This is a genomic window from Ruegeria sp. N4, assembly GCF_056531425.1.
Genome location: NZ_JBQFLT010000010.1, coordinates 57,672 through 111,376 on the forward strand (window position 1 = coordinate 57,672; position 53,705 = coordinate 111,376).

Genomic DNA, 53,705 nt, shown 5'->3' on the forward strand with positions numbered 1-53,705 from the left:
CGCTGGTTCTGTATTTTAACCATAAGGGCCGGGCCAAGCTGAAGATCGGCATCGCCAAGGGTAAAAAGCTGCACGACAAGCGAGAAACGCAGGCCAAGCGCGACTGGTCACGGCAAAAGCAGCGTTTGATGAAAGATCACAGCTAGGGTGGGGGACACCCCGACCACTGCGAAGCCCTGGGCTGAAAGCCTAAATCAGTTGGACGTCGGGTCTCTCATACCGATCCTAAGGTTCAGCGACGACCGCGCCCAGGGGGACTGGACGCCATCCGTTTCGCTGATAACGTCCGAGCGCACCTGATCAAACAGCTGATCGAGGGACAGGCCAGAGGTCCCGATCCCGCGCGCAATCGCTGCTGTATAAGGGCTGTTGGTTCCGGTCCCATCAAGTGCAACGTCACCGGGTCCTGTGGCATAGGCGATCAGGTTGTTCGTGCGTGCGGTCATACGCGCCAGCCCGTCGCCCACATCCAGGACCACGTCCGATTGGCTGCTGAACGGATTGTCGCGGCAGGCGTCAAGGATCATAACGCTTACAGCCTGTGGCGAGTGAAAGCGATCCAAAACCCATTCTGCCGGGACGGCTTCGCCCGCTATGTCAGCCTCGGACTGAATGTTCACACCCAGCGGAAGAAGATAGTTAAAACCATCACTGCGCACCCCGTGCCCCGCGAAATAGAATACGGCCAGCGCCTCGGACCCCGCCGCGCGTACTTTGCTGGCAAAGGTTTCGACTTCGCGCATCATCTCTGCACGGTTCGCATCTGTCAGCGTCGTGACCGAGAAACCGGCGTTGCGCAGTTCATAGCTCATCAATTGCGCGTCGTTCACGGGGTTGTCGAGCGCCGGGACATTTGTGTATCCGGCATTCCCAATCACCAATGCAAACCGTTCATGCGCCGCTGACGGCCCTGCTAACAGGGCGGTCACGATATAAAATGCTGCAAAAATACGCGTCAATTCGGCCTCCAGGTTTTATGGGTAAACGTCATTCAGGTTTTGCTTCACCGGTAACGCCCGAAGCACAAGGATAGAGCCGCAGAAACCAACCGCCACCCTTGCTCATCCCATTAAAACGCCATCGCCGCCTGCACCGCGCGTTGCCAGCGGGCATAGGCGGTGTCGCGGGCATCCTGCGCCATCTCCGGTTCAAAGCGTTTGTCCAATTGCCATGTCTCGGCAAATCCGGCTTGATCGGGATAAACGCCGGCTCTCATCCCGGCCAGCCAGGCCGCGCCCAGAGCAGTTGTTTCCTGCATCACCGGACGGTCCACCGGCGCGCCCAGGCAGTTTGACAGCCCTTGCATGGTCCAGTCCGATGCGCTCATGCCGCCATCGACGCGCAGGATCACATCGGCCTCGGCGCCCCAGTCACCTTGCATGGCGTGCCACAGATCGCGGGTTTGAAAGGCGATGCTGTCCAGTGTGGCGCGGGCAATCTCGGCCCGGCCCGAGTTGCGGGTCAGTCCGAACATCGCGCCCCGGCAGTCGGGTTTCCAATAGGGCGCGCCCAGCCCGGTGAAGGCGGGAACCAGCACCACATGTTGGGTCGGATCGGCCTGCGCTGCCAGATCGCCGCTTTGCGGAGCGGCATCTATGATTTTCAGCGCGTCCCGCAACCACTGCACCGCAGCCCCCGCGATGAAGATTGACCCTTCCAGCGCATAGGTCCTCTGCCCGTCCAATTGATAGCCAATGGTGGTCAGCAGGCGGTTCTTCGAGGCGACGGGCTGCGTGCCGGTATTCAGCAGCGCGAAACATCCCGTTCCATAGGTCGATTTCATCATGCCGGGCTGGAAACAGGCCTGCCCGATGGTGGCGGCCTGCTGATCCCCCGCGACGCCCAGGATGGGGATATTGCCGCCCAGCAGCGACGTGCTGCCGAAATCCGCCGCGCAATCCAGCACTTGCGGCAGCATCGCCAACGGCACATCCAGAAGCTCACAAATCTCTGCACTCCATGCGCCCTTGTGAATGTCGAACAAAAGGGTGCGGGCGGCGTTTGTGGCGTCGGTCACGTGGCTGCGCCCTTCGGTCAGACGCCAGATCAGAAAGCTGTCGATGGTGCCGAACAGCAGCTCTCCGGCCTCGGCCCGCGCGCGCGCGCCATCGACGGTGTCCAGCAGCCATTTGACCTTGGTGCCCGAGAAATAGGGATCCAGCAGCAGGCCGGTTTGGGCGGTCACGTCATCTTCGCACCCGGCCTGTTTGTAGCGGGCGCAGATCTCGGCGGTGCGACGGTCTTGCCAGACGATGGCGTTGTGGATCGCCTTACCGGTGGTCTTGTCCCAGACCACGGTGGTTTCGCGCTGGTTGGTGATGCCGATCCCGGCGATCTGGTCGGCTGAGACCTTGCTGGTCTCCATCACCTCGCGGCAGACGGTCAGGACGCTGTCCCAGATATCCTCGACATCATGCTCGACCCAGCCTTCCTGCGGGAAATGCTGTGGAAATTCGCGCTGCGCCGTTCCGACACGGTTCATCTGCTCATCGAACAATATCGCGCGTGAGGACGTGGTGCCCTGATCGATTGCCAGAATATAGGTCATGCCTGCGCGCCTCTCCCAAACTGTTTTGCGGGACTTTAGCGCAAACAATGACGCTCGGGCCAGAGCGTTCAGACGGGAATATTGTCGATCAGGCGGATTCCATTCAACCAGGCGGCGGCCAGCAGCCGGGCGGGGCGATCCGGATGGGGCAGGGGTTCAAGCGTTTCGGCGCAATGCAGCTTGAGGTACTCGACCTGCGAAAACCCCGCGGCCAGCAGATCGGCCTGCGCCTGTTGCACCAGCGGATCAAACTCTGCGCCGGTTTTGACCGCCGCCGCCACGTCCCTCATAGCCCTGTTCAGATGCGCGGCCACCTCAAGCGCCTCGGGCGACAGGCGTAAGTTGCGCGAGGACATAGCCAGCCCCGAAGGCTCGCGCACCGTAGGGCAGCCGATCACTTCGATTGGGATGTCCAGATCGCGCGCCATGCGGCGTACGACCAGCAATTGCTGATAATCTTTTTCCCCGAAATACGCCCGGTCTGCCTGCGTTTGCAGGAACAGCTTGGCGACCACGGTGGCCACCCCGTCAAAATGGCCGGGGCGGAATTCACCCTCAAGCACGTCGGTCAGGCCGGTGACCGAGACATTGGTGGCAAAGCCTTGCGGATAGATCTCGTCGGGCTCGGGCACATAGATTGCATCGACGCCGTAGGGGGCCAGCTTTTCCGCGTCCTCAAGTTCGGTACGCGGGTAATTGGCCAGATCCTCGGGGTTGTTGAACTGTTTGGGGTTCACAAAGATGGTGACGATCACCCGGTCGGTGCCCGCCCGCGCGGCCTCGGCCAGTGACAGGTGGCCCTGATGCAGCGCGCCCATGGTGGGCACAACGCCGATGGTTTCGCCCTTGCGGTGCCATTCGGTGGTCAGCGCGCGCAGGTCGGCCAGACGGCGCAGGATCGGTGCGGTCATGATTTGGGGCCTTTGGCGGGGGCCTGATCGGCAAAGACATGCTCGGCTGCCGGAAAGCTGCGCGCGCGGACCTCGGCAGCGTATTGGGCGATGGCGGCTTCGGCCAGTGGACCAAGCTCGGCATAGCGCTTGACGAATTTCGGTTTGAAGGCGGTGAAAAAGCCTACCATGTCATCCACTACCAGAATCTGCCCGTCGCACCCGGCGGATGCACCGATGCCGATGGTCGGGATTGCGACCTCGGCCGTGATCTGATCAGCCAGACCTTGCGGCACCTTCTCTAACACGACGGAAAATGCGCCCGCGTTCGTCACCGCATGGGCATCGGCCAAAACCGCCTGTGCCTGCTCATCCCGGCCCTGCACCTTGTAGCCGCCCAGCGTGTTGATCGATTGCGGCGTCAGGCCGATATGCGCCATCACCGGAATGCCGCGCTTGACCAGAAAGCGGATGGTCTCGGCCATTTCAACGCCGCCTTCCAGCTTGACCGCACCCGCGCCGGTTTCGGCCATCAGGCGGGCGGCGTTGCGGAACGCTTGCGCCGGGCTTTCCTCGTAGCTGCCAAAGGGCATGTCGATGACCATCATCGCGCTGTTCAAGCCGCGCGCGACGGCCTGACCGTGCAGGATCATCATCTCCATCGTCACGCCAAGGGTCGATTCCAGCCCGTGCAGCACCATGCCGACGCTGTCCCCGACCAGAACAAAGTCGCAATGGGCGTCCATCAGCCGGGCCATTGGCGTGGTATAGGCGGTCAGGCTGACAAGGGGCTCGCCGCCTTTTCGGGCGCGAATATCCTGGGCGTTCGGGGCTTTCTTGCGGGCGGTGGCGCTCATGCTCGCTCCTCGCGGGGTTCATGTTGCAGCGCGGCATAACAGATCAGGCAGGGCCATAGAAACCCCGGTTGCGCGAACATTTCCTTGAATGACCCAAGGTTTAAAGGAACACTGGCCCAGGAATAACCCGCACAAACGCGGTTACGTTGACTTCAACGGGGAGAGATTTTCATGACAAAGCAGGTGTTTCGAACCTTTGGCTCGGTGCTTGCGCTGAGCGCCGGATTGCTGGCAACGGGCGCGATGGCCAAGTCCGACATTACGATTGCGATGCAGTTGGAACCGCCGCATCTGGATCCAACCAGTGCTGCCGCGCAGGCAATCGATTCGGTGGTTTACACCAATATCTTCGAAGGGCTGACCCGGTTCATGGGCGACGGCTCGGTCGTGCCGGGGCTGGCGGAAAGCTGGGAAATCTCGGATGACGGCACCGTCTATACGTTCAAGCTGCGTGAGGGTGTGACCTTCCACGATGGCAGCACGATGGATGCCGAGGACGTCAAGTTCAGTCTGGACCGCGCCAATGCCGAAGACAGCGCCAACGCGCAGAAAGCCTTATTTGCCGGGATTGAAAGCGTCGAAGCCGTGGACCCGCTGACCGTCAAGGTCACCCTGTCCGAGCCAAACGGCAATTTCCTGTTCAACATGGCCTGGGGCGACGCGGTGATCGTCGCATCCGAAAGCATCGAGGACATCAAAACCAACCCCGTCGGCACCGGAGCCTTTACCTTTGGCGAATGGGTGCAGGGCGACAGTATCACACTGAACCGCAATCCCGATTATTGGGGCGATCAGCCCGCGTTAGAGACTGCTACATTCAAGTTCATCTCTGACCCCACTGCCGCCTTCGCCGCCATGATGGCCGAGGATGTGGATGTGTTCGACAATTTCCCCGCGCCCGAGAATCTGCCTCAGTTCGAAGCTGATCCGCGCTTTCAGGTCCTTGTCGGCTCGACCGAGGGGGAAACGATTCTGTCCACCAACAACAAGCAGGCCCCGTTTGACGATATCCTCGTCCGGCAGGCGCTGGCCCATGCAATTGACCGTCAGGCGATCATCGACGGGGCGATGTTTGGCTATGGCACGCCCATCGGCACTCATTTCGCGCCACATCACCCGGCCTATGTCGATCTGACGGGTCAGTCGGCCTATGACCCGGAAAAGGCGAAAGCGATGCTGGCCGAGGCCGGATACGCGGAGGGGTTCGAGACCACTATGCATCTCCCGCCTCCGTCATACGCCCGTCGGGGTGGAGAGATCATCGCAGCACAACTGGCCGAGGTTGGGATCACCGCCGAGATCATCAATGTCGAATGGGCGCAATGGCTGGAATCGGTATTCAAAGGCAAGGATTTCGGCCTGACTATCGTCAGCCATACCGAGCCGATGGATATCGGTATCTATGCGCGGCCTGACTATTATTTCCAGTATGACAGCACCGATTTTCAGGCGCTGATGGATCTACTGAACACCACAACCGACCCGGACGAACGCACCCGGTTGATGGGCGAAGCACAACGCCTGATCGCCAGCGACTATGTCAACGGATACCTGTTCCAACTGGCCAAGCTGGGCGTGGCCAAGGCTGGCGTGCAGGGGCTGTGGCAGAACGCGCCCACGGCGGCGATTGATCTGACGGCGATCAGTTGGGCCGAATAAACTGGTGTTTCTGACTGGCAGGCTCATCGTATCGGCCTGCCAGACATATGACCTTAATACAGGCCGGAAATGCTCCGATACGCTCTCAAACGACTGATCTCTTTGATGATCAGCCTTGCTGTCGCCTCGGTGGTGATCTTTGCGGTGATCGAGATCGCGCCGGGCGATCCGGCCTCGTTCATGCTGGGTGTGAACGCGCAAGAGGATACGCTGGCTGCCCTGCGGGCCGAATTGGGGTTGGACGGGTCCAAAGTACAGCGGTATTTCAGCTGGGTCGGTGGAATGCTGGTGGGGGATTTCGGCACCTCCTACACCTATCGCACGCCGGTCTCGCAGATGATTGCGGATCGGCTTTGGGTATCCCTGCCGCTGGCGTTGTATGCGCTGACCCTGTCGACCCTGATCGCCTTTCCGGCAGGTATCTACGCCGCCGCGCGCCGGGGCAAGCCGGGCGATCTGACAGTGATGGGGGCCACGCAACTGGGCATCGCCGTGCCGAACTTCTGGTTCGCGATGATGCTGGTGCTGATCTTCGCCATCAACCTGCGCTGGTTCAATGCGGGCGGGTTTGCTGGCTGGGACAAAGGGTTCTGGACCGGTATGCATTCCCTGACCCTGCCCGCGATTGCCCTGGCCCTGCCGCAAGCGGCCATTCTGGCGCGTGTGATGCGGTCGTCCTTGCTGGACATTCTGGGCGAGGATTTCATGCGCACCGCCCGCGCCAAGGGTCTGTCCCGCCGTCAGGCGCTGTGGCGGCACGGGGTTCGAAATGCCCTGATCCCGGTGCTGACCATTATAGGGCTGCAATTCTCGTTCCTGCTGGCCGGGTCGATCATCATCGAACAGGTCTTCTACCTGCCCGGCCTCGGGCGGCTGGTGTTTCAGGCAATCTCGGCCCGTGACCTGATCGTGGTGGAATCGGTGGTCATGCTGCTGGTCTTCGCTGTCATCACGGTGAACTTTCTGGTCGATCTGGCCTATGCCGCCGTTGACCCAAGGCTAAGGAGCCGGACATGAGCCGCAACCTGATCCTTGGCGCGGCGCTGTCCTCGTTGGTCCTGCTGGCGGCGTTGGTGTCTTTTGTCTGGACGCCGTATGATTTTGCGGCTCTGAACATTCCGCAGAAATTGCAGCCGCCCAGCGCGCAGCACTGGTTCGGCACCGATCATTTCGGGCGCGACATGTTCTCGATGATCATGGTCGGCGCGCGGACGTCGATTGCGGTGGCACTGGTCGCAGTTGGGATTGGCATCGGCTTGGGCGTGCCGCTGGGTCTGATAGCGGCGGCACGCAAAGGGTCGTGGCTGGATGAGGTCATTATGCGCGGCAATGATCTGGTCTTTGCCTTCCCCTCGCTCGTCATAGCAATCCTGATCACGGCCGTTTTCGGGGCCGGAGCCATCAACGCGATCATCGCCATCGGCATCTTCAACATCCCCGTTTTCGCGCGCATCACCCGAGGGGCCGCGCTGTCGCTGTGGGAGCGCGAGTTCATTCTCGCCGCCCGTGTCTCGGGCAAGGGCGCGGCGCGGATATCGGTGGAGCATATCCTGCCCAACGTCGCCAATCTGCTGATCGTGCAGGGCACTATTCAGTTCAGCCTGGGCATTCTGGCAGAGGCGGGCTTGAGCTACGTTGGTCTTGGCGCGCAACCACCGACGCCAAGCTGGGGTCGGATGCTGGCCGACGCGCAGACAATGGTCAGTTTCGCCCCGCATTTGGCCCTGATTCCGGGTCTGGCGATCATCGTCACCGTGCTGGGGCTGAACCTGCTGGGGGACGGGCTGCGCGACTGGCTGGACCCCAGAATCCGGGTGGCGCGGGCATGAGTTTGCTACGGATCGAAAACCTGTCCCTTGGCATCCACGGGGTCGAGATTCTGAAACAGGTCGGCCTGATGATTGCGCCCGGTCAGATCGTGGCAGTGACCGGGGAAAGCGGCTCGGGCAAATCGATGACCGCACTGGCTGTGATGCGGCTGTTGCCAAACGGGGCCGACAGCGGCGGCTCGATTTTGCTGGATGGGCAAGAAATTCTGAACCGGCCCGAGGCTGAGATGTGTGCCTTGCGCGGCGCCTCGATCGGGATGGTGTTTCAGGAACCGATGACCGCGCTGAACCCGGTCAAGACCATCGGCGACCAGGTGATGGAGACCATTCTGATCCACAAAGCAATGCCCCCCGCGCAAGCGCGGGAGCGGGCACAGGAAGTGCTGACGCGCGTCGGCCTGCCACCGGATCGCTTCCCCTTGTCCCGCTACCCGCACGAGCTGTCGGGCGGGCAACGTCAGCGCGTGGTCATCGCCATGGCCATAGCCCTGCGCCCCAAATTGCTGATCGCGGATGAGCCGACAACGGCGCTGGATGTGACCACTCAGGCCCAGATTCTGGACCTGCTCAAGGGGTTGGTGACCGAATACGGCATGGGTCTGCTGATGATTACCCATGATCTGGCCGTTGTCGCCGATATGGCGGATCAGATTGTGGTCATGCGCCATGGCGTAGTGGTCGAAAGCGGTGCGACAGATCACCTGCTGCGCAATATGCAGCACCCCTATACGCGGATGCTGTTCGAGGCGTCGAACCATCAGGTGACACTGCCCGACGCCCAGCAGCCGCACCCGTTGCTGGAGGTCACGCAGGTGATCCGTGACTATCGCCTGCCCCGCAAAGGCCTGTTCGACGCGCCGGGCCATACCCGTGCCGTGGATGGCGTCAGCTTCACCCTCAACCGGGGCGAGCGGTTGGGGCTGGTCGGAGAGTCCGGATGCGGGAAATCGACCCTAACACGGGCTATTCTGGGGTTGGAAGAGGTTCAATCGGGTGACATCCGGCTGGACGGTCAGCCGGTTTTTTCGGGCCACAAACCCAACCCGGCGGTGCGCCGCAAGATGCAAGTGGTGTTTCAGGACCCCTATGGCAGTTTCAACCCGCGCCACCGCGTTGCGCGGCTGATTACGGAACCTTTTCACCTGCTCGAAAACCCTCCCAAAGGGGCAGAGCGGCAGGATCGGATTGCCGAAATGCTCACCGCCGTGGGGCTGCGTCCTGAGGATGCGGACAAGTACATCCACGAATTCTCGGGCGGGCAGCGGCAGCGGATTGCCATCGCCCGTGCACTGATCATCCGCCCAGAACTGATCCTGTTTGACGAAGCTGTCTCGGCCCTCGACGTTTCGGTCCGGGCGCAGATTCTGGATCTGCTGGCCGAACTTTGCTCGGCCTATGATCTGACCTACTTGTTCATCAGTCACGACCTGAGCGTCGTGCGCACAATTACGGACAGGGTGATGGTCATGCAGGCCGGGAAGATCGTTGAGCAGGGCGAGACCGAGCAAGTTTTCACCAACCCGCGCCATCCCTACACGCAAAAACTGATCTCGGCCGCGCCGCGACTGCCTGAGATCGGGAAGGGTGCCGCATGAGATTTCCAGTATTAGAGCCGAAATAGGAGCTTCCGATGACCGACCCGATTTGGTTTGATCCCAGCCTCTGTCTGATCGGAGGCATATGGCAGTTGCCGGACGGGGGACAATCGCTGCCCTTGGTCAACCCGTCCGATGGATCGGAGATTTGCCGCATCGCGCGGGGTGGTGCCGCAGATATGGATGCGGCAGTCACGGCGGCCCGATCTGCGTTGGACGGCGACTGGGGCCAAATGCCCGCGTTCGAGCGGGGGCGCATCCTGAGCCGCCTGAGGCGGTTGGTTCAGGAACGGGTGGAGGATCTGGCCGTGTTGGAGGCGATGGATGTTGGTAAACCGCTGACTCAGGCGCGGGCGGATGCCGTCGCCCTGGCGCGCTATTGCGAGTTCTACGGTGGCGCGGCGGATAAGGTGATGGGCGAGACGATCCCGTATCTGGACGGCTACACGGTTTACACGCTGCGCGAACCGCATGGCGTGACGGGTCATATCGTGCCCTGGAACTATCCGATGCAAATCATTGGCCGTTCGGTCGGGGCGGCGCTGGCCATGGGCAATGCCTGTGTCCTGAAACCGGCGGAAGAGGCCTGCCTGACCGCGCTGGCCTTTGCCCATCTGGCGACCGAGGCCGGACTGCCTGCCGGGGCGCTGAATGTCGTGCCCGGATTGGGGGCCGAGGCCGGGGCCGCGCTGTCTGGGCATCCGGGCGTTGACCATATCTCGTTCACGGGCTCGGTTGCGACGGGCGCTTTGGTGCAGCAGGCGGCGGGGCGAAATGTGATCCCCGTGACGCTGGAACTGGGCGGGAAATCACCGCAACTGGTCTTTGATGATGCCGATCTGGACGCGGCCCTGCCGTTTCTGGTCAATGCAGGAATTCAGAATGCAGGGCAGACCTGTTCGGCGTCGTCCCGCATTCTGGTGCAGCGTGGCGTCTATGATCAGGTCAGGGCGCGTATGGCCGAGGCCTATGGCCAACTGCGCGTGGGTCCGGCGATGGATGATCTGCGGGTGGGTCCGCTGATTTCAGACCGGCAAAAAACCATCGTCTCGGGGTTTCTGGAGAAAGGCGGGGATCTGACCATCGCCGCGCAGGGGCAGATCACCGCCAACGCGCCAGCGGCTGGAGCTTATGTCCGACCAACCCTGTTCGCTGATGTACCCGCCGACCACGTTCTGGCGCAGGATGAGATATTCGGCCCGGTTCAGGTTCTGATCCCGTTCGACACGGAAGAAGAGGCTCTAACCATAGCCAACAGCACCGACTATGGCCTTGTCGCCAGCATCTGGACCCGCGATGGCGCGCGGCAGATGCGGTTGGCGAAACGTCTGCGCTCGGGTCAGGTGTTTATCAACAACTATGGGGCCGGGGGCGGCGTCGAATTGCCATTTGGTGGGGTCGGTAAATCCGGTCACGGTCGTGAAAAAGGGTTCGAGGCGCTCTATGGTTTTTCGCAACTCAAGACCGTTGCGGCCTATCACGGCTAGACGATTACCTCGATCGCCTTCTGCGCGCCAACCCCAAACACCCGCTTGTAGCGGTCGATCTGATCCGCCGGTCCCATCGCCTTTTCCGGGTTGTCCGACAATTTGACCGTCGGTCGCCCGTTGGCCGAGATCGCCTTGCACACCAGTGAAAACGGCGCAAGCGCGTCGCCCGGTACCAGACCGCGAAAGTCATTTGTCAGCAGAGTGCCCCAACCGAAAGAGATATTGGCGCGGTCCGCAAACTGGCCGTGCAATTCCTTGATCTTGTCCACGTCCAATCCGTCCGAAAAGATGATCCGCTTTTGCGTCGGATCCTCACCGCGGGATTTCCACCAGTCGATGGCCACTTCGGCCCCGGCAGCGGGATCGCCGCTGTCGACCCGGATCCCGGTCCAGCCGGCCAGCCAATCGGGTGCGCGATCCAGAAACCCTTTGGTGCCGTAGGTGTCGGGCAGGATAATTCTAAGGTTGCCGTCATGCTCATCATGCCAGTCGCTGAGGACATCGTAGGGGGCCTGCGCCAATTCCTCATCCGTGTCGGCCAGCGCGGAATAAACCATGGGCAGTTCGTGGGCGTTGGTGCCGATGGCCTCAACCTCGCGCCGCATGGCGATCAGGCAATTCGAAGTGCCGGTGAAGGACGACCCCAAACCTTCGATCATCGCCTGAACGCACCAATCTTGCCACAGGAAGGAATGCCGCCGCCTTGTCCCGAAATCCGCGATCCCCAGCCCTTCGATGGGGCCAAGCTGCGCGATCTTCTCCCACAACCGCGTCATGGCCTGAGCGTAGAGCACCTGCAATTCAAACCGGCGCATCTGGTTCAGCACGGCGCGCGAGCGCAGTTCCATCAACACGGCCAAAGCGGGGATTTCCCACAACATGACCTCGTGCCATTTGCCCTCAAACGTCAACTCGTACTGATCACCCTTCCGCTCAAGATGATAGGGCGGCAGGCGCGTGTTCTCGAACCACTCCATAAAATCCGACCGGAACATCTGCCGTTTGCCGTAGAACATATTGCCCCGCAGCCAGGTGCTTTCGCCGCGGCTGAGGCTGAGCGAGCGGATGTGATCCAGTTGTTCCCGCAGCTCTCCTTCATCGATCAAATTGGCCAAAGGCACGTGATTCGACCGGTTGATCAGTGAAAATTCGACATTTGTTTGAGGCTTATTTCGAAACACTGACTGGCACATCAGCAGTTTGTAGAAATCTGTGTCGATCAAAGACCGAACAATCGGGTCGATCTTCCATTTGTGGTTGTAGACACGGGTCGCGATATCGACCATGGGGAACTCCTGCGATTTCCGTTGTTAGATCAATCAGCACGGGGAATGGCAAGAGTCGCTGATCTGGTGACAATGCCCGCTTGAGGTCACAAAGCGGGCATATTGTTTGGTCTTATCACCGATTAGTGAGGGTGTGGGATGGAAGAATAAGGCTGTTAGTAGTGTATGAGTCTTCGGTACGACTTTGATATTGTAAGGAAAGCACTGGACGAACAAATGCCTGACGCGCCGCCGACCTCTGGTCCGGACGGGGGTCAGGTGATTGCGCTGTTTCGGGACGTTAAGACGTCTGATGCGTTGCGCGGGGCGTCGCCCAGGATCCGCAAGATGTTTCAGGATGCGGGCTTCGGGTTGGCGGCGCATGACAGTGGAATTGCGCCTGACGTGTACCCACCTGCGGACCAGCCCGAGCGTGAACGCATCCTGTCGGCGCTGTTCGCCAGTATCAAAAGTCAGGGCGTTCAGGGCGAATACAGTGGCGAGTTCGATTTCATGCAGTTTCTGGATCACGTCCAGCGGGCGCGCCCGGTGCAGGGTGTTGTGCGATCCGAGCGAGTTGCTCAGCCCCCGATGCCAACCCCGGTCAGCCGGTCCAAACGACGCGCGATTCCGGGGCGGATCGGCTTCGCCCTTGGTCTGGCCGTAATCCTGTTTGTGCTGTTCAAATTCCTCGAAGCGGCGGGTGCCGGGAGTTAAACCAGTTTGACCCCGGCCTGACGCATGGCCTGTTCGGCTGCCGCCATCGATCCGTCCATATCGATGCCCCGGCAGGCATCCAGCCGGACGGTGACATCCAGACCCAGTCGCGCCGCATCCACCGCCGAGTAATGCACGCAGAAATCCGTGGCCAACCCAACCAGAGTCACGCGCGACAGGCCCCGCGTTTCCAGATACCCTTTCAGGCCCGTCGGCGTCGTCTGATCGTTTTCAAAAAAGGCTGAATAGCTGTCGATGGCACTGCGAAACCCTTTGCGGATGATCAGGTCCGCATCGGTGCGCAGGTCGGGGTGAAACGCGGCGCCCTGACTGCCCTGAACACAGTGATCGGGCCACAGGACCTGCGGGCCATAGGGCATTTCGATCACCTCGAACGGGCTTTTGCCGGTGTGTGAGCTGGCAAAGCTGGAATGACCCGTCGGATGCCAGTCCTGCGTCAGGATCACGGCGTCGAAATCACCCATCATGGCGTTGATCGGGGCCACCACCTCATCCCCGCCTGCCACGGCCAGCGCACCACCGGGGCAAAAATCGTTCTGGACGTCGATTACGATCAGGGCGTGGGTCATCGCGGTCTCCTTTGATCTATCGGTACGGCGTGCTGCGGGGGGCGTCAATCCGGTCCCTTGCGACTCTGCGCGCGCGGGTTTAGACCGCGCGCATGTATACGATCGCTGCCCTCTATCACTTCACCCGCTTTTCGGATCATGCCGCCCTGCGCGACCCGCTGTTGGAGCTTTGCCGCGCCCAGTCGGTCAAAGGCACCTTGCTGCTGGCGCAAGAGGGGATCAACGGCACCATCGCAGGCCCGCGCGCCGGGATCGATGCGGTGCTGGCGCATATCAAGGCGCTGCCCGGATGCGCGGACCTTGAGTGGAAAGAGGCGACCGCAGACCATCCGCCATTCGGCAAGATGAAAGTGCGCCTGAAGAAAGAGATCGTGACCATGGGCCAGCCCGATGTCGACCCGCGCGCGCGCGTCGGCAACTATGTCGAGCCGGAAGAATGGAACGACCTGATCCGCTCGGACGATGTTGTGGTGATCGACACGCGCAACGATTACGAGGTGGCGATTGGCACGTTTGAGGGCGCAATAGATCCTGAAACCGCCAGTTTCCGCGAGTTTCCCGCCTGGTGGGAAGAAAACAAGGACCGCTTCCACAACAAGCGCGTTGCCATGTTCTGCACCGGCGGTATCCGCTGCGAAAAATCGACCAACTACCTGCTGGGACAGGGGGTCGAGGATGTCTATCACCTGAAAGGCGGTATCCTGCGCTATCTGGAAGAGATGCCCAAGCAGAACAGTACCTGGCAGGGCGAGTGCTTTGTGTTCGACAATCGCGTCTCGGTCGGGCATGGGCTGGTCGAGGGCCCTCATCGCCTTTGCCACGGCTGCCGCCGCCCGATCCTGCCCGAGGATATGAAGCGCCCGGAATACGAACATGGCGTGACCTGCCACCGCTGTGTTGATGAGACGTCTGAGGCCGACAAGGCCCGTTTTCGCGAACGGCAAAAACAGATTCTGCTGGCGCGCAAACGCGGGGCCGAGCATCTGGGGTCGGACTAAATTCACCTTGCGGGTGCGCGGCTTAGACCGGATGATCGCAGGCAGACCAGCTTGACGGAGTGTCCATGCACCGCGAACCCACAACCCTTGCAGAATGGAAATCGACCCTGCTGGCTGCGCTGGGTCTGGTGCTGGCCAGTTTTCTGGCCTGGTTTGGGTTGTCACGTCTGAACGAAGCCACCGCCGGGGACACCATCGGGACCGTTGCCTCGGTCGGGCTGCTGCTGTGGATCGCGTCGCAATCCTGGTATTACCTGACTCAGGTGAAATCGCCCCGACGGCTGTTGTTCCTGATGGGTGTCTCGTTCATTCAGGTCGTGCCCTTCCTGTTCGCCGCCGTCTATGGCGCGTTTGGCTATAACGACAATTGCGTGATCGGCGCACAGGGGCCCGCAGACATTCTGTATTTTTCCTACGTGACCTTCACCACGGTCGGCTATGGCGACATGTCCCCAACCGGGCTGTGCCGGGGCCTTGCGGTGTCCGAGGCCGTGATAGGTTACATCCTTCTGGGCATGTTCGTCGCCGCTGCGGTTGCGCTTTATTCGCGCAACCACGGCCAGAATGACCAGGGTTAGAGCCTATTTGTTCTGGTCGATCCAGCGCGACATCATCCGCTTGTCGCGAAAGCACTCGGACGGGATCGGGCGGCGCTTGCTGCGTGAAATCCGCTCGGCAAAGGCAACCTGCTTGCCGGTCGGGTAATTGTCGAATTGCGAGGTCGCAACGGGTTTGTGCGCCGAAATCCAGTCTGACAGCATCCTGCGGTCGCGCTGAGCCTCGACCGGGATTTCCAATGCCGACTGTTCCGCAATTGCGCGGGCATAGCGCATTTGCCGGTCCGTGACCGGAAGCAGGTGATAATCGTTGTTCGGGCCGCCAAGGGCAGAATTGCGCATTTGTTGGGCCATCGGTTTGTCCTCTGACTATGTAGAACATAAATAGAACATTAACCAAAAATTTCAAGGGTAGCCCTTGGCGCGCAGGCGTCATCTTGCCGTTGTGCGGTTTTTATTGACTGGTCAATCAACAACCGATAGGCCGGGATAAACTGCCCCTCGCGCCGTGCATTGGCGCAACAGACCAAGAGGAACCCGGTATGAAGTTTCAACCCAAGGCCAGTCATTTCATCAACGGTGCCTATGTCGAAGACACGAACGGCGCGCCGATTGACGTCATCTACCCGGCGACCGGAGAGGTCATCGCACGCCTGCACTCGGCCACGCCCGAGATCGTTGAACAGGCTCTGACCAGCGCAAAAGCCGCTCAGGCGTCTTGGGCCGCGATGTCCGGAACCGAGCGGGGCCGCATTCTGCGCCGCGCTGCGGACATCATGCGCGAGCGGAACCGCGAATTGTCGATCCTGGAAACGCATGACACCGGCAAGCCCCTGCAGGAAACGCTGGTGGCCGATGCAACCAGCGGAGCCGACGCTTTGGAGTATTTCGGGGGTCTGACGGCCTCGCTGACCGGCGAGCATATCCCGCTGGGTGGGGGCGATTTCGTTTATACTATCCGCGAGGCGCTGGGCGTTTGCGTTGGCATCGGTGCGTGGAACTATCCGACCCAGATCGCCTGCTGGAAAGGGGCCCCGGCGCTGGCCTGCGGCAATTCGATGATCTTCAAACCCTCGGAAACCACGCCCCTGTCGGCGCTGCAAGTGGCCGAGATTCTGATCGAAGCGGGCGCGCCCAAGGGGGTCTACAACGTGGTGCAGGGCTATGGCGATGTGGGTGCGGCGCTGGTGACCGATCCGCGCGTTGCCAAGGTCTCGCTGACCGGGTCGGTGCCGACGGGCCGTAAGGTCTATGCCGCTGCGGCAGATGGGATGAAGCACGTGACCATGGAACTGGGCGGCAAATCCCCGATGATCGTGTTCGACGACGCCGATATCGAAAACGCTGTCTCGGGCGCGATTCTGGGCAACTTCTATTCCTCGGGGCAGGTCTGTTCCAACGGCACGCGTGTATTTGTGCAAAAGGGCATCAAAGAGGCGTTCCTGACCCGCCTGTCTGAACGTCTGGCCACTGCCAAAATTGGCGACCCGCTGGATGAAGAGGTCAATTTCGGCCCCATGGTCAGTGAAAACCAGATGAACATTGCGCTGAGCTATGTCGAAAAGGGCAAAGCGGAAGGTGCACGGCTGGTCTATGGCGGCAAGCGGATCGAGGGTGACGGGTTCTACATGCAGCCCACCGTATTCGCCGATGTCACCGACGATATGACCATCGCGCGCGAGGAGATTTTTGGCCCGGTCATGTCGGTGCTGGATTTTGACACCGAGGCCGAGGTTCTGGCCCGTGCCAATGACACCGAGTTTGGTCTGGCCGCCGGGGTCTTTACCAATGACCTGACCCGCGCCCATCGCATCGTCGCCGGGTTCGAGGCGGGGACCTGCTACATTAATACATATAACCTGGCCCCGGTCGAAGCGCCCTTTGGCGGATCAAAAATGTCAGGTGTCGGGCGCGAGAATTCAAAGCTGGCGATCAACCATTTCAGCGAAATGAAGACGGTCTACGTGTCCATGAACGACGTTGAGGCTCCGTACTAAGTGAGCTTCGCATGAGATAGGCTCATGCCAATAAATTCTGTTCCCGACATTTCGCGTCGGGAACAGAACACATGCCCTTTCCAACCTATGGCTGACTTACCTGTAACCGTGCCGCTCTGATCGCGACCGCTTTACAGGAGAGACCCCATGAAAACCCACGCACAGGCCGTCGTTATCGGAGGGGGCCTTGTTGGTTGTTCAATCCTTTACCATCTGGCCAAGCTCGGCTGGACTGACGTTGTTCTGCTGGAACGGGATGAACTGACGTCAGGCTCGACCTGGCACGCGGCGGCCAACATCCACGGGCTGCATGACAACAACAACGTCACGCGGATCCAGCACTATACGATGAACCTGTATAAAGAGCTGGAAAAGGAAACCGGTCAGGGCTGCGGCGTTTTCCAGCCGGGTTCGCTTTATCTGGCTCAAACCGAAGACCGCGAGCATCAGTTGCGCCTGCAAGAGGCCAAAGCCCGGTTTTACGGCCTGAACTTCTATGAGATCAGCCGCGAACAGGCCAAGGAACTGCACCCGCTGGCGCAGTTCGATGATATCCGCTGCATCATGTACGAACCCGATGGCGGCAATGTCGATCCGTCCGGCGTGACCATGGCCTACGCCGCAGGCGCGCGGGCTATGGGTGCCACGATTGAGCGGTTTTGCCCTGTAATAGGGACTGAACAACAGCCGGATGGCTCGTGGATCGTGCGGACCGAAAAGGGTGACATCCACGCGCAATGGGTGGTCAATGCCGGGGGCCTCTGGGGGCGCGAGGTTGCGGCGCTGGCCGGGATCGAACTGCCGTTGCAGCCGACCGAGCATCAGTATTTCGTGACCGAGGCCATCGATGAAGTGGCCAATATGGGCCGCCGTCTGCCGTCGATCGCGGACCGGGATGGCGAATACTACTTCCGGCAAGAAGGCAACGGCCTGCTGATCGGGGCCTATGAGAAAGACATGCGGTTCTGGGCCGAAAACGGCACGCCGCTGGATTTCGCGCATGATCTGTTCCCTGACGATCTGGACCGGATCATGGAAAACGTGATCCGCGCCACCGAACGTGTTCCGGTTGCTGCCACCGCGGGCGTCAAACGCGTCATCAACGGCCCGATGATCTGGTCGCCGGATTCCAACGCGATCTGGGGCCCGGTGCCCGAGCTACAGAACTATTTCTGCTGCACCGGTATCATCCCGGGCTTTTCGCAATCCGGCGGTCTGGGCCTGCTGGCGGCACAATGGATGATCGAGGGTGAGCCGCAATATGACATGTTTGCCTGGGATCTGGCCCGCTTTGGCGAATGGGCCGACAAGAAATTCACCAGGGCGCGGGTCGAAGATCAGTATTCGCATCGCTTCGCCATCCACTTCCCGAACGAGGAACGCAGCGCCGGTCGCCCCGCCCGCGTGCGCCCGGCCTATGAGATGCAAAAGGATATGGGCTGCGTGTTCGGCTTGAACTGCGGCTGGGAACATCCGCTGTGGTTTGCCGACCAGCCCGGCACGGTCGAAACCAACGGCTTCACCCGCCAGAACTGGTGGGAGCCGGTTGGGCGTGAGGTTCAGATGTTGCGGGACACGGTCGGCGTGATCGATATCTCGAACTTCGCCAACTATGAGATCAAGGGCCCCGGTGCCTATGACTGGCTGGACCGTCTGGTCGCCAACCGCGTCCCGACCGAGGTCGGGCGGTCTTGTCTGACCCCCCTGATCTCGGTGCGCGGTGGTGTGGCCGGGGATTTCACCATCACCAAGGTTGCCGAAGACGAATACATGATGATCGGCTCGGGCATGGCCGAACGCTATCACCAGCGTTTCTTCAACATGGTCGACCTGCCCGAAGGGACCACGCTGGACGTCGCAACTGACCGGATCGCCGGATTCAACGTGGCTGGTCCGAAATCCCGCGATGTCCTGCAACGCCTTACCAACGCGGACCTGTCGAACGAGGCGTTCCGCTTCATGCGCTCGCAGACCATCGAAGTCGCAGGCGTTACCTGTCTGGCGATCCGTGTCAGCTTTACGGGCGATCTGGGGTGGGAGCTGCATTGTGCCGAACCCGACCAAATCAGGCTCTATTCAGCACTTTTGGAGGCCGCGAAGGACCAAGGCGGCGGCCCGGTTGGCGGCCGCGCGCTGGGGTCGCTGCGGATCGAAAAGGGCTATGGTTCCTGGGGGCGCGAATATTCTCAGGAATACTGGCCGCAAGAGGTTGGCCTTGCGGGCCTGATCAAACTGGACAAGGACTTCCTGCACAAAGACGCGTATCTGTCCATCAAGGACAATGCCGCGCGTGAGGTCCTGTCGAACTTCGAGGTTGACGCCGCAGATGCCGACGCCAGCGGGGGTGAGCCGATCTTTGCCCCGGATGGCACGCCGGTGGGCCGCGTGACCTCGGGCGCATACGGCTATTCGGTCGGAAAATCGCTGGCCATCGGCTATGCCGACCCTAAGGTGGCCAAACCCGGCGATACGGTCGAGATTTACATTCTTGGCAAACCCCACAAGGCCAAGATCCTGTCAGACCCCCCATTCGATCCGGCAGGCCACCGTTTGCGTGACGTGAAACCGGTGATGGAGGGCGCGGCGTGACCAACAGCTTCGCCCGTGTTGCCGATTTTGCGCTGACGCGGGCGGCTGCCGACATGCCGACCAGCGCGCAGGAGGCTGCGGCGCTGATGATGCTGGACACGATGGGCATCCTGATCGCCGCGGGACCGATGGAGGCGGGCGTGATCGCGCGCGACACCGCAGCGCTGCTGTATGCCAGTTCCGATCCGTCCTTCAGCGCGCGCATGATGTTCGATGGCCGTTCGGTCAGCATGGCGGGCGCGGCTTATGCGGCGGCAACACAGACCGACAATCTGGACGGGCATGACGGCTATAACCCGACCAAGGGGCATATCGGTGTTGTGGTTCTGCCCGCGCTGGCGGCTTTGGCTGAACATTGCCCCAATCTAACGGGCCCCGAGGCCCTGGCTGCGGTGATCACCGGTTACGAAATCGCAGGCCGCGCGGGGCTTTCGCTGCATGACAGCGTCAGTGATTACCACACGTCCGGCGCCTGGAATGCTTTGGGTGTGGTCGCCATGGCCGCACGTTTGCGTGGGCATGATAGCGACCAGTTGCGGCAGGCGCTGGGCATTGCCGAATACCACGGGCCGCGCAGCCAGATGATGCGCGAGATTGCGAACCCGACTATGCTGCATGACGGCTCGGGTTGGGGGGCAATGGTCGGTGTTTCAGCCGCTGTTCTGGCTGAGCGTGGATTTACCGGGGCCCCCGCGATCACGATTGAGGCGGACAGTGCGGTCCCGCATTGGGACGATTTGGGCAGGTTCTGGCAGGTCGAGCATCAATATGTGAAACCCTATCCGATTTGTCGGTGGGCGCATGCTGCTATCGACGCGCTTAGGGCTGTCATGATCGACAATGATTTGACCCATGATCAGATCAAATCGGTGCAGATCAACAGCTTCCATCAGGCTGCTTGCCTGTTTGCAGGTGTCCCGCAAACAACGTCGCAAGCCCAATACTCTCTGCCATTTGCCGCCGCTGTTCACGCGATTTATGGCCGTATCGGCGTCGAACATATCTCGGGCACCGGACTGTCTGACCCGGTCGTCGCTCGGTTCATGTCGCGCATAAAGGTCACGGAACGTAATCGGCATTCTGCCCGTTTTCCCGAAGGGCGCTGGGCGGATGTCGAGATCGAAACCACCGACGGGCGCGTTCTGCACTCCGGAGACATCCATGCCCGAGGCGGGCCGGAATCGCCAATCTCGCGGCAAGAGGTGATCGAGAAGTACACGCAATTTGCCGCTCCGGTCATCGGCCCATCCCGCGCCGAGCAAATCCGCACGGCAATACTGGGCTGGACCAATCCACAGTCTCGCTACGCGGATCTGGCTGAGTTGCTGTATCAGCCACCGCTCGGAGGATAAGGCAGGTTGGTCTGACAGGGCATGGTATGTTCACTGAAAACTGACCCCTTGCTGTTCGAACCAGTTCCTTGTCGCGAACGGATCAGGCCAATAAGCGATAGGCAGTGACCCTCAGATCAAAGATGCTTGGATCGGCACTGGATCACTCGGACTCAACGGCGTTTAACAACGCGCTGATCTGCTGCCGCGCTTCGATGCTGTCGTTCAACAGGTTGGCCGCATCTGCGAGGGGTTTATCTGCCAACCTCTCGGGCGGGTTTCTCAAGGCTTGCGTGGTTTCGCTCAGCTTTACGTATTTACCTACTGCGTTCGCGTCTGTCTTCTCCAGCAGGTCCGCGAGCCAGAAATACCTGTTGGCCGCTTGTAGATCACCCAGTTCGCTCAACACTTCTGCGGCCTTTGCGAATTCTTGGCTGGCCTCCAGCGCGCGGGCCCTCAAAGCACTGGCATCGTCCGAGGGGTCATCCGCTAGCTCCAGCATCGCCTGATGCGGGCGGTTATTCTGCAACACCGCCCGCGCCCGCAACCGCGCCCGTTCGGATCGTCGTGCGCGGTCTTGGTCCCGGTTGGCAAATGCAAAAGCCCGGGACCCAAAGCCAAGCCCCATCAACCGTTCAGACAGAGCTATCGCCGTCGGCGTTGATACACCGTCGGCTTGATCACCCGACAAAGTCAAAACCTGCCGCAAAAAGGTGACGTCATCTGCACGCTCAGCCAGCAATTGCAGATGCCGGTCCAAAACCGCAGGCGCGTCAGAACCGTCCGGCAGCGTATCGATCAGGTCGAACGCAGCGTCGAATTCCTGGGTCAGTGCCAAAGCAACCGCATGCGTTCTGGCCATCATCGGCCCCATCTCTGACTGGCGGAGTTCCGTCGCATAAGCCGCCGCCAGTTCCAGTTCCTGCGGGGAAACGGCACCCCGGTCGGTCCATCGCTTCTCGACCAGCCGGGCCAAAGCCAATGCGGCCTCATCCGGCGCGTCCGGTGCGGTGATGACCTGGGACAGATGTTCCTCCTCAGCCGTCATATCGCCTTCGGCAGCGGCGACTTTGGCCCTGGCGTGCGAGAGTGCCGGGGTGGTTGCATCCTCAACCCGGTCCACCGACCGCAAGATCCGCCGGGCGGCTTCCAATTCTTCCGCGTTTACCAAAATCGAAGACAACCGAGGCCCGAGACTGCGTCTCAGGTGATCAGGCAGCCGCGCAAAACTCTGCTCGATCGCCTCAACCCTTGCGCCTGGCGCCAGTTCCTGTTCTTCCAACGCCGCCCACAGGGCCGCATCGCTGTCGCAGCGTTGCAGCTCTTGAAACGGAGATTCTGCCGACAGCGGCCGATCGTCCACGATATGGGCGATTGCCTGGACACGGTCCGCGTCAGAGTTTTGATCCGGCAGCATCTTTAGCATTTGAACCGCCTCGGCACCGAAACCATGGAACGCATACAGCCTGGCCAAAGCTATTGCCCGGTCCTCATCCAGATCATCAAACTCTTTGAACAAGCCAGCGCGCAGCTGCGCGACCTGCTCCTGAAACGGTCGGGAATCCGACCATGTTTCAAACCCAAGCTCGACCGTCGTGAAACACGCCGGTCTTGCATCGATTTGCGGGAATTCAGCACCAAGAATGGCATTCAGGTCGTCCAGAACGGTCGACAGCTGCACATTCGCCTGCAAGCCGTCGATCATGGGCAAAGCCGGTAGGTCGGAGGACCGCCTTGGGCCGATTCCGGCCAGGTTCAGGTCCAGCACCTCTCGGTCCGCGCCCTGCAATAATCTGGTCGACAACTGATCCTTGAACGCTTGACCGCTCATCGACAGTAAAGGCAATTCGAACGATGTCACGGGGTCCTGACGTTCGGGTTTCTTCTGTGGTTCAGGCCGGGGCGGGGGGATATCGGCCAACAAAGAAGGCAACGCTGTACCCGGCGCAATGTCCAGAACAATCATGGACTTCCGATACAAGAAAGCTGAGGCAACACAGTCGCAGCCGAATTCCAGATCCAGCCCGTCCCCAGGGTTCTTTTGCGACACTGCGGCCAGACGATTTGTGGTCAACCGTCCAAAGACCGCATTGGTTTGAAAGGTCGCAGCCTCCAGATCGACCGACAATCGCGCCCCATTCTTGCGATGGGTCAAAACCCAACCCGTGTCGGGCGGCACGTTGAACACCAGTCTTGTGAAGCCCGCGTGTTCACCCGACCGAACCGTTACCTCTTGCGCGAATGCAGGTGAAGCAAGCGCGATTAGGGCAGAAATCAGCTTGGCGAACCGGGTCATGCCGCCGCCTGCTTGAGCTCTTTCAACGCCTCTTCAAGTTCGGAAAAACCGGGGCGGTTATGCGTAGGGGTGTTTTGGCGGCCGACTTCGATGCACATGGCCGCATTGTGATTGTGCAGGTTGGCGACCAGCACCTCTTTTATGAGCTGGTAGAAATGGTTGTCCTCTTCCACAACGGTCTTGAGCTTGCCCGCGAAGGGGCCGACCAGCCCGTAGGCCAGAAAAACACCCAGAAATGTCCCCACCAACGCCCCGCCGATCAGCTTGCCCAACACCTCGGGCGGCTGGTCGATCGAGCCCATGGTTTTGATCACACCCAGAACGGCAGCAACAATCCCAAGTGCCGGAAGCCCGTCCGCGACGGTTTGCAACGCGTGGCTCGAGTGCATGGCGTGATGGAAATTCGCCTCCATCCGTTTTTCCAACACCTCCTCGACCTGATGTGGGTCGTCATAGTTCATTGCGGCCGAACGCATCGTGTCGCAGATCAGATCGACGGCCTCTTTGTCGGACTGAATCTTGGGATAGGCGGAAAACAGGCTGGAGTTTTCGGGGTCCTCGATATGCTGTTCAACCTCGACCGGATTGGCCCGCGCGATGCGGATCAGCGAGAACAGCAGGCACAAAAGATCGCGATAGTCTTCGGGCTTCCATTTCGGTCCCTTGAAGACCTTTCCCATGTCTTTGATCGTGTGTTTGACGCCGCCGATATCGTTGCTGATCAGAAAGGCCCCAACCGCCGCACCGCCGATCATCATCATCTCGAACGGGAGCGATTTCAGGATGATGGTCATCTTGCCCCCGGCGGCCAGATAGCCGCCGAACACCATCACGAAAATGACGACAATTCCAACAATTCCAATCATTTGCGATCCCCAGATGTGTTCAGGACAGGTTTGGTTTGCATGGCCGTCTACTCTTGCGGTGCGGTGGCGTTGCGGCCCGCCATGACGACGCTGACCGTATAGGCCGCGTCGGGGCTGAGACCGGCCAGGATGTTCGCGACGACCTCGGGCGGCATGCGGGACAGAAATCCGGACGCAAATGTCGGGTCCATGGTTTCGAACAAGGCGGCTGCGTCTTTGGGTTTCATGTTCTGGTAGACATCCGTCAGCTGCGTCAGGTCGGTCTCTGCCGCCTTGTCCGCAACCGCCAAGGTCGCTCGCAGAGACTCTTCGGCCTCCTGCAACGCCGCCAAGCGGGTTTCGATGGCCTCGCTTGCGATCTGGAGCGCCTTTTCCTTGTCCAACACCGCATCTTCACGCTGTTTCACCCGCTTTTCGCGGCGCAGAAGTTCGGTCAGAACAACCTGCACGTCGCGCGTATCGGTTGGGGTTTGGGTGGCTTTGATCTGTTCAGGCTCGGCAGATTTGGCAAGGGCAGGCCCCGCCTCTAACCCGACGCGGATGGCCGCAGACCCGATCATTAGCAGAGAGATCACCGTCAGCACCCCGGCGCGAGGGCGGTCTCGTCTTTTGGTCGCCCGTCGGTTGCCCATCAGGTGGCCTCATTCATCTTGCGACCGTGCCGAAAGAACATCAGGCCTTCCGGGGCCTTGGCTGTGGTCTCTTCCGCCATATCTTCGGCATCTTGGTTCGGCTGCTCTTCAAGCTGGGTCTCATCCGCGGCCTCAGGCGATTCTGATGCCTCGACCTTTGGTGCCGCAGGACCCGCTTGTTCAACCGTTTCTTCTTCGGCTGGAATCACGTCATGCATGGACGCCATCATCAATTCCAACCGCTGTGCCACGCTTTCTGCGCGTTGCGTCAGCTCTTTCAGCACATCGCCCGACTGATCCGAGGCAGCACGCGCGTTGTCGAGGGACTTTTTCAGCTCATCCGCTTGTGACGACAGCACAGCCACCGCGCCGCCCACACCTTTTTCAAGGTCGGTGAATCGTCGCAACCTGCGCGACAGGACAAAGCAATACAGACCCGCGCCCAAAGCGCCCGCAACCAGCAAAATATCCGCAATAAGCTCCAATCCCGCCTCCTAATTCAGTACAAATTCCATGACCAGCACGTCGCGCACCCGGCCTTCGCCCGTAACAATCCCGATCCGCCGCAGCAGATGTCCCCGGATCCGCGTCAATGCCAGCGGGTCTTCCAGATCCGACACCTCGACCGCCCGCAGATAGCCGTTCAGCACATCCATGATTCGCGGTTGTATTTTTTCCACATCAGCGATGTACGGAGCGTTAACTTCGAGCTGTGCGTGAAATTTCAGATGGCGCGACTGGCCTTCGGTCAGAGAAATAATCACCGGCGGCAAATCGACGAAGCCAACATCCGCAAGGGGTTTGGCCTTGCTCTCTTTCGTTTCGTCATCTGTCGCCGATTTTTCAGCCCCGCCGCCAATCGGCAACAGACCTGATGTCGTTAGAAAATAGCCGCCTGCCGCCCCGGCCACAGCCAGAATCAACCCGACCATCAAACCCTTTTTCCCCTTTTTCTCAGGGGTTTCCGCCTGTTCTGCTGTTGCGTCGGCCATGACGTCCTCATTCATCTGCTGTGAATCCGTCATAACCCCTCAGGGACTAACCGATTGTTAAGGGCAATCGTCCAAACAGGGGATGCGCCGGGCAGAATGTCGGCGAGTCGGAGGTGAGCGTGCAGCAGATCGGAACTGTCTGGGCAAGTTTGGACAGGCGAAAACAAATCATCGTTGCCGGCGCGGTTGTGCTGGTGTTTCTCGGGATCCTTGGCATGTCGCGGCTGGCGGCCGCGCCGTCGATGACCTTGCTGTATGCGGGGCTGGAAAGCGGTGCCGCTGGTGACATCGTCCGTTCACTGGATCAGCGCGGTGTGCCCTACGAAATCAGGGGTGGATCGATTTATGTGCCCGGCGGGCAGCGGGATGAGCTGCGGATGACGCTGGCCAGCGAAGGCCTGCCCGCGAACGGCAATCGCGGGTACGAGCTGCTGGATTCCCTCAGCGGGTTTGGCACCACCTCTCAGATGTTCGATGCCGCCTATTGGCGCGCGAAAGAAGGCGAGCTTGCCCGGACGATCGTCGGCAGCCCTCATGTCAGTCAGGCGAGGGTGCATATCGCAAATGGATCGGCCAATCCGTTTCAGCGCAGCGTGGCGCCCACGGCCTCGGTTTATCTGGTGCCGTCCGGCGCGGATGTGACCGGCGATCAGGCCAAGGCGATCCGGTTTCTGGTCGCCTCGGCTGTCAGTGGCCTGGCGCCGGAAAATGTAACGGTTGTCGATTCGAACGGGGCCGTGATTGGCGTGCAGGACACTGCGGTTGCGGCCGAGACGGCGGATGACAAATCCCGACAGCTGCGCGAGCGTGTTCTGCGTCTGGTCGAGGCGCGTGTTGGGGCCGGCAACGCTGTGGTCGAGGTCAGCGTGGACACGGTGACCAAAACCGAATCGATCCGCGAGCGGCGTTTTGATCCCAAAGGACGCGTCGCGATCAGTACCGATGTCGAAGAGCGTTCGGACAGCGCCCGCAACCAATCTGCGGATGTGACGGTCGCCTCGAACCTGCCCGATGGCGACGGGGCAGGGGGCGACGAATCGAATTCGACCGCAACGCAGACGCGCGAACGGATAAATTACGAAGTCTCCGAGACCGAGTTGGAGGTTCACACAGCGCCGGGTGCCATCAAACGTCTGACCGTTGCAGTTCTGGTCAATGGAACGCGCACGGTTGACGCCAGTGAGGCCGAAAGTTTCGCGCCTTTGCCGCAGACCGAATTGGATGCATTAGAGGAGCTGGTTGCCTCGGCCGTTGGATTTGACGCGGACCGCGGGGATGTGATCACCCTGAAATCGCTGGATTTGCCGCCGGTTGACCCGCAGGGGACGTTGGTGTCGGCATCGATGTGGCAGTCCATTCATCTGGACGCGATGTCGCTGATCCAGATGGCTGTATTGGCGGCGGTCTCGCTGGTTCTGGCCATGTTCGTCATCCGCCCGATCCTGATGAAACCCGCGACGGCACCGGCCTTGCTGCCCGCAAGCGCCGGGGATGTCACCGAAGGCGCACCTGTGCTGACCGGCGAAATCGCACCGGATGGCAGTTCGGACTTCACGCCGCTGGCCGCGCAGGCCGAAGTGCCCGCGCTTGGTGTGGCCCCGTCACAGGATCCGGTCGACCGTTTGCGCGCGATGATTGGCGACAAACAGGAGGAGACGGTCGAAATCCTGCGCAGTTGGCTGGAGGAAGGTGAGGAGCGCGTGTGATGACAATTGCTCATCTTCTTGAAGATTTCACTGTTCAGGCCAACGGCGGGCAGGTTCACCTGCTGGACGAAGACACCCTGGAGGAACAGCGCCTGGCCGCCTTTGAGCAAGGCTATGGGGCGGGGTGGGAAGACGCCTTGCAGGCGCAGGAACAAAGCCGGGGGCAAATCTCGTCCGAGTTGGGCAAATCGCTTGAGGATATGTCCTTTACCTATACCGAGGCGATCACCCGCATGTCGCTGTCGCTGGAGCCGATGTTTCAGAGCCTGACCAATCTGGTCTTACCGGACATGATTGACCGGGGCTTTACCGCGCAACTGGTCGAACACCTGTCCGAAATGGCGCGCGAACAGATCGGGCAGCCGATGCAGGTCATCGTGCCGGTCGGATGTATGGCCGAGGTGGACGCCCTGATCCCCGCGACCCTGTCACCGAGGCCGAAAGTGATCGAAGACCCCGCGCTCGAGCAGGGACAGGCCCGGTTGCAGGTCGGCATAGCCCGCAGCGAGGTGGATTGCAGCGCGCTGCTGGACTCGGTCACGCGGGCCTTCGACGCATATGTTTTTGAGGCAAAAGAGGCATTGTCAAATGAGTGACCCCCAGACCCAAAACTCTGAAAAACCGAACCCTTTCGACGCGGTGCCCATCGAAGTGACCGTATCCGTCGGTCGCGCGCGCCCCCTGATCCGGGATTTGCTGAACATGGGCGAAAACGCTGTGCTGACGTTGGACAAAAGGATCGAAGACCCGGTGGATCTGTATGTCGGGGATCAGTTGGTTGCCCGCGGCCTGCTGGAGGAGATGGAGGGCGACCGGGCAGGTCAACTGGCGGTCCGACTGACGGAAATTGCCGATCTGCAAAACGGGATTGGTTGATGCGCCTGCTGATCGGGCTGGTCTTGGCGGCGGTTCTGATGCCGTCGCTTGTGGCCGCGCAGGAGGTCTCGGTATCTTTGGGTGAGGGTGGATCACTCTCGGCGCGTACGATCCAGTTGATCCTTCTGATCACGGTCCTCAGCCTCGCGCCGGGGCTGGCGATCATGATCACCTGTTTTCCGTTCCTGATCACGGTTCTGTCGATCCTGCGCCAAGGGATCGGCCTGCAGCAATCGCCACCGAATATGCTGATCGTCAGCCTGGCACTGTTTCTGACCTATTTCATCATGGACCCGGTCTTTACCGAGGCCTGGACGACCGGAATCCGCCCCATGATCGACGAAACGATGGAGGTGGAACCAGCGCTGGAGCGCGCGCTGCAGCCGTTTCGCGGCTTCATGGCTGCGCGGCTGGATGGTGATACGTTTCAGGCCATGGCCGCGCTGCGCCCGGGGGGTGAGGCGATGGAACTGTCGCCAGATGCCCCGCTGTCCGTTCTGATGCCGTCCTTCATGTTGTCCGAGATCGCGCGCGCGTTTCAGATCGGGTTTTTGATCTTCCTGCCGTTTCTGATCATCGATCTGGTGGTCGCGGCGGTGCTGATGTCGATGGGCATGATGATGGTGCCGCCTGCAATTGTGTCTCTGCCCTTCAAGCTGGCGTTTTTCGTCATCGCTGATGGCTGGGCCCTGATCGCAAGTGCGTTGGTGCGCAGTTACATGCCTTAGGGCTGCCCCTCTTTCAGACTGTCAATCACGGCTTCAAAGCACCATCTGAACGAAAAAGGCCGCGCTGTGTTCGACAACGCGGCCCAGATGTTTCTGAAAAGCAGGTCAGGCGGTGCGGTTCAGATCCTTGATCAACCGGTTCAGGTCGCCGCCACGGGCGTCCAGCATCGCTCCGATCTCGGTGCGTTCGGTCAACAGAAGGTTCACGCCTTCGATGAACATGTTGTAAAACTTGTCGCGCCCCGATTTGTCGGACACCAGAAACGTCACTTCGAACGGGGATGAGCCCTGCAGTTTGACCATGGTCCGGACCTCAAAACCGGCGCGGATTTTGCGGGCGTTACGTACATTGACCTCACCACCGATAAACTCGCGGAAGCGGCGACCATATTTGCGCGAGATGTAGTGTTGGAAGGCCTTGGTAAACTGCCTCAACTGTGCCGGGCTGGCCGAGCGGGCATCGGCCCCCAACGCATAGCGCGCCATGATCGGCACATCGGCGTATTGCACAAAGATCTTCTCGAAATCGCGCAGCATGGCGTTCTCGGACTTGCCCGAGGCGATCACGCGGTTGATCTCGGCCACGACGCTGTTGACAAGCGCTTTGGCGCTGGCTTCGGTCTGGGCCAGAGCGGGCAAAGGCAGGGCGGTCAGTGCCAATCCGGCCAGACCGGCAGAAAGAAAATGACGACGGTTCAAAGAATTACTCGGCATAGGGGTCCTCGTAAGGGTCTAGGTAGGGGTCCCTGACAGGGTCGGTTCCGATTTCGGCGTAGGGATCGGAGTACAGGTCCAGATAGGCGTCCTCATCATCGCGCGCCAGTTCGAACCGGCGATTTTGCAGATAGATCAGGCGGGCCTGGGCATAGCTGTCGGCGCTTTCATAGAGGATCGAGTCAACCGTGTCCGAAAACCGTCCCCGGTCGCCCATGCGGCGCACAACCTCGGCATAGACGCCAAGGTTGTCGGCGGGCCGGGTCGGCGTGAAATTGATCGGGTTCGAGAACAGGTTGACCACAACGCCGACCGCATCGCGCGTTGTCGAGGGGCCGTAGAAAGGCAGCTCGACATAAGCCCCCTCACCAAACCCCCAGACATGCAGGGTTTCGCCAAAATCCGTATCGACCGGCGGCAGGTTCAGTTCGTCCGCAGGGGCCGACAGGCCAAACCCGCCGACGGTCATGTTGACCACAAAGCGCAGCAACGCGTTGCCCATCTGCTTGGGGTTGCCCTGCAAAAGGTAGTCGACCGCCTGTCCGGGCAGCGAGATGTTCTCGGCAAACGTGCTGAAACTGGTCACCATCGGATCGGGCACGATCTTCACGTACCCTTTCGAGGCCGGACGGAACAGGAACCGGTCAACGCCCAGATTGAATCTGTGGATGCCCCGGTTGGTGTTTTCGTAGGGGTCAAACACCTCACCCCGGGCGGCCTGCTCGGGCGGCTGGGTGGCGCAGGCCGACAGGATCGGCAAAAGGGACAGCACAATAAGGTGTTTCAGGCGCAATCTGCTCAACACGGTCTTAGCTACTCCAAAGTGACCTGACCCGGCGGGTCGGGCTTTCAATCGATAATATAGTGCCGCGTTGGCACAAGTCGTTGTCACATAGTTGTTTCGCGTCTCAAATGAAACATCTAGCGTTTAGCGCGTCTGCTACTGCGCGGTAAAGTGACATAGCTTCAACACTTCGGAATAAGAGAAGTTACGCCCAGATCGCAGCCGATCGGCAAAATGCCGGTTTATCGCTTTCCCCGCCGCGCTTGACCGGGTAGCGTCCGGCCGAGTCGACAATTGGTGAGGACGATCCCATGAGTATCACAGCAAAACTGGAAAGTCTGGGCGTCAGCCTGCCCGACGCCCCCGCGCCTGCGGCAAACTATGTGCCGTTCGTGCGTATGGGCAACATTGTTTACGTGTCGGGCCAGATTTCGAAGGCGGATGATCTGATCACCGGCAAGCTGGGCGACGACATGGATGTCGAGGCCGGTGCGGCGGCGGCAAAGGTCTGTGCCATCAACTTGTTGGCACAAGTCAAAGCGGCCTGTGGCGGCGATATCGAAAAGCTGGTGCGCGTGATCAAGCTGACCGGTTTTGTGAACTCGACCGCTGATTTTACCGCGCAGCCGCAGGTGATCAACGGCGCGTCCGATTTTCTGGTCGAGGCGCTGGGCGATGCAGGCCGTCATTCACGCTCGGCCGTCAGTGCCGCATCCCTGCCGCTGGGTGTCGCGGTCGAGATCGAAGGAATATTCGAGGTCCAATGACCCCGAGACTGCCACCGGAATTCCTGCAGGTCCCGATTGCGCATCGGGCCCTGCATGACACGTCGGACAACCGCCCGGAAAACAGCCGGGCGGCGATTCAGGCGGCGATTGATGCCGGGTACGGGATCGAGATCGATCTGCAATTGACTGCGGACAATCGTGCGATGGTCTTTCACGACTACGACATGGCGCGTCTGACCGGCCAGCCCGGCCCGATCCGGCGGATCACCTCGGCGCAGGCGGCGGACACCCCATTGCTGCACGGCGATGACGGTATCCCCGCGCTGGACGAGGTTCTTGCGATGGTCGCCGGAAAAGTGCCGCTGCTGATCGAGTTCAAGGATCAGGATGGCGCGATGGGCACCGATATCGGCCCGCTTGAGGCGGATGCCGTGCGGGCCTTACAAGGTTACGAAGGTCCGGTGGCGCTGATGTCCTTCAACCCAAACAGCGTGGCCGAACTGGCCCGGTTGGCCCCGCATCTGCCGCGCGGGATCGTAACCAGCAGTTATGATCCGCAGGACTGGCCGCTGTCTGACAAAATCTGCGACCACTTGCGCGGCATTCCGGATTTCGACAGGGTCAATGCCAGTTTCATCAGCCATGAGGTCACGGATCTGGACCGCCAACGCGTCGCCGAGTTGAAAGCTCAGGGAGTCCCTATTCTGTGCTGGACCGTGCGCTCGCCCGAGCAAGAGACACAGGCCCGCACCGTTGCCGACAATGTGACCTTCGAAGGGTATTTGGCCCCGCATCCGGGTTGAACCCACCCCCGACCGTCACAGATAAAGGTCAGACGCGGAGGGCACATGGATCAGGCGCAAATCGAGGTTCAGGTCGTAGGCACGCTTTCGCAGATTTCTGCGGTCGAGTGGGATGCCTGCGCGTGTCCCGAAGCTGCCGATGGCGGGCGCCCGCTGGAACCGTTCACCACCCATCGGTTTCTGCTGGCGCTGGAAAACAGCGGCTCGGTCGGGCGGGGCACTGGCTGGCAGCCGCAATATCTGACCTGCTATCTGGACGGGATGCTGATTGCGGCGGCACCGATGTATGCCAAGTCGCACAGTCAGGGCGAATATATCTTCGACCATAGCTGGGCACATGCCTATGAAAACGCGGGCGGGCGCTATTACCCGAAACTGCAGATTGCCGTGCCCTTTACCCCCGCAACCGGGCGGCGGTTTCTGGTGCGTCCGGGCTATGAAGCGATTGGCATGTCGGCGCTGGTGCAGGGTGCGGTGCAGTTGGCGGCAGACAATCGGGTCTCATCAATCCACGCGACTTTTTGTACCGAGGATGAGGCGTTGGCGGGCGAACAGATGGGCCTGATGCTGCGCCAATCGCAACAGTTCCACTGGCTGAACGACACATATGCCGATTTCGACGGGTTTCTGAACGCCCTGTCCTCGCGCAAGCGCAGGAATATCCGCAAGGAACGGGCGCAGGCAAACGGGTTTGGCGGTGAGATACGCACGCTGACCGGTGATGATCTGCGGCCCGAGCATTGGGATGCGTTTTGGCGGTTCTATCAGGACACCGGTGCGCGGAAATGGGGCTCACCCTACCTGACGCGGCAATTCTTCGATATCGCTCAGGATACAATGGCCGATGATATGGCTTTGGTGCTGGCCGAACGGGACGGGTATCCCATTGCCGGGGCGTTGAACTTCATCGGGCGCGAGACGCTGTTCGGTCGTTACTGGGGCTGTGTCGAACATCACGCCTGCCTGCATTTCGAACTGTGCTATTATAGGGCCATCGACTTTGCCATCGCTCAGGGCCTGAAGCGGGTCGAGGCGGGCGCGCAGGGGGAACACAAGCTGGCGCGCGGGTATCTTCCGACGCGCACCTACAGCCTGCATTGGGTCGGTGATCCGGGATTTGCCGATGCCGTCAAAAAATATCTGGACGCCGAAGGCCGCGCGGTGGGAGAAGAGATTGAGATTCTGACGGATTACGGCCCGTTCAGAAAATCGAACCCGGAGGAACAGCAATGACCGAGCTTTTGTCGACCGAGACCCGTGGCCCCCTTCTGGACCCGCTGTTCAACAATGGCTGGACCATGGTCGAAGGCCGGGACGCGATCACCAAGACCTTCATATTCGACAATTTTGTTGCCGCTTTTGGCTGGATGACACAGGTGGCGATCTGGGCCGAGAAATGGAATCACCACCCGGAATGGTCCAACGTCTACCGCACGGTCGAGGTGACCCTGTCCACCCATGACGTCGGCGGGTTGTCCGCGCTGGACGCCAAGCTGGCGCGCAAGATGGACAGCCTGATCTAGCCCCGATCCCCGCGCGATCCCATTCCGCCGGCCAATGAGGCGGCAACGCCCATCTGCTGGAACTCGTCCGGGGTGACGGTGCCGTCGCTGACATTGATATTTCCGGGGATGCGGGTTGTGCGGTTGCCCACCTGACGCACGCTGCGTGCGGCCGGATTAATATCAAGGCATTTGGTGTTGTAGCAGGTCAGCCCGCTGAGATTGATCTGAATGCGGGGCTGTCCGTCCGGCCCCGTGACAACAGGGGCTTGCGGTACATCACAGGCCGCAAGTGCAACAAGCGCCCCAAAGGCGATCCATTTGTTCATCCCACGCTCCTGTTCAGAGTTGGCCTAGTCCAGTCGTTCGTTTCCGTCCTGATCGGCAGAGGTGAAATCGCGACCCATCTGCGCGTCGTACTCTGATCTTGAGATAAAGCCGTCGCCGTTGTGGTCAACGTCCCGGATCTGATTGATGTCCAGAAACGGTTTGGCTTCGTCCAGACCCAGCGTGCCGTTCTTGTCCTCGTCCATCGTTTGAAAGGCGTAATCGGAAAAGGCGTTGAACTCGTCCTTGGACAGAAACCCGTCATTGTTGGTGTCAATGTTGTTCAGTTCTTTTTCATGCAACTCGGCCACGGTTTCCGCGCTGGCTGCACCCGCCAGGGCGACAGTCGCGGCAAGAATAAGTGGTTTCATTCTCAATCCCCTCAACATGCGAATCTCTGCCCTTCAAAACCGCCCGCAGCAGCGCCCGCCGCTGTCAGGATTGCCTTGCCAGACCCGCCTCCGAACTGGTTGCCGATTGCGCCGCCGATCAACGCACCGCCCAAGGTTCCGCTGAGGCAGGCAATCTCGTGCTGGCGCGCGGCTTGTTGTTGCGGGGTGGGGGCCGGACCGCAGGCGGCCAAAACGCCTGCGCTGACCGCAATTAGGGAAATAAATCTGAGGCTCATAAATCAACTCCCGTGTTCTATGCGCCAAGTATTTGCGCAACGGGGCGTTGTATCAAGTTAAATTGGGTTCATCTGGCCCCGACCATGCCGGGGCCGTCAGGGTTCAGATCACGTCCAGCAGGCCTTCGCCCGCGGAAACCTCGCACGCGCCGGGGTTGTCTTCCAGATTCAGGGCTGTGACTGTGCCGTCTTCGACCAGCATGGCATAGCGTTTGGACCGTGCGATCAGCCCGGCAGGCGGGGCGTCGAAATCCATCCCGATCGCCTTGGTGAACTCGGACGCTGCGTCGCCCAGCAGGGTCAGGCCCGCCTCGGTCGCGCCGGTGGCTTCGCCCCAGGCTTTCATCACGAAGGGGTCGTTGACGGACACGCAGATGATCTCATCCACGCCCTTGGCGTCGAACTGGTCCTTGGTGCGCATGAAGCTGGGCACATGCGCTGAATGGCATGTCGGTGTGAACGCGCCGGGCACGGCAAAGATCACAACTTTGCGGCCTTTGGTCTTGTCTGAAATCCGCACCTCTTCCGGGCCGTTCGCACCCAGTTGAGTGAGAGTCGCATCTGGTAGCTGGTCACCTGTCGAAATCATTTATAGCACTCCTGTTGATTGGATTTGCAGAGTCGGGTTCAGCCGCAATATAGGTGACCACGTGGATGAGACCACGGGAATTCGACAGGGTGGGAGGAACATGAGCCATATTGTCGTGATCGGTGCCGGGCAGGCCGGGGCATCTTTGGTTGCGCGTCTGCGCAATGATGGGTTTGACGGGGATATCACCCTGATCGGGGCCGAGCCGCATCTGCCCTATCAGCGCCCGCCCTTGTCCAAGGCCTATCTGCTGGGTGAGATGGAGCTGGAGCGCCTGTTCCTGCGGCCCGAAAGCTTCTATGCCGACAACAACATCACCCTGCGTCTTGGCCAGCCTGTGACGGCGATTGATCCGCAGGCCAAAACCGTGACCGTGGGTGATGATGTCATCTCGTATGACGAACTGGCGCTGACCACCGGATCGGACCCGCGTCGCCTGCCCGCTGCCATCGGTGGCGACTTGCAGGGCGTTCATGTGGTGCGCGATCTGGCCCATATCGATGAGATGGAGCCTCGCGTCAGGGACGGCGCGCGTGCCCTGATCGTGGGCGGCGGTTATATCGGGCTTGAGGCCGCAGCCGTCTGCGCCAAGCGCGGTGTGAAAGTGACCTTGGTCGAAATGGCCGACCGCATCCTGCAACGGGTCGCGGCCCCCGAGACCAGCGATTATTTCCGTGCGCTGCATACGGAATACGGCGCCGATATCCGCGAAGGCGTCGGGCTGGATCGTCTGGTCGGTGACAATGGCAAGGTGGTTGGCGCTGTTCTGACCGACGGAACCGAGCTTGAGGTGGATTTTGTTGTGGTGGGCGTTGGTATCGCCCCCTCGACCCAACTGGCCGAGATGGCGGGGCTGGAGCTGGACAACGGGATCAAGACCGATGCCCATGGCCGCACCTCGGACCCGTCGATCTGGGCCGCCGGGGATTGCGCGTCCTTCCCGCATGGCGACACGCGTATCCGTCTGGAAAGCGTGCCCAACGCGATCGATCAGGCCGAGATCGTAGCCCAGAACATGATGGGCGCGGCCAGGGATTATGTGGCAACACCGTGGTTCTGGTCGGATCAATTCGACGTCAAACTGCAGATCGCGGGCCTGAACACCGGCTATGACCGCGTGGTGACCCGGCAGGGCGAAGGCCAGAGTGTGTCCTTCTGGTATTATGACGGAGACCGGTTGATTGCCGTGGACGCGATGAACGATCCGCGCGCCTATATGGTCGCCAAACGGCTGATCGAAATGGGAAAAACCGCCGATCCGGCCATTGTGGCCGACCCGGATGCGAACCTGAAACCGCTGCTCAAGGCGTGAGGATCATTGCCGGAGAATTCCGGGGCCGGGCTTTGGCCTCGGTCGGCAAGGGGGACGCAGGCGCGCATCTGCGTCCCACCACGGACAGGGTGCGCGAGAGCCTGTTCAACGTCCTGACCCATCAGATCGATTTCGACGGCCTGCGCGTGCTGGACCTGTTCGCAGGCACCGGCGCGCTGGGGCTTGAGGCGCTGTCGCGCGGAGCGGCCCATGTCAGCTTTGTCGATGACGGGCGGGTGGCGCAGGGATTGATCCGCAAGAATATCGACCTGACCCGCAGCACGGACCGTACCGATCTGATCCGCCGCGATGCAACGCGGCTGGGCGACAACCCGGATGCCCCTTACGATCTGATCTTTCTGGACCCGCCATACGGCAAGGGCATGGGTCAAAAGGCCCTCGCCAGGGCGGTCGAGGGCAATTGGATCGCCCCGGACGCGCTGATCGTGTGGGAGGAAAACGCCCCCATGGCCGCGCCGGACGGGTTCGATCTGCACAGCGCCCGCAAGTATGGCGACACGCATATCTCGCTGATGTGGCGCAGCCCGGAAAACTGACGCTGATCCGCAGCAAGGCTGGATTCACATTCCCGTGATCGACCCTGCCGAATGGTTAATGCCCTATTTTGCGGAGGTTGGGGACACATTTTGGGCCAGAATCGCCGGTAGCCGAAATTGAGTTTAGCAACCCGGACAGTGAGTACCTGAATGTTTTCCAAGACCCTTCCAGCCCTGCTGATCGGCTGTGCCGCCGCCTCGGCCAGTGTGGCCGAAACCCAGATCGACATGGATGATTTCTTCGTCAACTGCATCTCAGACGTCAACAGCGAGGGTGTGACGCTGGTGCGTTCGGGTGGATCCGACAAGGGCTACATCATGACAACTGACGTGCAGGGCGAGGCGGATATTTACCCCGGCCTGGACAGCATGACATTCCTGCTGATGCAGGAGACCGGAGTGATCACCTTTGTCGTCGATTATCACAGCATGGAATATGACATGATGGTCAAAGGGGCGGGGCAGCAATTTGACAGGGGCACATGCTCGGCATCCTGAACGGGTTGTGACCGGTTCGGTGCACTTGACCCAACACTCTGACAAGGCGGACTGTTTCAGATTGAAACGGCGCGCGCGGATTGCTGCTGAGCGTGGATTTGCGCAGGGGCCTGCACTGGGTTAAGCCGGGCGCAAAATCCGCGGAGGCTTCATGCACGATCTGGTCATCTTCGATTGCGACGGCGTTCTGGTCGATAGCGAGCCGCTGTCCAATAAGGTTCTGGTGGACAATCTGGGCCGGTACGGCCTGGACCTGACACTGGAAGACAGCGTCGGGTTTTTCCTCGGTGGGACAATGGCTGGCGTGCGGGACAAGGCGCGTGCGTTGGGGGCCGATTTGCCGGATGACTGGATCAATGAGGTCTATGCGGAAACCTACGAGCGTTTGCGTCAGGGCGTGGCATTGATGCCCGGTATCCGGGACCTGTTGGATTGGCTTGATCATCACGGCATCCCGTTCTGCGTGGCCTCGAACGGCAGCCCGGACAAAATGGCGATCACGCTGGGCCAGAACGGGCTTTGGGACCGGTTTCAGGGTGCCATGTTCTCGGCCCACCAACTGGGAACCGCAAAACCGGACCCCGAGATGTTTCTGCTGGCCGCGCAGCATTTTGGCGCATCCGCCCCGGTTGTAATCGAAGACAGCCATAACGGCGTCACAGCCGCGATGCGCGCGGGCATGCGATGTCTTGGCTTTGCGCCCGAAGGGGGTGGTGCCAAACTGGCAGAGATTGGCGCAGAGGTCTTCACCGACATGGCCGAAGTGCCGCGCCTTTTGGGAATTTGACCCTTCCGTGCTAGTGTCTTGGTCATGGACCGCGCACTGAAACCACCGATTTGGTCATTCTCACAAGAGGCTGAGGCCACACCGGCCCCCGAGCGCAAGCCAATGCGCGCGCCGGTTTTCATCAATGACGCACTGACGCCATGGGGTCACGAAACCCTGCTGCTGAAACTGATGCGCGACCAGGCCGCCGATCAGGAAGAATAGGTCGGGTGGAATTTGCCGCCCGGTGACAGGGTAAAGATCTCGACCCCATCCGCCGTTACACCCACCGAATGCTCGAACTGCGCCGACAGCGACTTGTCGCGGGTCACGGCGGTCCAGTCATCGGCCAGCGTTTTGGTCTCGGGGCGGCCCAGATTGACCATCGGCTCGATGGTGAAGAACATACCCTCTTCCAACACGGCCCCGGTGCCCGGGCGGCCATAGTGCAGGACGTTGGGCGGGGCGTGGAACACCCGGCCCAGCCCGTGACCGCAGAAATCGCGAACAACGCTCATCCGGTGCGCTTCGACATAAGCCTGAATCGCATGACCGATATCGCCGAAAGTGTTGCCCGGCTTGACCATCTCGATGCCCTTGAACAAGGCGTCATGGGTGACCTGGATCAGACGTTCAGCCTTGCGTGGCAGCTTGCCCGCAACATACATGCGCGAGGTATCACCGAACCAGCCGTCAACGATGACGGTCACGTCGATGTTCAGGATGTCACCATCCTTGAGCTTTTTCTCACCCGGAATGCCGTGACAAACCACGTGATTCACGCTGATACAGCTTGCGTGCTGATAGCCCTTGTAGCCGATGGTCGCCGAGGTCGCGCCCGCATCTTCGACCATTTGGGTAATCAGCCCATCAATCGCGCCGGTCGTCTGACCGGGAAACACATGCTGGGCAATATCGTCGAGTATCCGCGCAGCCAAGGCCCCTGCCGCATGCATGCCGGCAAAGTCACCCTGTTCATAGATGCGGATACCGTCTTTTGTCAGACGGCCACGATGGTCTTTCATCGACGCTAAGCTCCAAATGTTTCGCGCAGCCCCTTACTTACGCTGCTTGCGCAGAAAGTTCCAGAGGGTGCGGCTTTAACTCAGTAGATAGGGTCGAAAGAAGAAAGTTCTAACATTGTGTATTAGCTGATCTGCCAGCGTCGGTCCGGGTCGACCCAAACTCCGTCGGGTGTAATGCGAGAGCCGACAATCAGGCGTTCAACACCTGCGGCTGCCTCAAACGCCGACGCGTATGCCGGGTCGATATCGGCGGCCAGCGTGAAGCGGTCGCAATCGGTGCGTTGCACCAGATACAGCATGATTGCCCGGTGACCCCGCGCGGCCATGGCCGCAAGTTCACCAAGATGCTTGGTGCCGCGCGCGGTTACGCTGTCGGGGAACTCGGCCAGACCGGGTTGGCGGGACAGGGTGACGCTTTTGACCTCGACATAGGCATCGGGCAGGCCCGGTGCGCTTAGCAGAAAGTCGATGCGGCTGTTTTCGCCGTATTTTACCTCGGCGCGGACGGTTTCATAGGCGGCCAGTTCGGGGATTTCACGCGCCTTTAGCGCTGCGCGCAGGGCCTTGTTCGGGACCGATGTATCGACCCCGGTGAAATGCCCGTTTTCGTGATCGACCAGCCGCCAGCCATATTTCAGCTTTTTCTTCGGATCGTCATTGGGCTCCAGCCAGATTTTCTGCCCGGGTTCGGCCAGCCCCATCATCGAACCGGGATTGGCGCAATGGGCTGTAACCTCGCGCCCGTCCTCCAGCGTGCAATCGGCCAGAAAGCGTTTGTAGCGGCGGATCAGGCGGGCGGGGACAAGAGGGGTTTCAAATCGCATGCCCCACGGCCTATACCTGCCCCAGGGGTCGATCAAGAGGAAGAGCGCCATGGCCAATCCAACCGCCGCAATGCTGGTGATCGGGGATGAGATTCTCTCGGGCCGGACCCGCGACGCGAATATGCACTATCTCGCCGGAGAGTTGACCAAACAGGGCATCGACCTGAAAGAGGTTCGTATTGTCAGCGATGATGCGCCTGAGATCGAAGGGGTCGCAAAGGCACTGTCCGACCGGTACGATCATGTGTTCACCAGCGGCGGCATTGGTCCGACCCATGACGACATTACCGCCGATTGCATCGCGCGGGCCTTTGGAGCGCATATCGACATTCGCGATGACGCACGGGCGCTGTTGCAGGCGCATTACGACAAATCGGGCCTTGAACTGAACGAGGCCCGCCTGCGCATGGCGCGCATCCCGGACGGGGCGGTTTTGATCGACAACCCGGTCTCGACCGCGCCGGGCTTTACCATCGAAAACGTGCATGTGATGGCTGGGGTGCCGTCGGTGTTTCAGGCCATGGTGGCCAGCGTTTTGCCCAAACTGACCGGCGGCAGCCCCCTGTTGTCGCAGACCCTGCGGGTGGATCGGGGCGAGGGCGATATCGCAGCGACCCTCTCCGCGCTGGCCGAAGCCTATGATGACCTGACCATCGGGTGCTACCCGTTCCAGATCAACGGTGTCTTCGGCGCAAATGTCGTCATTCGCGGTACCGAGGGCACCCGGATCGACGCCGCCATGACCCAATTGGCGAAAGAGCTGGAGTTGTGAGCGTCAACTGGGCCGACATTGTCGACGGCACCTGGCCCGCGGCCCGCTATGAACAGCTTGGCCCGTTTCAATTGCGCGAAGGGCAGGGCGGTGGCTCGCGGGTGTCGGCGGCCAATGCGCTTGGCCCTGTCAACGACACGGATATTGAAGCAGCCGAACAGGCGATGCTGGCGATGGGGCAAAAGCGCATCTTTTGCCTGCGTCCGGGGGACGAGGCGCTTGACGCGCAGCTTGCCGCACGGGGGTACGAGGTGCTGGATCCGGTCAACATCTATTCCTGTCCGGTATCCCGGCTGACCGACCAGCCGATCCCGCGTGTCATGGTGTTCACCGTATGGGAGCCGCTTGCGATCATGCGGGATCTTTGGGCAACCGGGGGCATCGGGCCGGAACGCATCGCCGTGATGGAGCGTGCCAAGGGCCCCAAGATCGGCCTGCTGCTGCGCCATCACGATCAGCCCTGCGGGGTTGCCTTTGTTGCGATACATGAAGGTGTTGCCATGCTTCATGCGCTGGAGATTCTGCCCGATCACCGCCGTCAGGGCATGGGCCAGTGGGCGGTGCGGGGTGCCGCGATCTGGGCGCGCGACCAGGGTGCCGAAACCTTCAGCGTGATCTGCACCAAGGTGAACGACGGGGCAAATGGCCTGTACCAAGCGCTCGGGATGGAGATCGCGGGCGAATACCATTACCGTCAGCTTATCTAACACAGAGGTTTTCGTGACACATCAAGACATGCCCACCGCGCTGGACCTGCCCATGGTCGACCCGCTGCCGCCCGAGACGCAGAAATACTTTGATATCTGCGTCGAGAAACTGGGCATGGTGCCAAATGTGCTGAAGGCTTATGCCTTTGACATCGACAAGCTGAACGCCTTTACCACCATGTATAACGACCTGATGCTGGCAGATAGCGGGTTGTCAAAGCTGGAACGCGAGATGATTGCGGTGGTCGTCTCATCCATCAACAAGTGCTTCTATTGCCTTGTGGCCCACGGGGCTGCCGTGCGGCAGTTGTCAGGCGACCCAAAGCTGGGTGAGATGCTGGTGATGAATTACCGCGTCGCGCCGCTGGACGACCGCCAACGCGCCATGCTGGATTTCGCTACCCGGATGACCAAAGCCAGTACCGAGATTGAAGAAGCCGACCGCCAGCGCCTGCGTGATGTCGGGTTCTCTGACCGGGATATCTGGGACATTGCCAATGTGACCGGGTTCTTCAACATGTCCAATCGCGTGGCCAGCGCCACGGCGATGGTTCCAAACCCCGAGTATCACGCACAGTACAGATGATCCGAACGCTAAGCCTTTTGACCGTGATCCTGGCCAGCCCGCTGGTTGCGCAGGAACTGACGCTGCCGCAGTCCGCACAGCAGATCAGTCAGCGGATTTCTCCGCTGGACAGCTATGATCTGCCAACCGGGCCATTCGCAGATGGTGCGGTTCCGGCCCGAACGGTCGAGGGGCAGGTCGAAAGGGTCACATGGCGGTTGCAGGCCGGGTCCAGCACGACGCTGCAATTGCTTGCCCCGTTGCGCGACCAGATCGAAGCGCAGGGGTATGACATTCTGTTCGAATGCGAGGCCCGCATTTGCGGCGGCTTCGATTTTCGGTTCGGGACCGAAGTGGTGCCGACGCCGGATATGTATGTCGCCATTCAGGACTATCGGTTTCTGTCCGCGCAGAAGGGATCCGAGGTGCTGAGCCTGCTGGTCAGCCGGAATCCGCCGGATGGCTATGTGCAGATGATCCGGGTAACTCCGGTTGATGCGCCGGCGCCGGCACCCGTCGTGATCGATCAGAGTGTGGATGGGGCCGGGGGTTTGCTGGCTGAATTCCAGCAAACCGGTCATGTCATTCTGGACGACCTGCACTTTCGCACCGGCGAGGTTGCGCTGGGCGAAGGCCCCTTTGCCTCGCTCGCGTTGCTGGCCGGGTTTCTGGCGGATAAGCCGGACACGCGGCTGGCGCTTGTGGGGCATACCGACGATACCGGCGCCTTGCAGGCCAATATCGCGGTCAGCAAACGCCGGGCCGAGGCCGTTCGAACCCGTCTGATCGAGGCGCATGGCGTGGCCGCCGACCGGATCGAGGCGCAGGGCGTTGGCTATCTGGCCCCGATCACTTCAAACGCCACGGCTGAGGGCCGCGATATCAATCGCCGGGTCGAGGCAGTGTTGCTGGTCAACTGACGCATAAAAAAAGACCCGCACCAAAAAAGCGCGGGCCGCTAAAGTTCACCGGGAGAATTTACCAATCCATCGGGCCCTTTTCGTTGAAGGACTCGACCAGAAAATCAATGAAAGCCCGCACTTTCGGCTGCGTGAAACGCCCGGGCGGGTAGACGGCGTAAACGCCCTGCACCTCATCCGGCAGCGACGGCATCGCGTCCAGCACCTGGCCGGATTTCAACGCATCCGCGTACAGATAGCTGGGCAGATAAGCGATCCCGAGGCCCGAGATCGCAGCATTCAGCAGGGATTGCCCGTCATTGACGCTGAGCCAACCGGCGGTGCGCACCTGACGCTTTTCGCCCGATGGCGCGGTCAGTTTCCAGACATTGCCCGAAGACTGGCTGGAATAATGCAGCAACTTGTGTTCGTTCAGGTCGTCGATCTTCTGCGGACGTCCGAATTTCTCGATATAGCTGGGGGCCGCAACCATGCGTTTGACGGTTTCCGTGAGTTTGCGCGCGCGCAGGGTGCTGTCTTCCAGCTCACCAATGCGCACGGCCACGTCAAACCCTTCGGAAATCAACTCAACATAGCGGTTGTTCAGCACCATGTTGACGGTGATATCCGGGTAAGCGGACAGGAACTCGGACAGAACGGGGGACAGGTGATTGACCCCGAAATCCGTCGCGACGCTGATCCGCAACAGGCCTGACGGGGCCGATTGCATCGAGGTAACCAGTGCATCCGCCTCGCCCGCGTCATTCAGAACGCGGCGCGCGCGGTCGTAATAGGCCAATCCGATTTCAGTTGGGGACACCCGGCGCGTTGTGCGGTTCAGCAGCCGCGCACCCAGACGGGCCTCAAGGCTCGAGACGTGCTTGGACACGGCCGATTTGGAGATGCCCATCTTCTTGGCCGCATCGGTGAAGCCACCCTGGTCCACCACGTTGGCGAAGGCTTCCATTTCGGTCAATCGATCCATACTCGTTCCCCAGGTCTTACGTTCGACGTCAGTTTTGACGCTCAATCTGGGCGGAAACGGGGCAGACATGGGATAATATCAGGGTTTTGAATCGGATCGTTTGCAGTTCAGAAACGTTGAAACAATGGTTTCCGATCCAATAACACCCCGGTCAAACGGTGATTTCTGGACATTTTTTCATTTGTGCTATGCTGAGAATGGCATTTTTGTGTCCTGGGAGGATATCATGAAATCACTATTTGCCATTGTCGCGTTTTGTCTGTCCGCTGGTCTGGCGCTGGCCCAAGCGCAGACCCCATCCAGCCCCGACGCCAAGGTCTATTTTGTGAACCTTGCGGATGGGGACACGGTTCAATCGCCGGTGACGGTGGTCTTTGGTCTGAGCGGTATGGGTGTCGCGCCAGCCGGGACCGAGGCCGAGAATACCGGCCATCACCATCTGCTGATCAACCGCCCGCCGATTGGTGAAGGCGAAGACGGTGCGGATGAGCTGGCCTATGGCCTGCCCGCTGACGACAATCATATGCATTTTGGCGGCGGCCAGACCGAGGTGACTCTGGACCTGCCCGCAGGCCAGCACACTCTGCAATTGGTGCTGGGCGATGCGGGCCACGTGCCGCATAACCCGCCGATTGTGTCCGAGGTAATTACGATTACGGTCGAGTAGACGCCCAGATACGCCTGTTTACTTTCACGCTGATGTACGGAACTCTCCGGCGTGTGATCGGAGGGTTCCATGTCGCTTGAGTTTCTCCTTACATCCCTGATCGTCGTGCTGTTGCCGGGAACAGGTGTGATCTACACGCTGGCCATAGGGCTTGGCCGGGGGTTTCGCGCCAGCGTTGCGGCGGCGGCAGGCTGCACACTTGGGATCGTGCCCGCCGCTGTGGCCAGCATTATCGGGCTGGCCGCGCTGCTGCACACCAGTGCGCTGGCGTTTCTGGTGCTCAAATACCTTGGTGTGCTTTATCTGTTCTATATGGCCTGGGGCATCGTCCGCGAGGGCGGAGCGATGGAAGTGAGTGCCGAGAAATCGACCACAGGCTACATTAAGATCGCGACGACCGGCACGCTGATCAACGTGCTGAACCCAAAGCTCTCGCTGTTCTTTCTTGCGTTCCTGCCGCAATTCCTGCCCACGGACACGGCGCATGCGGGTCTGGCGCTGGTGCAACTGGCGCTTGCCTTCATGGCGATGACCTTTGTTGTTTTCATCGCTTACGGGGCCTGCGCGGCGCTGGCGCGGGGTTACATCATTCATCGCCCATCTGTGATGGCCTGGATCAAACGCTGCTTTGCAACGGCCTTTGGCGCGCTTGGGGTGAAGCTTGCGCTGTCTGACTGACCGGGCCTAAAGCCCGGCCGCCAGACGTGTGCCCTGATTGATCGCGCGTTTGGCGTCCAGTTCCGCCGCGACATCTGCGCCGCCGATCACGTGCGGAGTGATGCCGCGTTCGATCAGCGCGTCTGCCAGACTGCGCTCGGGCACCTGACCGGCACACAGCACGATGTTGTCGGCTGCGATCAAGGTCGGGTCCGCGCGCTCTTCGCCAAAGCTGACATGCAGGCCGTCTTCGTCAATGCGTTCGTAATTCACGCCGCCGACGAAATTGACATCTTTCATCTTCAGCGTCGCGCGGTGAATCCAGCCGGTTGTCTTGCCCAGGCCCTTGCCATGCGCCTGTTTCTTGCGCTGCAAAAGGGTGACCTGACGGGCGGGGGCCGCAGGCTGAGGGCCTTCGGGCGCAAGGCCCGCGCGGTGGTCTTCCGGGTCTGTCACGCCCCATTCCTTCATCCAAAGCGGCAGATCGGTGGTGGCGCTATGGCCGTCTTCAAGCAGAAACTCTGAGACGTCGAAGCCGATGCCGCCCGCGCCGACAACGGCGACGGATTTGCCAACCTCGGCCTTGCCGCGCAGCACGTCGATATAGCTGAGGACATTGTCCCCATCCTGTCCCGGAATCTGCGGATCACGCGGAGTGACGCCGGTTGCGATGACCACCTCGTCAAAGCCGGTCAGGTCGTCGGCACCAACCTCGCAATTCAGTTCCACGTTCACGCCCAGATCGTCCATCATGGTGCGGTACCAGTCGACGAGGCCCCAGAACTCCTCTTTCCCCGGCACTTGTTTGGCCATGTTCAACTGCCCGCCGATCTCGGACGCGCGGTCGAACAGGGTCACGTCATGGCCGCGCTGGGCAGCGGTCATTGCGGTGGACAGGCCAGCCGGACCTGCGCCGACGATGGCGACCTTTTTCACGGTATCAGCCGCAGCAATCACCAGTTCGGTTTCGTTACAGGCGCGCGGGTTGACCAGACAGGTGGTCAGCTTGCCGCTGAACGTGTGGTCCAGACAGGCCTGATTACAGGCGATGCATGGCGCGATCTGCGCGGACTGACCGGCAATGGCCTTGTTGACGAAATCTGCATCCGCCAGCATCGGCCGCGCCAGCGAGACCATATCAGCGCAGCCGGTCGACAGGACTTCTTCCGCCACTTCCGGCGTGTTGATCCGGTTCGAGGTGATAACTGGGATCGACACCTTGCCCATCAGCTTTTTCGTCACCCAGGCAAAGGCCGCGCGGGGAACGCTGGTGGCAATGGTCGGAATCCGCGCCTCGTGCCAGCCGATACCGGTATTCAGGATCGTCGCGCCCGCTTTCTCGATCTCTTGCGCCAGTTGCACCACCTCGTCATGGGTCGAGCCATTGGGGACCAAATCGATCATCGACAGGCGGTAGATGATGATGAAATCGGTGCCGACGGCCTTGCGCGTGCGGCGCACGACCTCAATAGGCAGGCGCATCCTGTTCTCATAGGATCCGCCCCAGCGGTCGGTGCGCTTGTTGGTGTGGGTCACAAGGAACTGGTTCAGGAAATAGCCCTCGGACCCCATGATCTCGACCCCGTCATAGCCTGCCTTCTGGGCCAGGACGGCGGCATTCACGATGTCGCTGATCTGTTTCTCGATACCCTCTTCGTCCAGCTCATGCGGCGGGAAGGGCGAGATTGGGGATTTCACCGGGCTGGGGGCCACGCATTTCGGACCATAGGCATAGCGGCCCGCGTGCAGGATCTGCATGGCGATCTTGCCGCCTGCCTGATGCACACGTTCGGTCACGATGGAATGGTTTGCCACCTCTTTGTCGTTGGTCATCATCGACGCGCCGGGCAAAACCGAGCCTTCCAGATTCGGACCAATGCCACCCGTCACCATCAGCGCCACGCCACCCCGCGCCCGGTCGGCGTAAAACTCGGCCACCCGGTTCCAGTCGCCGGTTTCCTCAAGCCCGGTGTGCATCGAGCCCATCAGCACGCGGTTTTTCAGCGTGGTAAAGCCCAGATCCAGCGGGGCCAGCATGTTTGGGTACGCAGTCATGGTGAAACTCTCCCTCCCGTCTCCGCGTTTTAAATTGACGTGCACGTCAACTTTGTCACGCGAAACCTAACGTCACCCCCTATGCTACCGTGGCGGCGCTTGTTAGAGGTGGGCAAAACAACCCTGCGAGGCCGTGCATGACCCCTGATCAGATCGCCAAACTGCCCTATCGCCCCTGCGTTGGTCTGATGCTGATAAATGCCAAAGGTCAGATCTTTGTCGGTCAGCGCAATGACCGCCACAAGGACGCCTGGCAGATGCCGCAGGGGGGTGTGGACAAGGGCGAAGACCCCCGCGACGCGGCGCTGCGCGAGCTGTGGGAAGAAACCGGCGTCACCGCCGATCTGGTCGAGGTTGTGGGCGAAACCGACGGCTGGCTGCCCTATGACTTGCCGCATGACATCGTTCCGAAAATCTGGAAAGGCCGCTATCGCGGGCAAGAGCAGAAATGGTTCCTGCTGCGCTTCACGGGCCGCGACGATCAAATCAACATCGAAACCGAACACCCTGAGTTCACCAAGTGGAAATGGCAGGACCCGGATCGGCTGATTGAAGAAATCGTGCCTTTCAAGCGTGACGTCTATGAACAGGTGGTGGCTGCGTTTTCCGATCACCTGGGTTGATCACCGCCCCGCACGTTGACGTGAGGGGGCGTAGTCGCGTCCTGAGACCCCCTTTAGCTTGGGGTCCATGAAGGACACCTTACCCGAACCGATCACAGCCAAACCCGCCGGACGCCGATTTGAAGGCCCAGACCGACGCACGCCCTTGCGCGACGGTTTGAAAGGATGCGGTGAGTTTGGGGCCACTCAAACAGCAGGCCGGTTCTATCCGATGGCCTGCGTTGCGCTAGAAGTGACGCAGCGCTGCAATCTGGACTGCACGCTGTGTTACCTCTCGGACCGGGCCGAGATGACCTATGATCCGCCGCTGTCGGTCCTGTTTGCGCGGATCGCGACGATCCACAGCCACTATGGCCGGGGTGCATCGGTACAACTGACCGGCGGCGACCCGACCCTGCGCAAACTTGAAGATCTTGAGGCGCTGTGCCGCGAGATCAAGCGGTTGGGCATGCGGTCCTGCCTGATGACAAACGGCATCCGCGCCAGCCGGGCGTTTCTGACCCGTCTGGCGGCGGCCGGTCTGGATGATGTGGCGTTCCATGTCGATATGACTCAGGACCGCAACGGGTTCGGATCAGAGGCTGAGCTGAACACTGTGCGCGAAAAATACATTGCCCGCGCCCGTGGCTTGGGTGTGCGGGTCCTGTTCAACACAACGGTGTTTGGCGGCAACTTTGGCGATCTGCCCGATCTGGCGCGGTTCTTCCGGGACCAGCCCGAGGTTGCCTTTGTCTCGTTCCAGATGCAGGCCGATACAGGGCGCGGCGTGCTGCGCGCCCGCCCGGATGCGATCACGCAGGACAGTGTCATGCGTGCGATCGAGCGTGGATATGGCACGACGCTGGATTTTGATGCGGCTTCCGTCGGTCATTCTGCCTGCAACCGCTACGCCAGCGTCCTGACCGCCGGGGGGCGAGCGGTCTCCTTGCTGTCGAACGCCAAGCTGGTGCAGCAGGTGATCGCCGCGTTGGAACGGTTGGACACGGGGCGCGAGGCCCATCTTGTGATCCGGTCCACGGTCCGTCGGTTGGTGCTGCGGCATCCGGTTTTGGCGATGCGGTCGGTGGCGCATTTGGTGGCCTCGGTCGCCCGACTTGGCCCGGGCTTGCTCCGCGGTCGGGTGCGGCGGCAGGCGGTGTTCATCCACAACTTCATGGCGGCAGATGCGTTAGAGGCGGATCGCTGCGCCTCATGCGTGTTCATGGTGGCGACCGGGAACGGACCCTTGTCCATGTGCGTCCACAATGCCCAGCGCGATCAGCATCTGGCCGCCCCGGATCGGATCGACAGCCCGATGGGAACCTATTGGTGGAACGCGGCGATGCGAGGGTTGTCGTCGCGGCCGGAAATTCCTGCGCTGGGCGACCCGACCCATGCGCCGCTGAAACGATTGAAAGGGCAGATGCGTCTGACCCGCCGGGACCGAAAGGATGCCTCGTGAAAAAGCTGCTGATCGTCTTGCTGCTGCCTTTGCTGGCGGCCTGCGCCAGTGTCGAACGGCTGGCCCTGCCACCTGCCGAGGCCTTGCCGGGCAATGCCCTGACCCGCAGTGCCCCGCCGCCGGGGCAGCGCGTGGATCACAGCGACTGGAGCGCGTTCCTGTCCCGCTATGTCGCGCCCGATGCGCAGGGGGTGAACCGCGTGGCCTATGCCAGCGTCACCGAGTCTGATCGTGATCGTTTGGAGGGGTATCTGGGGCAACTGCAATCCGTTGACCCGGCACGCCTGACACGCGATCAGCAACTGGCCTACTGGATCAACCTCTATAACGCGCTGACCGTGGATGTGGTCCTTGAGGCTTATCCGGTCGACTCGATCCGCGACATCACCGACGGGCCGCTGTCCTTTGGCCCATGGGATCGCCCCCTGGCCAGTGTTGCAGGGCAAAGTTTGACGCTGAACGATATCGAACACCGGATCATCCGCCCCGGATTTGATGAGCTGCGCATCCATTACGCGCTGAACTGCGCCGCCGTGGGCTGCCCGAACCTGATGGATCGGGCGTGGGAGGCCAGAACCCTGGAACAGGACCTCGCCGCAGCCGAGCGGGCCTATATCAACGACCCGCGCGGCGTGCGTTTTGATGATCGCGAAGGGCTGATCGTGTCCAAGATCTTTATCTGGTTCCGCGAAGATTTCGGAGCGAATGAGCAGGACGTGCTGACCTATGTCCAGACCGCAGCCGCCCCTGAATTGCGCGCCAGATTGCAAGAAGTCCGGCGCGTTAAGGCGTATAGATACGACTGGGCGCTAAACGACGCTGCGGCGGGGTCATAAAGGCGCGGCTATAGCAACCCCTCGCTGCGCAGCAGGTCCTGCATGTTGGCCTCGGGACGCGGACCGATATGGCTGATCACTTCGCGGGCGCAGACATTGCCGATGCGGGCGCAGGTCTCGTAATCGCGACCCGTGGCCATGCCAAACAGGAAGCCTGCGGCGAACTGATCTCCGGCCCCGGTTGCATCCACCGGCACCACCTTTTCGACCGGCACATCGACGCGCTGGCCATCATGCAGAACAGTCACGCCATCGCCGGACCGGGTGCACACGACCAGAGGGCAGATACCGGCGGTTTTTGCCAGCGCCTCTTCCAGATCATCGGTTTCGAACAGCGATTTGATTTCGGCCTCATTGCCGATCACAAAATCCAGTTCGTTCTCGATCAGCAGCAGGAAATCGACGCGATGCCGTTCGACGCAGAACGGATCGGAAATCGCGATCCCGGCCTTGCCGCCACCCTTATGGCAGGTGCGCGCGGCCTCAAGGAATGCCGCCTTGCCTTTTTCCTTGTCGAACAGGTAGCCCTCAAGGAACATGATCTGGCTGTTATTGGCCACATCGGCCGAGACATCCTCGGACGACAGTTCCGACGAAATCCCCAGATAGGTGTTCATCGACCGCTCGCCATCGGGCGAAACAAAGATCATCGAACGCGAGGTCGGTAGCTCTCCGCCTGGGACCGGCGGGTTCACGAAATCGACGCCGTCTTCGTTCATCGCATCCGCATAGAACCGACCCAAGGCGTCATCATGCACCCGTCCGATAAAGGCCGCGTCCAGACCCAGCGCCCCGGCACCGGCAATCGTATTGGCGACCGAGCCGCCCGGCGTCTGCACCCGGCCTTCCATCGAGGCATACAGCACCTCGCCACGCTCCTGCTCGATCAGTTGCATGATGCCTTTTTCGATGCCCATCAGTTCCAGGAAACTGTCATCGGCCTGGGAAATCACGTCCACAACGGCATTTCCGATGCCGGTCAGTTGGTAGGTCTTCATAGGGTTTTGTCCTCGAATTGACAGAGATCACGGATGATGCAGGTCGGGCATTGCGGCTTGCGCGCCTTGCAATGGTACCGGCCATGCAGGATCAGCCAGTGATGCGCATGGAGTTGGAAGTCGGCAGGAATGTTGTCTTCGATGGCGCGCTCGACCGCGTCCACATCCTTGCCGGGGCAGATACCCGTGCGGTTGCCGACGCGGAAGATATGCGTATCCACCGCCTGCGCCGGTTGCCGCCACCACATGTTCAGCACCACATTGGCGGTCTTGCGCCCGACACCGGGCAGGGATTGCAACGCGGCGCGGGAATTGGGAACTTCGCCGCCATAATCGTCGACCAGAATACGGCTCAGCTTGATGACATTCTTGGCCTTCTGGCGGAACAGGCCGATGGTCTTGATATGCTGGGTCAGACCTTCTTCGCCCAGATCCAGCATCTTTTGCGGCGTGTCGGCGATTTTGAACAATTCGCGCGTGGCCTTGTTGACGCCTGCATCGGTCGCCTGCGCCGACAGCGCCACGGCGACGACCAGAGTGTAGACGTTCACATGCTCCAACTCGCCCTTGGGTTCGGGGTCGGCTGCCTGAAAACGCGTAAAGATCTCGCGGATCGTGTGGTAATCGAGTTGCTTTGCCATCCGCGCCTTAATGCCGCCCGCAAGGCCATGACACAACCCCTTGGTTCTGGCCCAAAGCCAATGCGCAAGTTCCGGGTCGCAGGGGCGTGACCCGCGCGCTATGGTTTTGGCATCAGATGAGGTGACTGCCATGAACGTCCAGACCCCGGAAAGCGGATACCACTACAACGTCATGCGCCGCGCGATCGAGCTGATCGATCAGGGCGGCGAGGGCCTCAGTCTTGAGGAACTGGCGCAGCAGATGGATATGAGCCCGGCCCATTTCCAGCGACTGTTCTCGCGCTGGACCGGCGTATCACCGAAACGCTACCAGCAATACCTGACGCTGGGCCATGCCAAAGCGCTGCTGCGCGAGCGGTTCACGACGCTGGAAACCGCCCATAACGTGGGCCTGTCCGGCAGTGGCCGCTTGCATGATCTGTTTCTGAAATGGGAGTCCATGAGCCCCGGCGAATACGCCCGCAAAGGCGCAGGTCTGACGATCTATTGGGGCTGGTTCGAAAGCCCCTTTGGCCCCGCGCTGGTGATGGGCACCGACAAGGGCATCTGCGGCATGGCCTTCGGGGCCGAGACCGGCGAGGAAGAGGCGATGGAGGATATGCTGTCGCGCTGGCCCTTCGCCGAGTTCGTCGAGGACCCGATGCACCTGCGGCCCTGGGTGCTGAGCGCCTTCGGGTCTGTCAGCGACCGTTTGCAGCCGACGCCTTTGTACCTGATCGGCTCACCCCTGCAGATCAAGGTGTGGGAGGCGCTGATGCACATCCCCTCGGGCCAAGTCACCACCTATTCCGAGATCGCGCAGCGGGTGGGCTCGCCACAGGCCGTTCGTGCAGTCGGAACGGCGGTCGGGCGCAACCCGGTCAGTTGGCTGATCCCCTGCCACCGGGCGCTGCGCAAATCGGGCGGGCTTGGCGGCTATCACTGGGGCCTGCCCGTCAAACGCGCGATGCTGGCCTATGAAGCCGCGCAGGCGGATGCCTGATTGACAGAACGTCCCGGCGCTGTCATATGGCGCGCCAGGTACGGGTCCCCTGCCGTTCGCGGCCTTTGGCTTTGGTGAAACCCGGTTGAATGCATATCTGTTGCCCTTTCCTGGCGCACGGATGGCAATGCGAACACCGTCCTGATTTCGCGCCCCTATAAGGAAGCGAGGCAAGACATGACTATTGATCAAGACATCGCTCCGGTTTCGGAGCTGAAGGCGCAGGCAAAGCGACTGCGCGAGAGGCTGCGCAGCGCGGATGTGATCCTGTCGCATAGCGAGGCCCTAGAGCTGGTGGCCCATCAACAAGGGGCCAAAGACTGGAACACGCTGCGTGCGATGGCTGGCAACCGGCTGCATCTCAGGGTCGGTGACCGGGTCAAAGGACGCTATCTGGGTCAGCCGTTCAATGCGGTCATTCGCGGTTTGACGATGCTGGGTGATGGCGGGCACCGCCGTGTGACGCTGCAATTCGACGCGCCCGTGGACGTGGTGCGGTTTGACAGCTTCTCGGCCTTCCGGCAGCGCGTGACCGGCGAGATCGGTTGGGACGGGCGGTCTACCCGTGATACATCGGACGGAGAGCCGCAGCTTGTCGTCCAACCAGCCTGGAAATAAAGCGAGGCACCCTGGGGTGCCTCACATTTTGATCGTAGAAAACAGGCGTTACTCGGCGGCCCAGCCACCGACGGCTTTGACTTCCAGAAAATCCTCAAGCCCCCAAATGCCGCCTTCGCGCCCGTTGCCGGATTGCTTCATGCCCCCGAACGGAGACCCCGCGCTGCGCGATTTGCCGTTCATCTCGACCATCC

61 protein-coding genes (2 of these 61 cut by a window edge) are annotated in these 53,705 nt (G+C 60.7%); 36 read left to right on the top strand and 25 right to left on the bottom strand.

Annotation, left to right across the window (positions count from 1 at the left end):
- Positions 1-146, top strand: partial view of an SsrA-binding protein SmpB gene (smpB, locus tag ACR0LW_RS15365; protein ID WP_170453563.1) — the final stretch only. 331 nt of this gene lie to the left of the window's left edge; 146 of the gene's 477 nt are visible here — the last part of the coding sequence; its start codon lies off the left edge, out of view; it ends in the stop codon at positions 144-146.
- Between the two features lie 48 nt (positions 147-194).
- On the opposite strand, the gene ACR0LW_RS15370 is transcribed toward smpB, so the two are convergent.
- The 4 genes from ACR0LW_RS15370 to panB form a co-directional block, all read right to left on the bottom strand.
- Positions 195-929 carry a caspase family protein gene (locus ACR0LW_RS15370; protein ID WP_480883161.1) on the bottom strand — a complete coding sequence of 245 codons (735 nt, stop codon included), beginning with the start codon at positions 927-929 and terminating at the stop codon, positions 195-197.
- A 140-nt stretch (positions 930-1,069) separates the two neighbouring features.
- Positions 1,070-2,548 carry a glycerol kinase GlpK gene (glpK, locus tag ACR0LW_RS15375; protein ID WP_480883162.1) on the bottom strand — a complete coding sequence of 493 codons (1,479 nt, stop codon included), beginning with the start codon at positions 2,546-2,548 and terminating at the stop codon, positions 1,070-1,072.
- A gap of 68 nt (positions 2,549-2,616) precedes the next feature.
- Positions 2,617-3,459 carry a pantoate--beta-alanine ligase gene (gene panC, locus ACR0LW_RS15380; protein ID WP_480883163.1) on the bottom strand — a complete coding sequence of 281 codons (843 nt, stop codon included), beginning with the start codon at positions 3,457-3,459 and terminating at the stop codon, positions 2,617-2,619.
- Positions 3,456-4,295, bottom strand: coding sequence for a 3-methyl-2-oxobutanoate hydroxymethyltransferase (gene panB / locus ACR0LW_RS15385; RefSeq protein ID WP_480883164.1), 840 nt, complete (start codon positions 4,293-4,295; stop codon positions 3,456-3,458). Before panB ends, panC begins: the two co-directional genes overlap by 4 nt.
- Positions 4,296-4,466: 171 nt before the next feature.
- Between panB and ACR0LW_RS15390 the strand changes: the two genes are divergently transcribed.
- The 5 genes from ACR0LW_RS15390 to ACR0LW_RS15410 all read left to right on the top strand — a co-directional run bounded on the left by ACR0LW_RS15390 (position 4,467) and on the right by ACR0LW_RS15410 (position 10,865).
- A complete protein-coding gene (locus tag ACR0LW_RS15390; protein ID WP_480883165.1) occupies positions 4,467-5,954 on the top strand; it encodes an ABC transporter substrate-binding protein in 1,488 nt (495 codons plus the stop codon).
- Between the two features lie 69 nt (positions 5,955-6,023).
- Positions 6,024-6,971, top strand: coding sequence for an ABC transporter permease (locus tag ACR0LW_RS15395; protein WP_170453569.1), 948 nt, complete (start codon positions 6,024-6,026; stop codon positions 6,969-6,971).
- The gene (locus ACR0LW_RS15400) at positions 6,968-7,783 is read left to right on the top strand and encodes an ABC transporter permease (RefSeq protein ID WP_480883166.1); all 816 of its coding nucleotides are present in this window, start codon (positions 6,968-6,970) and stop codon (positions 7,781-7,783) included. Before ACR0LW_RS15395 ends, ACR0LW_RS15400 begins: the two co-directional genes overlap by 4 nt.
- Positions 7,780-9,378, top strand: a complete 1,599-nt coding sequence (locus ACR0LW_RS15405; protein WP_480883167.1) for an ABC transporter ATP-binding protein — start codon at positions 7,780-7,782, stop codon at positions 9,376-9,378. The genes ACR0LW_RS15400 and ACR0LW_RS15405 overlap by 4 nt, the downstream gene beginning before the upstream one ends.
- Before the next feature lie 35 nt (positions 9,379-9,413).
- Positions 9,414-10,865, top strand: a complete 1,452-nt coding sequence (locus ACR0LW_RS15410) for an aldehyde dehydrogenase family protein (RefSeq protein ID WP_480883168.1) — start codon at positions 9,414-9,416, stop codon at positions 10,863-10,865.
- Here ACR0LW_RS15410 and pncB read toward each other — a convergent pair.
- Positions 10,862-12,154, bottom strand: a complete 1,293-nt coding sequence (gene pncB, locus ACR0LW_RS15415; RefSeq protein ID WP_170735745.1) for a nicotinate phosphoribosyltransferase — start codon at positions 12,152-12,154, stop codon at positions 10,862-10,864. The genes ACR0LW_RS15410 and pncB overlap by 4 nt on opposite strands.
- Before the next feature lie 216 nt (positions 12,155-12,370).
- Between pncB and ACR0LW_RS15420 the strand changes: the two genes are divergently transcribed.
- Entirely contained in the window at positions 12,371-12,850 is a 480-nt protein-coding gene (locus ACR0LW_RS15420) for a hypothetical protein (protein ID WP_480883169.1), read from the top strand.
- On the opposite strand, the gene pncA is transcribed toward ACR0LW_RS15420, so the two are convergent.
- The gene (gene pncA / locus ACR0LW_RS15425; protein WP_480883170.1) at positions 12,847-13,440 is read right to left on the bottom strand and encodes a bifunctional nicotinamidase/pyrazinamidase; all 594 of its coding nucleotides are present in this window, start codon (positions 13,438-13,440) and stop codon (positions 12,847-12,849) included. The two genes, ACR0LW_RS15420 and pncA, sit on opposite strands and share 4 nt — an antisense overlap.
- Before the next feature lie 92 nt (positions 13,441-13,532).
- Here pncA and trhO point away from each other — a divergent pair, with 92 nt between their 5' ends.
- Together trhO and ACR0LW_RS15435 are read left to right on the top strand one after the other, a co-directional pair.
- On the top strand, positions 13,533-14,438 hold the full coding sequence (gene trhO, locus ACR0LW_RS15430; protein ID WP_480883171.1) for an oxygen-dependent tRNA uridine(34) hydroxylase TrhO: 906 nt from the start codon (positions 13,533-13,535) through the stop codon (positions 14,436-14,438).
- A gap of 65 nt (positions 14,439-14,503) precedes the next feature.
- A complete protein-coding gene (locus tag ACR0LW_RS15435; RefSeq protein ID WP_480583709.1) occupies positions 14,504-15,016 on the top strand; it encodes a potassium channel family protein in 513 nt (170 codons plus the stop codon).
- A 3-nt stretch (positions 15,017-15,019) separates the two neighbouring features.
- On the opposite strand, the gene ACR0LW_RS15440 is transcribed toward ACR0LW_RS15435, so the two are convergent.
- Complete coding sequence (locus ACR0LW_RS15440) at positions 15,020-15,349, bottom strand: hypothetical protein (RefSeq protein ID WP_170521218.1); 330 nt, start codon at positions 15,347-15,349, stop codon at positions 15,020-15,022.
- Between the two features lie 188 nt (positions 15,350-15,537).
- Between ACR0LW_RS15440 and betB the strand changes: the two genes are divergently transcribed.
- The 3 genes from betB to ACR0LW_RS15455 all read left to right on the top strand — a co-directional run bounded on the left by betB (position 15,538) and on the right by ACR0LW_RS15455 (position 20,933).
- Positions 15,538-16,992: a betaine-aldehyde dehydrogenase gene (gene betB / locus ACR0LW_RS15445; RefSeq protein WP_480583712.1), complete on the top strand. Its 1,455-nt coding sequence runs from the start codon at positions 15,538-15,540 to the stop codon at positions 16,990-16,992.
- A 147-nt stretch (positions 16,993-17,139) separates the two neighbouring features.
- The gene (locus tag ACR0LW_RS15450; RefSeq protein ID WP_480583715.1) at positions 17,140-19,581 is read left to right on the top strand and encodes a GcvT family protein; all 2,442 of its coding nucleotides are present in this window, start codon (positions 17,140-17,142) and stop codon (positions 19,579-19,581) included.
- Positions 19,578-20,933: an MmgE/PrpD family protein gene (locus tag ACR0LW_RS15455; RefSeq protein ID WP_480883172.1), complete on the top strand. Its 1,356-nt coding sequence runs from the start codon at positions 19,578-19,580 to the stop codon at positions 20,931-20,933. Before ACR0LW_RS15450 ends, ACR0LW_RS15455 begins: the two co-directional genes overlap by 4 nt.
- A gap of 142 nt (positions 20,934-21,075) precedes the next feature.
- On the opposite strand, the gene ACR0LW_RS15460 is transcribed toward ACR0LW_RS15455, so the two are convergent.
- The 5 genes from ACR0LW_RS15460 to ACR0LW_RS15480 are packed head-to-tail and all read right to left on the bottom strand — an operon-like array spanning position 21,076 to position 25,731.
- Positions 21,076-23,208 (bottom strand): hypothetical protein, encoded by a 2,133-nt coding sequence (locus ACR0LW_RS15460; protein WP_480883173.1) that lies wholly within the window; start codon positions 23,206-23,208, stop codon positions 21,076-21,078.
- Positions 23,205-24,074 carry a flagellar motor stator protein MotA gene (motA, locus tag ACR0LW_RS15465; RefSeq protein WP_170453583.1) on the bottom strand — a complete coding sequence of 290 codons (870 nt, stop codon included), beginning with the start codon at positions 24,072-24,074 and terminating at the stop codon, positions 23,205-23,207. Before motA ends, ACR0LW_RS15460 begins: the two co-directional genes overlap by 4 nt.
- Positions 24,075-24,121: 47 nt before the next feature.
- Positions 24,122-24,706 (bottom strand): MotE family protein, encoded by a 585-nt coding sequence (locus tag ACR0LW_RS15470; RefSeq protein WP_480883174.1) that lies wholly within the window; start codon positions 24,704-24,706, stop codon positions 24,122-24,124.
- Entirely contained in the window at positions 24,706-25,191 is a 486-nt protein-coding gene (locus tag ACR0LW_RS15475; protein ID WP_170735761.1) for a DUF6468 domain-containing protein, read from the bottom strand. Before ACR0LW_RS15475 ends, ACR0LW_RS15470 begins: the two co-directional genes overlap by 1 nt.
- Before the next feature lie 9 nt (positions 25,192-25,200).
- Entirely contained in the window at positions 25,201-25,731 is a 531-nt protein-coding gene (locus ACR0LW_RS15480) for a flagellar basal body-associated FliL family protein (RefSeq protein ID WP_480883175.1), read from the bottom strand.
- Between the two features lie 86 nt (positions 25,732-25,817).
- Between ACR0LW_RS15480 and fliF the strand changes: the two genes are divergently transcribed.
- The 4 genes from fliF to fliP are packed head-to-tail and all read left to right on the top strand — an operon-like array spanning position 25,818 to position 29,008.
- Positions 25,818-27,404, top strand: a complete 1,587-nt coding sequence (fliF, locus tag ACR0LW_RS15485; protein WP_480883176.1) for a flagellar basal-body MS-ring/collar protein FliF — start codon at positions 25,818-25,820, stop codon at positions 27,402-27,404.
- Entirely contained in the window at positions 27,404-28,000 is a 597-nt protein-coding gene (locus tag ACR0LW_RS15490; protein WP_480883177.1) for an ABC transporter ATP-binding protein, read from the top strand. The genes fliF and ACR0LW_RS15490 overlap by 1 nt, the downstream gene beginning before the upstream one ends.
- Positions 27,993-28,280, top strand: coding sequence for a FliM/FliN family flagellar motor C-terminal domain-containing protein (locus ACR0LW_RS15495; RefSeq protein ID WP_170453587.1), 288 nt, complete (start codon positions 27,993-27,995; stop codon positions 28,278-28,280). The genes ACR0LW_RS15490 and ACR0LW_RS15495 overlap by 8 nt, the downstream gene beginning before the upstream one ends.
- On the top strand, positions 28,280-29,008 hold the full coding sequence (fliP, locus tag ACR0LW_RS15500) for a flagellar type III secretion system pore protein FliP (RefSeq protein ID WP_480883178.1): 729 nt from the start codon (positions 28,280-28,282) through the stop codon (positions 29,006-29,008). The genes ACR0LW_RS15495 and fliP overlap by 1 nt, the downstream gene beginning before the upstream one ends.
- Positions 29,009-29,113: 105 nt before the next feature.
- Here fliP and ACR0LW_RS15505 read toward each other — a convergent pair whose 3' ends face one another.
- Together ACR0LW_RS15505 and ACR0LW_RS15510 are read right to left on the bottom strand one after the other, a co-directional pair.
- A complete protein-coding gene (locus ACR0LW_RS15505; protein WP_170453589.1) occupies positions 29,114-29,722 on the bottom strand; it encodes an ABC transporter substrate-binding protein in 609 nt (202 codons plus the stop codon).
- Positions 29,712-30,527: an MlaA family lipoprotein gene (locus tag ACR0LW_RS15510; RefSeq protein WP_170521239.1), complete on the bottom strand. Its 816-nt coding sequence runs from the start codon at positions 30,525-30,527 to the stop codon at positions 29,712-29,714. Before ACR0LW_RS15510 ends, ACR0LW_RS15505 begins: the two co-directional genes overlap by 11 nt.
- 290 nt (positions 30,528-30,817) lie before the next feature.
- On the opposite strand from ACR0LW_RS15510, the gene ACR0LW_RS15515 reads away from it, so the two are divergent.
- From ACR0LW_RS15515 to ACR0LW_RS15530, 4 genes are read left to right on the top strand one after another with little or no spacing between them, the layout of a single operon-like run.
- Positions 30,818-31,273 (top strand): RidA family protein, encoded by a 456-nt coding sequence (locus ACR0LW_RS15515; protein WP_170521241.1) that lies wholly within the window; start codon positions 30,818-30,820, stop codon positions 31,271-31,273.
- Complete coding sequence (locus ACR0LW_RS15520; protein WP_170735771.1) at positions 31,270-32,037, top strand: glycerophosphodiester phosphodiesterase family protein; 768 nt, start codon at positions 31,270-31,272, stop codon at positions 32,035-32,037. Before ACR0LW_RS15515 ends, ACR0LW_RS15520 begins: the two co-directional genes overlap by 4 nt.
- Positions 32,038-32,082: 45 nt before the next feature.
- Positions 32,083-33,270, top strand: a complete 1,188-nt coding sequence (locus ACR0LW_RS15525; RefSeq protein WP_480883179.1) for a GNAT family N-acetyltransferase — start codon at positions 32,083-32,085, stop codon at positions 33,268-33,270.
- Complete coding sequence (locus tag ACR0LW_RS15530) at positions 33,267-33,560, top strand: 4a-hydroxytetrahydrobiopterin dehydratase (RefSeq protein ID WP_170453594.1); 294 nt, start codon at positions 33,267-33,269, stop codon at positions 33,558-33,560. Before ACR0LW_RS15525 ends, ACR0LW_RS15530 begins: the two co-directional genes overlap by 4 nt.
- On the opposite strand, the gene ACR0LW_RS15535 is transcribed toward ACR0LW_RS15530, so the two are convergent.
- From ACR0LW_RS15535 to ACR0LW_RS15550, 4 genes are all read right to left on the bottom strand, one after another.
- Entirely contained in the window at positions 33,557-33,868 is a 312-nt protein-coding gene (locus ACR0LW_RS15535) for a hypothetical protein (RefSeq protein ID WP_480883180.1), read from the bottom strand. The two genes, ACR0LW_RS15530 and ACR0LW_RS15535, sit on opposite strands and share 4 nt — an antisense overlap.
- 24 nt (positions 33,869-33,892) lie before the next feature.
- Positions 33,893-34,237 carry an EF-hand domain-containing protein gene (locus tag ACR0LW_RS15540; RefSeq protein ID WP_480626567.1) on the bottom strand — a complete coding sequence of 115 codons (345 nt, stop codon included), beginning with the start codon at positions 34,235-34,237 and terminating at the stop codon, positions 33,893-33,895.
- Positions 34,238-34,248: 11 nt separating this feature from the next.
- The gene (locus ACR0LW_RS15545; RefSeq protein WP_170521249.1) at positions 34,249-34,494 is read right to left on the bottom strand and encodes a glycine zipper 2TM domain-containing protein; all 246 of its coding nucleotides are present in this window, start codon (positions 34,492-34,494) and stop codon (positions 34,249-34,251) included.
- Between the two features lie 103 nt (positions 34,495-34,597).
- On the bottom strand, positions 34,598-35,083 hold the full coding sequence (locus ACR0LW_RS15550; RefSeq protein ID WP_170453598.1) for a peroxiredoxin family protein: 486 nt from the start codon (positions 35,081-35,083) through the stop codon (positions 34,598-34,600).
- Positions 35,084-35,183: 100 nt separating this feature from the next.
- On the opposite strand from ACR0LW_RS15550, the gene ACR0LW_RS15555 reads away from it, so the two are divergent.
- The 5 genes from ACR0LW_RS15555 to ACR0LW_RS15575 all read left to right on the top strand — a co-directional run bounded on the left by ACR0LW_RS15555 (position 35,184) and on the right by ACR0LW_RS15575 (position 38,441).
- Positions 35,184-36,395 (top strand): FAD-dependent oxidoreductase, encoded by a 1,212-nt coding sequence (locus tag ACR0LW_RS15555; protein ID WP_170521250.1) that lies wholly within the window; start codon positions 35,184-35,186, stop codon positions 36,393-36,395.
- A complete protein-coding gene (gene rsmD, locus ACR0LW_RS15560; protein WP_170453600.1) occupies positions 36,392-36,952 on the top strand; it encodes a 16S rRNA (guanine(966)-N(2))-methyltransferase RsmD in 561 nt (186 codons plus the stop codon). The genes ACR0LW_RS15555 and rsmD overlap by 4 nt, the downstream gene beginning before the upstream one ends.
- 150 nt (positions 36,953-37,102) lie before the next feature.
- Positions 37,103-37,450 carry a hypothetical protein gene (locus tag ACR0LW_RS15565; protein WP_170521254.1) on the top strand — a complete coding sequence of 116 codons (348 nt, stop codon included), beginning with the start codon at positions 37,103-37,105 and terminating at the stop codon, positions 37,448-37,450.
- 151 nt (positions 37,451-37,601) lie between these two features.
- Entirely contained in the window at positions 37,602-38,237 is a 636-nt protein-coding gene (locus tag ACR0LW_RS15570; protein WP_170453602.1) for an HAD family hydrolase, read from the top strand.
- 24 nt (positions 38,238-38,261) lie between these two features.
- Complete coding sequence (locus tag ACR0LW_RS15575) at positions 38,262-38,441, top strand: hypothetical protein (RefSeq protein WP_480883181.1); 180 nt, start codon at positions 38,262-38,264, stop codon at positions 38,439-38,441.
- Here ACR0LW_RS15575 and map read toward each other — a convergent pair.
- Both map and sfsA read right to left on the bottom strand, forming a co-directional pair.
- On the bottom strand, positions 38,429-39,241 hold the full coding sequence (map, locus tag ACR0LW_RS15580) for a type I methionyl aminopeptidase (protein WP_170521256.1): 813 nt from the start codon (positions 39,239-39,241) through the stop codon (positions 38,429-38,431). The genes ACR0LW_RS15575 and map overlap by 13 nt on opposite strands.
- A gap of 122 nt (positions 39,242-39,363) precedes the next feature.
- On the bottom strand, positions 39,364-40,065 hold the full coding sequence (gene sfsA / locus ACR0LW_RS15585; protein ID WP_480883182.1) for a DNA/RNA nuclease SfsA: 702 nt from the start codon (positions 40,063-40,065) through the stop codon (positions 39,364-39,366).
- Between the two features lie 49 nt (positions 40,066-40,114).
- On the opposite strand from sfsA, the gene ACR0LW_RS15590 reads away from it, so the two are divergent.
- Genes ACR0LW_RS15590 through ACR0LW_RS15605 form a run of 4 tightly spaced genes read left to right on the top strand, consistent with a single transcriptional unit; the run spans position 40,115 to position 43,029 of the window.
- A complete protein-coding gene (locus ACR0LW_RS15590) occupies positions 40,115-40,837 on the top strand; it encodes a competence/damage-inducible protein A (RefSeq protein WP_480883183.1) in 723 nt (240 codons plus the stop codon).
- The gene (locus ACR0LW_RS15595; protein WP_480883184.1) at positions 40,834-41,544 is read left to right on the top strand and encodes a GNAT family N-acetyltransferase; all 711 of its coding nucleotides are present in this window, start codon (positions 40,834-40,836) and stop codon (positions 41,542-41,544) included. Before ACR0LW_RS15590 ends, ACR0LW_RS15595 begins: the two co-directional genes overlap by 4 nt.
- A gap of 28 nt (positions 41,545-41,572) precedes the next feature.
- Positions 41,573-42,130 (top strand): peroxidase-related enzyme, encoded by a 558-nt coding sequence (locus ACR0LW_RS15600; protein WP_480883226.1) that lies wholly within the window; start codon positions 41,573-41,575, stop codon positions 42,128-42,130.
- Positions 42,127-43,029, top strand: coding sequence for an OmpA family protein (locus ACR0LW_RS15605; RefSeq protein WP_480883185.1), 903 nt, complete (start codon positions 42,127-42,129; stop codon positions 43,027-43,029). Before ACR0LW_RS15600 ends, ACR0LW_RS15605 begins: the two co-directional genes overlap by 4 nt.
- A 58-nt stretch (positions 43,030-43,087) precedes the next feature.
- Here ACR0LW_RS15605 and ACR0LW_RS15610 read toward each other — a convergent pair whose 3' ends face one another.
- Positions 43,088-43,993: a LysR family transcriptional regulator gene (locus ACR0LW_RS15610; protein WP_170453610.1), complete on the bottom strand. Its 906-nt coding sequence runs from the start codon at positions 43,991-43,993 to the stop codon at positions 43,088-43,090.
- Between the two features lie 226 nt (positions 43,994-44,219).
- Between ACR0LW_RS15610 and ACR0LW_RS15615 the strand changes: the two genes are divergently transcribed.
- Together ACR0LW_RS15615 and ACR0LW_RS15620 are read left to right on the top strand one after the other, a co-directional pair.
- Positions 44,220-44,660, top strand: coding sequence for a DUF4399 domain-containing protein (locus ACR0LW_RS15615; RefSeq protein WP_170521267.1), 441 nt, complete (start codon positions 44,220-44,222; stop codon positions 44,658-44,660).
- Positions 44,661-44,729: 69 nt separating this feature from the next.
- Positions 44,730-45,338, top strand: a complete 609-nt coding sequence (locus tag ACR0LW_RS15620) for a LysE family translocator (RefSeq protein WP_480883186.1) — start codon at positions 44,730-44,732, stop codon at positions 45,336-45,338.
- 6 nt (positions 45,339-45,344) lie between these two features.
- Here the strand turns inward: ACR0LW_RS15620 and ACR0LW_RS15625 are convergent, their stop codons facing one another.
- Positions 45,345-47,372 carry an FAD-dependent oxidoreductase gene (locus ACR0LW_RS15625; RefSeq protein WP_480883187.1) on the bottom strand — a complete coding sequence of 676 codons (2,028 nt, stop codon included), beginning with the start codon at positions 47,370-47,372 and terminating at the stop codon, positions 45,345-45,347.
- Between the two features lie 137 nt (positions 47,373-47,509).
- Here ACR0LW_RS15625 and ACR0LW_RS15630 point away from each other — a divergent pair, with 137 nt between their 5' ends.
- From ACR0LW_RS15630 to ACR0LW_RS15640, 3 genes are all read left to right on the top strand, one after another.
- A complete protein-coding gene (locus ACR0LW_RS15630) occupies positions 47,510-47,995 on the top strand; it encodes an RNA pyrophosphohydrolase (RefSeq protein ID WP_480583776.1) in 486 nt (161 codons plus the stop codon).
- A gap of 67 nt (positions 47,996-48,062) precedes the next feature.
- On the top strand, positions 48,063-49,436 hold the full coding sequence (locus ACR0LW_RS15635; protein WP_480583779.1) for a radical SAM protein: 1,374 nt from the start codon (positions 48,063-48,065) through the stop codon (positions 49,434-49,436).
- A complete protein-coding gene (locus ACR0LW_RS15640; RefSeq protein ID WP_480883188.1) occupies positions 49,433-50,272 on the top strand; it encodes a DUF547 domain-containing protein in 840 nt (279 codons plus the stop codon). The genes ACR0LW_RS15635 and ACR0LW_RS15640 overlap by 4 nt, the downstream gene beginning before the upstream one ends.
- Positions 50,273-50,280: 8 nt before the next feature.
- On the opposite strand, the gene ACR0LW_RS15645 is transcribed toward ACR0LW_RS15640, so the two are convergent.
- Together ACR0LW_RS15645 and nth are read right to left on the bottom strand one after the other, a co-directional pair.
- Positions 50,281-51,270 (bottom strand): adenosine kinase, encoded by a 990-nt coding sequence (locus ACR0LW_RS15645; RefSeq protein ID WP_170631150.1) that lies wholly within the window; start codon positions 51,268-51,270, stop codon positions 50,281-50,283.
- Entirely contained in the window at positions 51,267-51,911 is a 645-nt protein-coding gene (nth, locus tag ACR0LW_RS15650) for an endonuclease III (protein ID WP_170453702.1), read from the bottom strand. The genes ACR0LW_RS15645 and nth overlap by 4 nt, the downstream gene beginning before the upstream one ends.
- Positions 51,912-52,041: 130 nt before the next feature.
- On the opposite strand from nth, the gene ACR0LW_RS15655 reads away from it, so the two are divergent.
- Together ACR0LW_RS15655 and ACR0LW_RS15660 are read left to right on the top strand one after the other, a co-directional pair.
- A complete protein-coding gene (locus tag ACR0LW_RS15655) occupies positions 52,042-52,893 on the top strand; it encodes a methylated-DNA--[protein]-cysteine S-methyltransferase (protein ID WP_480883189.1) in 852 nt (283 codons plus the stop codon).
- A 177-nt stretch (positions 52,894-53,070) separates the two neighbouring features.
- Positions 53,071-53,511: a glyoxalase superfamily protein gene (locus ACR0LW_RS15660; protein WP_480883190.1), complete on the top strand. Its 441-nt coding sequence runs from the start codon at positions 53,071-53,073 to the stop codon at positions 53,509-53,511.
- A 48-nt stretch (positions 53,512-53,559) separates the two neighbouring features.
- On the opposite strand, the gene ACR0LW_RS15665 is transcribed toward ACR0LW_RS15660, so the two are convergent.
- Positions 53,560-53,705: the 3' end of an aldehyde dehydrogenase family protein gene (locus tag ACR0LW_RS15665; protein WP_480883191.1), read on the bottom strand. 1,294 nt of this gene lie beyond the right edge of the window; only the last 146 of its 1,440 coding nucleotides appear in the window; its start codon lies beyond the right edge, outside the window; the stop codon is at positions 53,560-53,562.

What these genes read in the sequence shown, in the direction of transcription:
- ACR0LW_RS15390 (WP_480883165.1), top strand. Translation starts at nt 4,467, where the DNA reads ATGACAAAGCAGGTGTTTCGAACCTTTGGCTCGGTGCTTGCGCTGAGC.
- panB (WP_480883164.1), bottom strand. Translation starts at nt 4,295, where the DNA reads ATGAGCGCCACCGCCCGCAAGAAAGCCCCGAACGCCCAGGATATTCGC.
- ACR0LW_RS15480 (WP_480883175.1), bottom strand. Translation starts at nt 25,731, where the DNA reads ATGACGGATTCACAGCAGATGAATGAGGACGTCATGGCCGACGCAACA.
- ACR0LW_RS15550 (WP_170453598.1), bottom strand. Translation starts at nt 35,083, where the DNA reads ATGATTTCGACAGGTGACCAGCTACCAGATGCGACTCTCACTCAACTG.
- trhO (WP_480883171.1), top strand. Translation starts at nt 13,533, where the DNA reads ATGTATACGATCGCTGCCCTCTATCACTTCACCCGCTTTTCGGATCAT.
- ACR0LW_RS15530 (WP_170453594.1), top strand. Translation starts at nt 33,267, where the DNA reads ATGACCGAGCTTTTGTCGACCGAGACCCGTGGCCCCCTTCTGGACCCG.
- ACR0LW_RS15615 (WP_170521267.1), top strand. Translation starts at nt 44,220, where the DNA reads ATGAAATCACTATTTGCCATTGTCGCGTTTTGTCTGTCCGCTGGTCTG.
- sfsA (WP_480883182.1), bottom strand. Translation starts at nt 40,065, where the DNA reads ATGCGATTTGAAACCCCTCTTGTCCCCGCCCGCCTGATCCGCCGCTAC.
- fliP (WP_480883178.1), top strand. Translation starts at nt 28,280, where the DNA reads ATGCGCCTGCTGATCGGGCTGGTCTTGGCGGCGGTTCTGATGCCGTCG.
- ACR0LW_RS15520 (WP_170735771.1), top strand. Translation starts at nt 31,270, where the DNA reads ATGACCCCGAGACTGCCACCGGAATTCCTGCAGGTCCCGATTGCGCAT.
- ACR0LW_RS15565 (WP_170521254.1), top strand. Translation starts at nt 37,103, where the DNA reads ATGTTTTCCAAGACCCTTCCAGCCCTGCTGATCGGCTGTGCCGCCGCC.
- ACR0LW_RS15655 (WP_480883189.1), top strand. Translation starts at nt 52,042, where the DNA reads ATGAACGTCCAGACCCCGGAAAGCGGATACCACTACAACGTCATGCGC.
- ACR0LW_RS15440 (WP_170521218.1), bottom strand. Translation starts at nt 15,349, where the DNA reads ATGGCCCAACAAATGCGCAATTCTGCCCTTGGCGGCCCGAACAACGAT.
- glpK (WP_480883162.1), bottom strand. Translation starts at nt 2,548, where the DNA reads ATGACCTATATTCTGGCAATCGATCAGGGCACCACGTCCTCACGCGCG.
- ACR0LW_RS15575 (WP_480883181.1), top strand. Translation starts at nt 38,262, where the DNA reads ATGGACCGCGCACTGAAACCACCGATTTGGTCATTCTCACAAGAGGCT.
- nth (WP_170453702.1), bottom strand. Translation starts at nt 51,911, where the DNA reads ATGGCAAAGCAACTCGATTACCACACGATCCGCGAGATCTTTACGCGT.
- ACR0LW_RS15570 (WP_170453602.1), top strand. Translation starts at nt 37,602, where the DNA reads ATGCACGATCTGGTCATCTTCGATTGCGACGGCGTTCTGGTCGATAGC.
- ACR0LW_RS15590 (WP_480883183.1), top strand. Translation starts at nt 40,115, where the DNA reads ATGGCCAATCCAACCGCCGCAATGCTGGTGATCGGGGATGAGATTCTC.
- ACR0LW_RS15630 (WP_480583776.1), top strand. Translation starts at nt 47,510, where the DNA reads ATGACCCCTGATCAGATCGCCAAACTGCCCTATCGCCCCTGCGTTGGT.
- ACR0LW_RS15525 (WP_480883179.1), top strand. Translation starts at nt 32,083, where the DNA reads ATGGATCAGGCGCAAATCGAGGTTCAGGTCGTAGGCACGCTTTCGCAG.
- motA (WP_170453583.1), bottom strand. Translation starts at nt 24,074, where the DNA reads ATGATTGGAATTGTTGGAATTGTCGTCATTTTCGTGATGGTGTTCGGC.
- ACR0LW_RS15660 (WP_480883190.1), top strand. Translation starts at nt 53,071, where the DNA reads ATGACTATTGATCAAGACATCGCTCCGGTTTCGGAGCTGAAGGCGCAG.
- ACR0LW_RS15545 (WP_170521249.1), bottom strand. Translation starts at nt 34,494, where the DNA reads ATGAGCCTCAGATTTATTTCCCTAATTGCGGTCAGCGCAGGCGTTTTG.
- pncA (WP_480883170.1), bottom strand. Translation starts at nt 13,440, where the DNA reads ATGACCCACGCCCTGATCGTAATCGACGTCCAGAACGATTTTTGCCCC.
- ACR0LW_RS15450 (WP_480583715.1), top strand. Translation starts at nt 17,140, where the DNA reads ATGAAAACCCACGCACAGGCCGTCGTTATCGGAGGGGGCCTTGTTGGT.
- ACR0LW_RS15605 (WP_480883185.1), top strand. Translation starts at nt 42,127, where the DNA reads ATGATCCGAACGCTAAGCCTTTTGACCGTGATCCTGGCCAGCCCGCTG.
- ACR0LW_RS15505 (WP_170453589.1), bottom strand. Translation starts at nt 29,722, where the DNA reads ATGCCGAGTAATTCTTTGAACCGTCGTCATTTTCTTTCTGCCGGTCTG.
- ACR0LW_RS15460 (WP_480883173.1), bottom strand. Translation starts at nt 23,208, where the DNA reads ATGACCCGGTTCGCCAAGCTGATTTCTGCCCTAATCGCGCTTGCTTCA.
- panC (WP_480883163.1), bottom strand. Translation starts at nt 3,459, where the DNA reads ATGACCGCACCGATCCTGCGCCGTCTGGCCGACCTGCGCGCGCTGACC.
- pncB (WP_170735745.1), bottom strand. Translation starts at nt 12,154, where the DNA reads ATGGTCGATATCGCGACCCGTGTCTACAACCACAAATGGAAGATCGAC.
- ACR0LW_RS15620 (WP_480883186.1), top strand. Translation starts at nt 44,730, where the DNA reads ATGTCGCTTGAGTTTCTCCTTACATCCCTGATCGTCGTGCTGTTGCCG.
- ACR0LW_RS15540 (WP_480626567.1), bottom strand. Translation starts at nt 34,237, where the DNA reads ATGAAACCACTTATTCTTGCCGCGACTGTCGCCCTGGCGGGTGCAGCC.
- ACR0LW_RS15555 (WP_170521250.1), top strand. Translation starts at nt 35,184, where the DNA reads ATGAGCCATATTGTCGTGATCGGTGCCGGGCAGGCCGGGGCATCTTTG.
- ACR0LW_RS15625 (WP_480883187.1), bottom strand. Translation starts at nt 47,372, where the DNA reads ATGACTGCGTACCCAAACATGCTGGCCCCGCTGGATCTGGGCTTTACC.
- map (WP_170521256.1), bottom strand. Translation starts at nt 39,241, where the DNA reads ATGAAAGACCATCGTGGCCGTCTGACAAAAGACGGTATCCGCATCTAT.
- ACR0LW_RS15420 (WP_480883169.1), top strand. Translation starts at nt 12,371, where the DNA reads ATGCCTGACGCGCCGCCGACCTCTGGTCCGGACGGGGGTCAGGTGATT.
- ACR0LW_RS15400 (WP_480883166.1), top strand. Translation starts at nt 6,968, where the DNA reads ATGAGCCGCAACCTGATCCTTGGCGCGGCGCTGTCCTCGTTGGTCCTG.
- betB (WP_480583712.1), top strand. Translation starts at nt 15,538, where the DNA reads ATGAAGTTTCAACCCAAGGCCAGTCATTTCATCAACGGTGCCTATGTC.
- ACR0LW_RS15495 (WP_170453587.1), top strand. Translation starts at nt 27,993, where the DNA reads ATGAGTGACCCCCAGACCCAAAACTCTGAAAAACCGAACCCTTTCGAC.
- ACR0LW_RS15435 (WP_480583709.1), top strand. Translation starts at nt 14,504, where the DNA reads ATGCACCGCGAACCCACAACCCTTGCAGAATGGAAATCGACCCTGCTG.
- ACR0LW_RS15535 (WP_480883180.1), bottom strand. Translation starts at nt 33,868, where the DNA reads ATGAACAAATGGATCGCCTTTGGGGCGCTTGTTGCACTTGCGGCCTGT.
- ACR0LW_RS15635 (WP_480583779.1), top strand. Translation starts at nt 48,063, where the DNA reads ATGAAGGACACCTTACCCGAACCGATCACAGCCAAACCCGCCGGACGC.
- ACR0LW_RS15610 (WP_170453610.1), bottom strand. Translation starts at nt 43,993, where the DNA reads ATGGATCGATTGACCGAAATGGAAGCCTTCGCCAACGTGGTGGACCAG.
- ACR0LW_RS15645 (WP_170631150.1), bottom strand. Translation starts at nt 51,270, where the DNA reads ATGAAGACCTACCAACTGACCGGCATCGGAAATGCCGTTGTGGACGTG.
- ACR0LW_RS15405 (WP_480883167.1), top strand. Translation starts at nt 7,780, where the DNA reads ATGAGTTTGCTACGGATCGAAAACCTGTCCCTTGGCATCCACGGGGTC.
- ACR0LW_RS15515 (WP_170521241.1), top strand. Translation starts at nt 30,818, where the DNA reads ATGAGTATCACAGCAAAACTGGAAAGTCTGGGCGTCAGCCTGCCCGAC.
- ACR0LW_RS15395 (WP_170453569.1), top strand. Translation starts at nt 6,024, where the DNA reads ATGCTCCGATACGCTCTCAAACGACTGATCTCTTTGATGATCAGCCTT.
- ACR0LW_RS15600 (WP_480883226.1), top strand. Translation starts at nt 41,573, where the DNA reads ATGCCCACCGCGCTGGACCTGCCCATGGTCGACCCGCTGCCGCCCGAG.
- ACR0LW_RS15410 (WP_480883168.1), top strand. Translation starts at nt 9,414, where the DNA reads ATGACCGACCCGATTTGGTTTGATCCCAGCCTCTGTCTGATCGGAGGC.
- ACR0LW_RS15470 (WP_480883174.1), bottom strand. Translation starts at nt 24,706, where the DNA reads ATGGGCAACCGACGGGCGACCAAAAGACGAGACCGCCCTCGCGCCGGG.
- ACR0LW_RS15490 (WP_480883177.1), top strand. Translation starts at nt 27,404, where the DNA reads ATGACAATTGCTCATCTTCTTGAAGATTTCACTGTTCAGGCCAACGGC.